Source organism: Ruegeria sp. HKCCA5426 (assembly GCF_013034585.1).
Lineage (GTDB): Bacteria > Pseudomonadota > Alphaproteobacteria > Rhodobacterales > Rhodobacteraceae > Ruegeria.
In genome coordinates, this window is sequence record NZ_WQGH01000006.1 from 57,672 (window position 1) to 115,342 (window position 57,671).

The window sequence follows — 57,671 nt, forward strand, 5'->3', positions numbered from 1 at the left end:
ATATGATCGACGGAAATTCAGGGATGTTAACCGCGTTGGGATAACCCGACGGCTCGATGCACACGCCAGCGTTTTTGCGGAAAGGTTCCGCAAGGTGAGCCCCCGAGTAAACCTGCGCCCCCGCCTGATCAGACCAAACAGATAGTTGCAAACCGTTAGGCGCGGTAAGGTCAGCGACCGGAAGCCCATTCTCTCGTGCGGGGTCGAAAACGAAGTAGTTGTCCAAGTCCGTCAAAGTAGCGCTGATCGCCTTGGGTTCGGAGAAATCCATCCCGCCCTTCCTTGCGTCGTCCAATTTGCCCGAGGGAATTCCCTGATTGTCCACTTCAAGATAGCGGTGTGAGGCCAGCCGCAGACTATGCCCGGAAATGCCCGTCGTGCTACCCAGACAATAGTAATTGTGCTGCGCTATACTTATGGGGGTCGGTCGATCAGGCTGCGCTGAAATCGAATAGATCAGGCGCGTTTCGTCCAGTTTTACGCGCACCTCAAATCTGACTTCTCCCGGAAAGCCGCCGGCACCCTCTGGGGATGTGTGGCGCAACACGGCCTCGTTTGCCGCTATTTTCTCAAGGGCCCAATTCTGATGCGAGAGGCCAGCCCATCCACCGTGCAAGGAATTCCGACCCTCGTTTGCGTCCAGTTCATAACGGATATTTTCCATGTGAAAACGCGCGTTTCCGATCCGATTGGCGACACGGCCGACGATTGCACCCATATAGCTTTTGTCGGTAACGTAGTCCTGCGGACTTTCGTACCCAAGGATCATTGGCAAACCCTTGTACCACCACCCCTGCGTTGTCGCCCCGTAGCTGAGCAGCGACACCCGCATGTCGCCATCATTCAGAACGGTCGCTTCGATCCGAGGAGGTATGTCTCGCCTTACGCTCATCTTTTTGCGAAAGGTGCCAAGGCTGAATAGGATTGCCGGTACCGCTGGTATTCACTTTCGTACGCATCGACCAAATCTTCACGAGGTTCGATGACCCTGTCGATTTTGGGTGCCATCATCACCGTGTCCGGATCTGCGTCATTGACGGCGCATATTGCCAGACGAGCGGCACCGATAGCGGCTCCAAATTCACTGCCCTGCGGCAAGGTAAGAGGCGTATTGAGTACGGTGGCCAGTTTCTTCAACCAATAAAGGGAGCGCGCACCGCCGCCAACAGCCATAAGGGTCGTTGGTTTGGTTCCGGTTTTCTTGAGGGCCTCCAGACAATCCCGCATTGCAAAGGCGACGCCTTCCATGACGGCCCGCGTCAAGTCCGCAGTGCCTGAGGAAATATCGACACCCAGGAATGCCCCTCGGATCGCACTGTCATTATGCGGCGTCCGCTCACCTGAAAGATAGGGCAGAAACGTGATCTCTGATGGGCCATCCAGATCGTCCGGCAGCGAGGCGACCAGGTCCCCAACGGACTGGCTCAGGTTACGGGAGAGCCAGTTCAAGCTGTTCGTCGCAGACAGGATGACACCCATCTGAATCCACCTGTCCGGAACAGAATGACAAAAACAATGTACCGCCGTTTCCGGCGCTGGCGCGTACTCGTCCCTGGACACCAGCAGCACACCTGAGGTTCCAAGCGACAAGAAGCCAGCCCCGTCGCTGATACTGCCTATCCCGCAGGCAGCAGCGGCGTTGTCCCCTGCTCCGCCCGCAACTACGACCGGCCCAGACACTCCCCATTCTTGCAGCAGTTCGGGCCGCAATTCCCCGCCCGGTTCACTGCCTTCAACCAGTCGCGGCATTTGTTTGATGCTCATATGACCTTGTTCCAGAGCGATTTCCGACCATCGCCGCGCCCCAACGTCCAGCCATGACGTTCCCGCGCTGTCAGACATGTCGCTGACGTAATCCCCAGTCAGCCAAAGTCGCAAAAAGTCTTTCGGCAGCAGTACCTTGGCAATCTTGGCAAACAGGTCAGGCTCATTTGCGCGGACCCATTCCAACTTGGGGGCTGTAAACCCCGGAAAAACGATGTTGCCAGAACTTGAACGCATGCCCGGCAGTTGATCAAGCCTCTGTGCTTCTTTCGAGGCCCGCGTGTCGTTCCACAGAATGCAAGGCCGCAGTACGTTGTCTTCGGCATCCAAAAGGGTCGCACCGTGCATGTGCCCGCTCAGACCAATGCCGCGTAGCGCGGAGAACGCAGTTCCGTGCGCAGATCGAAGCTGACCGACAACGTCCTTACACGCCTCCACCCAATCCAGAGGCGACTGTTCAGACCATCCCGGCTTTGGCGAAGACGTTGTGATATTGGATTCGGCACTGCCTGCGACGGACCCTGTGTCGTCGACAAGGATCCCTCTGAGACCGGATGTTCCCAAGTCCAATCCGAGATACATTTTTTGACCTCATCCATTTTATTTTAGTTGCTAAAATTAATATCCAAGCAGATTTTGTCAACAGAAGTTTAAGCCCAATTGGCCTCCCATAGCGACAACCCCACGCCAGATCAGCGAGTGGATAGTTTGCGGCAGGAAACGGTTTTGCCGAGTTGAACGGCCCTCATGTCCACCATCACAGACTGAAGCTTCCGTTGACTTGTCTACACGCAATAGTTGCGTTAGCCTGCATCTCCCAAAGCAGTTACTGGACGAGGCCGGAGCAGGCCCATTGCACAGGGTTAAGTTGTAAACGATCACGCGGAGCAAGAGAGTGACCGACACTGAATGCAACTATCAACAAATCGCCTCAGTCGAAGAAGTCAAATCTGCCCTGGAAGAGGCGCAGTGCCAGCACTGTGGCATCACCACAAATGAGCTCATGTCACGCGGAGAGGTCCTTGAGATTTGCGGTGAGGAATATTGCTCTGACATCTCAACGGGACTGAAACTGTTCACCACATTTGCTGTGTGCCCAAGCTGTCATGAGCGGTTTCATCAGGACGCCGAAAACATGCACAACCCTTGCCAAATAAAGGCTCGGTGGAGTCGAGAGGGCCTCGCGTAGTAAGGTGCCGGGGGCGGCAGCCTCTCACTTTAACTTCTATTTCCCAGATCAGACGTTGGCATGGGGCTGATTGAATGATCGCTTCACCAATTGGAACGAGCTTGAAAACTTGCCCCGCTAGCGCGGATCAATCTAAGCTTTGGTTCCCTCACGCTGATCTGCTTTCATTTTCAACGACGGAACCAGAGTATTGACTGAATTCTTGCTTGATACCCTGCGCGCACCTCGGCAGCATATTTGAGCCAAATCTCTGATAGAGTGGAATGCAGATAAGGGAACCACTTTTCTGCACGCTTCGCCAAAGTAGGGAGTTTCAATCGTGATCAAGACTTCCCCCGAATTGCTTGCCGTAACAGAGCGCTGGTTTGATGCAATCAGATACCGCAGAACGCACGTTTTGAAAGATTACCTTTCAGACTCGGCTGAGTTGCGGTTCATCGGAACCGGCGAAGATGAATTCTGGAGGGGGCAAGTCGTCCGCGATGGTGTCGGTGACTTCATCGGCGAAATGCCCGAGCCAGATGTTTGGGAAGTGCTGGAAGCCGAAGCCTTCGAGAATGGAGAAACGGGCTGGTCAGCCTTCCTCCACAAAGTCGGCTTTCCCGGTCTTGGGGATTCATTCATCGTCCGCACTGTACTTGTGTTCGTGTTGGAAGGGGCGTCCTGGAAGATCATAAATCGGCACGCGTCGCTTCCGTTTCCAAATGTGGAATTCGTAGGCAGCGAGCAGTTGGCGATCCAAAGCCTTGTAAATGCCGCGCTAAATGACGGCCCGGAATTACTTCAGACTGAAGGTTTGGCCTCGGTGCTCTTTACCGATGTAGAAGGCAGTACGCCCCTTGCCGAAGCCATGGGCAACCAAAGCTGGTCCGCCTTGATAGACCAACATTTTCAGACTGTTGAGGGGATCGTTGTGGCACATCGCGGGCAGTTCGTAAAGTCGCTGGGGGATGGAACGCTATCCAGCTTTCAATCCGCAAACGAGGCGCTTCTCGCAGCAATCGACATGCAGGAGGCCGTTAAACTGACCGATATGGAACCGCGTCTGGGTTTGCGGGTTGGCATTCACACCGGCGAAGTCGTGTTGGCGCGCGGCGACTTTTTCGGCACTGTGGTTAACAAGGCAGCTCGTATTACGTCGTCGGCCAATGCGGGCGAAATCCTTGTTTCAGACGAAACACGAGCCATGGTCAGCGGACACCACGAGTTCAAATTTGTAGACGCCAAATCAGTAACCCTCAAAGGATTGCCAAAGGATCATACTGTTTACCGTTTGCAATGGTCGCAATAACTAGGTCTCTGAATGACCCTTTGAAAGCCGGCCTAGTAAGCGGGGTGCCTATTCAGCCACTTTTACTACTGTTCGGTATCGCCTTGCCGAACGGGCATATCATTCTCGTGATCTTCCGTCGCCTCGCCCTTCGGCAACTCTATTATCGTATCAATAACATAACTGGGACGCTGCTTGGTCTCTACGTTTATGCGGCCGATATATTCCCCGATCAGCCCCAACGCGATCAAATTACAGGCCCCTAACAGCAAAACAACTACCATCAACGATGCATAACCTGGAGCGTCAACGCCCCAGAAGACTGTTTTAGCAATGATGAATACGGCGTAGAAAACGGCAAAAATCGCCGTCATTGTCCCCAAATAGGTCCACGCTCTGATCGGCAAGGTTGTCGAACCGGTGATACCATCCAAGGCAAAGTTCCAGAGCTTCCAAAAATTCCAATTCGTGTCCCCCGCCGATCGGGTTGGGCGTTCATACTCGATCGTAACAGGGTCGAAACCGACCCACGCGAATAGCCCTTTCATAAAGCGTACGCGTTCGGTCAGTTCGTTCAGACGTTCCACAACCTCGCGGTCGAGCAATCGGAAATCCCCAACGTTGGGTTCGATAGGATAGTCGGAAATTCGGTTGATCGCCCAGTAAAATGCGTTGCTGAGTGTTCTCTTCCCGACGCTGTCCCCTGTGCGAGAAACGCGTTTCGCGTTGACCATTTTCGCCCCAGATTGCCACGCTTCAAGCATCTTGGGGATCAAGTCCGGCGGATCCTGCAAATCCACATCCATCGGAATGACAGCGTCGCCGCTCGCATGCCGAAGCCCAGCAGCCAAGGCGCTGTCTTTTTTGAAGTTGCGGGACAATTTAACAATGCAAATGCTAAATGGCGAATTTGCTACAGACTTTATGTAATCAACCGAACCATCCGTACTGCCGTCGTCAACGAATACGACTTCGAGCTGAGCACCCGGCCTAAGCACATCCTTAACCTGCTGGGCAACGGGTCCGATCGCGTCGAAAAACAGCGGCAGGGCATCCGCCTCGTTGAAGAATGGAACAACAAGCGAAACAGTTTTCCCACTGATCGAAACGTCCTGATCGGTCTGCGATGGCAAGGTAAGAGCTGGCTCAGACATTTGTTTCACAGATTACCCAAGATCAATGTTCCGTGCATAGCATAGACCCTCAGGTGACAGGTTTGACGAGTTTCGCAACCACAGTCAGGCCCGCGAGGCGGTTTGCTTTCATTACGAAACGCTCCATTTTGCAGACACTCTTCAAGATACCGTTCAAGGCGTCAGGAAGAGGTTTCATATCCGATCTGTTCGCCTCGCGCCCACGGGTCGCCAAGCGCACCAGCGCAGCCGCCGGAAAGATTGCTCCATAATAATAATGTATCGCTTCGGGTTCAGCTTTTACGGCGCGAATAGTCTTCGTTAAGCTCTGGATCGTATATCTGCGCCGATGCTCCAAAAATTCATCATGAGCGCTCCACAAGAATTCGAAAGCGGGTACCGTTATGATGAATACTGTGCCAGGACGGGCTTTCTGCCAATATTCACTCAGCAGAGCGACGTCGTCGTCGACGTGTTCCAGAACGTCCATCATCAGGACAAGATCTGCGCTCGAGTGGTCGAGGCTTCGAACAAACTGAATGGATGTGCCGTTCGGCAGCCGGTCTTCAGTTTCATCCTCGTATCCGGGATCGACGCAAATTGCGCTATCCGCATAATTGTTGCTTAGCAGCCACTTGCTGAACCAACCCAGCCCAGCGCCGACATCAAGTACCTCGTGAGGTCGGTTGCCAAAATGCTGTGTGATAACGTTCGCTTTGGCTGTATAGTACCAATGATCATCGGCACGATCGCCCAAGGCCTGATGTTCTTTTAAATCCAAGATTATATCTCGCAACAGCATGTTAAATATTGGAATATGCTACGGTCAGATGATATTTGTTTAAAGCGAATGATTTGATGAAGTTTTTAAGTGTTGCTTGTGTATCCGTTATCGCGGGTTCAATATTTTGGGTATTTGTGGGGTTGGCCGAAAAATCGCTTTGGGTTGACGAGCTTTTTTCAGCGTATTTTTCTGATCCTGAACTCCCCAGCTTGCGGGCTTTTTTTGAAAGGGCAGCACAGGATGTGCACCCACCCGGATATTACCTGACATTGTGGTGGGTACTGAAGACATTCCCAGGTCAATTTGAATTGATAGCGCGGGGATACTCCGCTGTTCTCGGATGCATGGCACTGGCGGTAATTTACTTGGCCCCCGGTCCGTCGGTCAGACCTGTAGCCAGACTTGTTGGTGTGGCCGTCGCGGCAACATCAGGGGTTTGGCTCTTTAGCTCACAAAACGCTCGATCCTACTCCGCTCTTTTTTTGATCCTAAGCGTCATCATATTTTTGGCACTTCGTTGCCGAGAAAAGCTAAGCACTGGTCATTTGCCTATCCAAGGGTTGGTGGCGTTGGCGGTCGCCTGCAATGTTGCAAGCACCTTCCACTACTATTCAATATTGATTTCCGGGGCGGTATTCGGACTGCTGTTGTTGAGCTGCCGAACTTTGCGCCACAGAATGGTTGTCGCGGTCTCGGGTTTGACCGTTTTGCTTTTCACATCGCTATTGTTGTCGTGGCATCTGCCCCAGTTCGTAGTTGAAATAGACAATACCTGGTTCGAAGCGAACTTCGACTTCATTCTTCAGCAAGTCTTGAAGGGCGCAGATTCCTTGGTATCCCCACCTGTTGTTGCGGCAAGTCTATGGTTGGCTTGTATTTTAGTTGTGCTATTGCTCCAGCGATCAAAACGAGCAATTCCACACGCTGCCCTCGGACCAGACTTTGTGAGCGGTTTGTTGTTCAATTTTTCAATAATTGCCTTAACAATAGGTTTGGGCATTGTTGTAACAATATTCTTTGTACCCATGCTGTCTTTCCGCTTGTTTACGGTTTTGGCACCCGTGTTTTGGATTGGTGTCGTGTATCTGGTAGAGTATTTATTCCGGTTGACTGAAGACTATCCTGAAACCGCCATTTTTCACCAACTGTCGAAAGCATTTATCGCGCTGGCGATTATTGTAACTATGGCGGCAGGCATGCTGTCCGGGGACAAAGCTGAAGGCCCCTGGAAGCAGACGAGCCACTACATCGCCAGCATTGATGGCTGTGCCGCCGCCGCTCTGCCCATAGTTTGGTTCGATGTGCCGTATTTTACCGAGGACGATCCCGAACGGTTTTACGGGTATTACCTGTCTCAGCCCGCTCATCGAAAATGGCTAAAAATCCCCAGAGGAAAGATTGAGGCTTCGATTGCAAGCCCGCAGTTTCGATCGCATGTGACGGCGGTGATGGATACGCCTAACGGGTGCCCGGTCTTGTTTTGGTCAAACCACTTTCTAGTATCTGAGGACATTCAAACTGCAGCCCAATTGGTTCAGAATATCGTGGCCGAGATTGGGGGCGAAGGCTATGGCGTAGAAACTCTGCATTTTGAGCAAAATGAAGAGTTTACAATTCTATTGCTGCGCGAATTGGACCAAAGCGCGCAAAACGACTAACCACCTGTCGAAAACCCTCAGAAACTACTGTCGCGTCGTTGGTGGGTCTCAATAATAAATCCACAGCCGAGGGGTGGACCGAAATCCACACCTCGACTGCTTAATTGGGTCAGGACCAGCCCGATACGACCTTCACCTCGAGAAAGTCCTCCATGCCGAATGTTCCGCCTTCGCGGCCATTGCCCGATTGCTTCATCCCGCCAAATGGGGCCCCTGCCCCACGGCGTACGCCGTTGGCCTCGACCATTCCAGAGCGCAGGCGGCGCGAGACGCGTTTCAGCTTTTCAGCATCCGAGGTCTGGACGTAATTTGCCAAACCGAACTCGGTATCATTGGCCATCTGCACCGCGTCTGCTTCGTCCGAGAACTTCATCATCGCAAGCACCGGTCCAAAGATCTCTTCCCGCGCGATCCGCATGTCAGGAGTGACATCGGCAAACACGGTCGGGCGCACGAAGAACCCCCGGTTCATGCCTTCGGGACGCCCCGGACCACCGGCAACAAGCCGCGCGCCCTCATCAATGCCAGACTGGATCAGATCCTGAATCTTGTCGAATTGCGCCTTGTTGACGACGGCTGATCATGAGAACCGCAAAGAACCAATACTTACGATGCAAAAATGCATGAATGGGGAACATTTTGCGACAGGTTGCTGAGTCAGGATCACCAACCCTATTGAACAATCTACAGAGCTGTTGACGGCGCGGACTGCATGGAAGCTGGGATCAGCCTTGTTCTTCGTCGTCCTCAAGCGTCAGCAAATAGGTCTTGGTTGCTTTGAGCATCTCAGAAGCTTTGGCATCGTCTGTCATGACCCGGGACAACGCAATCGAACCGACCATAGCCGCCACCGCCAAATTTGCCTTGCTGCGATCCCCGCCAAGATAATCGGCGACGGTGTTTATGAAGCCATCAATATGAGTTTGCATGATGTCCCGCGACGCCTTGGGCCTGCGTGAAACATCCGACACAAGCGCGGGGATCGCGCAGCCACTGCTTTTTAGGTCGCGATGTTTGGGGCTGACATAGCTACCAACATAGCGCGCAAAGGATGGCTTTTTCGGGCTTGCATTAAGCTTTTGGGTCAAACGACCTTCTCGCAACGCGCGTTCAAGCGCCTGATCCAGCAGGTCTTCCTTGTTTTCAAAATGGCCGTAGAACCCGCCATGCGTCAATCCTACGGAATTCATCAAAGACACGACATTAATCGCTGAAAACCCACCGCTGCGCAGTTGTTCACCTGCGTTCGAAAGGATCTCCTCGCGATGACGTTCCTTTTGCGCTTGAGAGTACCCCATTGATGCTGGCCTTCGGAATCCATTGCCCCAGTTAGTGCGTCGACGACCACTAACTGGGTCAATCTGCATTGGAGTCATAATACAGAAATCCCCAGTGTGGTCCAGTTTTCACGCGATTTTTCAGCACCCATTGACTTGCATGATGTATATCATACACAATCCGTTACAGACTAAGCGGCCCGGCGGCGATTTCAGATTGCCAAACGCCACGCGGCCTGACCCCGAGGATTCTAAAATCAGGACATGCCGTGATCACCGACACAACGACTAACGCCACACTTGACCCGTCCCTCGGGATCGAAACCCATGACGATCCGGTCTTTGGCCCCTTGACCTATTTTCCGGCAAAACCTGTCCTGCGGCGTGGTAACGACGCCATTTACCTTCGCCAAGATTACAAGCTGCCGGACTATCCAACCAGTGTCATCGACTATCTGTTTGCAGCCGCCAGCGCACACCCCGACCGCCTTTCGCTTGCTGAACGCGGGCCACAGGGGTGGGATGGGCCAACTTTTCGGCAGCTAAAGGCGAATTGCGAGGCCATCGCGCAAGCTTTGCTCAACCGTGGTTTAAAGCAAGGAGATTGCATAGCCGTCTTGTCGCGCAACAGCATTATCCACGCTCAGATTCTGTTCGGGGCAATGATGGCCGGCATTACCGCTGCGTCGATCTCGCCAAGCTATGCAAAATTCTCAGAGGCTTTTCCCCGTCTGCAAAGCACATTTGCGCAGTCCAAAGCGAAACTCTTTTTTGTTGATGACGCCCAAACGCTGTCCGCTGCATTGGACAAGCTGGATCTGAACGGATGCGAGCTGGTGTCCGAACATCCCAGACCCGGTGATACTGACGTCGCCGAGTTGCTGGGCACCAAGGTTACCGAAGCTGTTGCCGCTGCCCACGCAGCCGTGACCGAAGAAACCGTTGGCAAGATCCTTTTCACCTCTGGCTCGACAGGCAACCCCAAGGGTGTGATCAACACACAGCGCATGATGTGCGCAAATATCGCCATGTCGCAAAGGATTGGAATCCGCATTCCTCACGCCCAACGTCGACGGCTATGCTGGCTGCCGTGGCACCATACGTTCGGGGGTAATCACATCCTGCACGAAATGCTGTTTCACGCATCAGCGCTTTATATCGACTCGGGCCGTCCAGTATCCGGGCCGGATTTTGAACGCAGCTTGACCGCTATCCGCGAGGTGAAACCAACCAATTTCTCGAACGTGCCCTTGGCATACGGCATGTTGTTGGACGCAATGGAACAGGATACCGAGCTGGCCGAAGCGTTCTTTTCGAACCTGACTTTCGTACATTACGGCGGAGCGGGATTCCCCGGCGAAACCTATGAACGGCTGCAAAAACTGGCCATGACGTATCGGGGCTGCCGAATTTCGCTATCGGGTGGATTTGCCATGACCGAAGCAGCGCCTTCTGTCACGACGGTCCATTGGCCATATGACGGGGTTGGGCGTATCGGAATGCCCGTGCCAGAAGTTGAAATCAAACTGATCTCACTCAGCGACGACCGTTACGAGCTGCGGATCAAGGGACCGAATGTCTTTCCCGGCTATGTAGATCAGCCCGAACTGAACAAACGACTTTTCGATGATGAGGGGTTCTTCATCACCGGTGACGCGATCCGCTTTGAAGACATCGACAACATCGCAAATGACCTGCGTTATGCCGGACGGGTCAGCGAAGATTTCAAGCTCGACAGCGGTACATTTGTTCAGGTTGGCGCGATCCGAACGGGATTGAATTTAGAATGTGGTGGGCTGGTGCGCGACACGGTTGTTGTCGGCGAAGGCCGCGCGCATATCGTCGCGATGGTCTGGCTGAACGATGCGGCCCGCGCACGTGCAACACGGGTGGACGGTGCACTTATTGAACCTGCTCCTGAAGACCTTGAACAGGTGCAACAGGCCTTGGACCGGTGGAACCAGAACAATGGCGGCTCCAGCCGGCAAGTGCGCGCAATTGGCATCCTGGCCGAGCCACCGTCGCTGTCGGAAAACGAAATCAACGACAAAGGCTACGTCAACCAGCGCCAAGTTCTCAAACGCCGCGCAGACACTGTTGACGCCCTTTACAACGGAACCCGCAAGGACTTTCTGGTGGTGGCACAACAATGAAAGAGACATCTTTGGAAGTCAGCCTAGACGCCTATCGCGGCCGGGTCGGCAAAGAGCTTGGCGTGTCAGACTGGCTTACGGTGGATCAGGCGCGGATCGACAAGTTTGCAGATGCCACCGACGATCACCAATTCATTCACATAGACCCGGACCGGGCCGCAGAAACACCTTTTGGCGGCACGATTGCGCATGGGTTTCTGTCGCTGTCACTATTGGTGCCACTGGTGCAGAACGGCGTCCCAAGGATCGCTGGTCGCACGATGGGTGTGAATTACGGTTTCGATAAGATCCGATTTGTTTCGCCGGTGCCCGCAGGCGCACGTATTCGTGGACGTTTTCACCTTGCTGGGCTGACGGACAGGGACGATGGATCCATCCAAACCCGAATGAACGTCACGGTCGAAATCGAAGGTAAAGACTCGCCCGCGCTAGTCGCGGAGTGGCTAGGGCTATCCTATTTCTGATCCGCGCTTTTGCCACTTATCCCACCGGGGGCCAAAATGACGCAAATGCCTTCTCTGGCGGATATATTACAGCCAGAACAAGTTGGGCCTGACCTGTTTCGCGCGGCTGCCTTTTCCGGCGATGCCGTGCCGACGCGCCTATTTGGGGGTCAGGTCATTGCCCAATGCCTAGCCGCTGCACGCCATTCCGTGTCGGCAGAGCGTCGCTGCCATTCTATCCACTCGTATTTCCTGCGCGCGGGTGATCCGAACCAACCATTGATCTTCCGGGTTGAAAATGCGCGGGATGGTGGATCGTTCAGCACGCGACGGGTGATCGCCACGCAGGGCGACCAGCAAATCCTGAATTTCACAGGGTCTTTCCATGTGCCCGATGAGGGCTGGGACTATCAGCACGAAAAACCGGACGCCCCGGGACCACAGGATTGCGCCCCGGACCAAAGCACCGCGACCGCTCGTTCCGCAAATGGCTCGGCCGAAGCAGACAACAGGCGCATCCACCAGACACAGTTCGAGATTCGCGACGTCGATCCCAGGAATGAGGCAAATCCCGTACCTGTCAGCGATCAGCACGGGTTTTGGTTTCGTATACCCGCAGCCAAAAATGGCGATGCCAGCCTGCAGCAGCTTTATCTGACCTATGCGTCCGATATGGGTTTGATGAGCGTAGGTTTGCGCGCCCACGGGTTGAGCTGGTCGCAGAACACAGCGCAGGGCGCCAGTCTGGATCACGCGATCTGGCTTCACGCACCTGCCCGTTTACAGGATTGGCACTTTTACGCGATGGATGGCCCCTGGACGGGCAGCGGCCGTGGACTGGCCCGCGGCATGATCTTTTCCGAAGAAGGCAAACTGGTCGCGAGTACAGCCCAGGAATCGCTATTGCGACGTAAGCGCAACTGAGTCGCGTCATTCTTGATCGAAGCCCCCTTTCTGCTTCTTGTGCAGTTCACCGCCTGTGGCACAAGCCCGTTGACCACTGGGCTCCACTTGGGTTCTGCATGACAATAATAATCTTAAATCGCCAGTCCACATACGGCTTACCGGACAGTGGACTTGACATCTGCATGATGACCGTCATTCTGAATAAGCTGAGATAAGGCCGATTGACAGCCTTGTTTGAACGACAGTGGAGGATGACGAAATGCAGGATATTCAGGGCAAAGTCAGGCACGAGGTCCAAGGCCGCGTGCTAAAGATCACGATCGACAACCCGGCAAAGAAAAATGCTTTTCATCCGCAGATGATGGAACAATTGTCAGACGCCCTGACCCTGCTAGAGCAAACACCCGACCTATGGGCAGGGGTGATCTGCGCAGAAGGCGAAGATTTTACAGCAGGGCTGGATATGCCAAAGTTCTTCGGCCCCAACAGCACACCCCCAGAAATTCCCGAGGGAAACGTTGATGCGTTTGGCCTGCAAAGACAGTGTAGCAAGCCGATTGTCACGGCCGTAAAAGGGATATGCTTCACAATCGGAATCGAAATGATGCTGGCCGGAGACATCGCCGTTGCCGCCGATGACACCCGGTTTTGCCAATTGGAATCAAAGCGCGGCATTGCTCCTTTCGGTGGTGCGCACTTCCGATACATCAGCCGCGCCGGTTGGGGAAACGCCATGTACCACCTGATGCTATGCGACGAGTTCGGCGCGGAAGAAGCCCATCGCATCGGGCTGGTCCAAGAGGTTGTAGCCAAAGGACATGAAACCGCACGCGCAATGGAGATTGCGGAAACGATCTGCCGTAACGCTCCGCTTGGCGTTCAGGCCATGAAAGTGGCTGGACGCAAATTTATTGAACACGGGGAACAGGCTGCGATTGCCTGCATTCCAGAGCTTCGCGACCGTATGCTTGCGACCGAGGATATGCGCGAAGGCATAGCGTCATTCGTGGAACGGCGCGAGGCCGTCTTTAAAGGCCGTTGAAACGAACGCCCCCGGCTGCCGGGGCAGCACCGGAACCGTAATGCGCGCTTGATGCAAAGGATACGGGGCTGGCAGGGGTTTTCGTAAGGTAAAAACGAATTCCGGCCATTAGGGGTTCGAGTGCGAGCTGACGAAGACCGGAATTCTAAACACCTCTACGCAAGGGGCCGATGAAACTGCCCGCCGATACAATCTGACGAAGAAGGAAATAAATATGACCAAGGCAAATGAGCTTTTCGACCTGAGTGGCAGGACAGCCGTGATAACGGGTGGTTCACGCGGGCTGGGTCTGCAGATCGCCGAAGTGCTGGGTGACAACGGCGCGCGATTGGTGATCTCGTCCCGCAAGGAAACGGATTTGCAGGATGCCAAGGCGCATCTCGAAGCGCGCGGGATCAGTGTGGACTACATCGTGGCGGATAATCGTAAGGACGATGACCTTGTGGCATTGTCAGATCAGTCCATAGCAAAGCTTGGTCGGGTCGATATCCTTGTCAACAATGCCGGGGCCACTTGGGGAAGCCCCGCAGTCGATCATGCGATGGAAGCCTGGGACAAGCTGATGGACCTTAACGTCCGCTCTGTTTTTCGCCTCAGCCAGCTAATCGCAAGGGACTCGATGATCCCAAATGGCAACGGCCGGATACTGAACCTGGCGTCGATTGCTGGGCTAAAGGGCAACAAGGGAATTGTGGCTTACAACACCTCGAAGGCGGCTGTTGTGAACCTGACCCGCGCATTGGCCCACGAATGGGGTGAGCATGGAATAACGGTGAATGCGCTGGCCCCGGGCATGTTCGAAAGCAAGATGACCGCGGGCACTCTGGATGCGCTGGGGCGCGAAAACGTCGCGGCGCAGAACCCGCTGGGGCGGATTGGCGGTAGCGAAGACCTTAAGGGGGCGGCGCTGCTTTATTGCTCGGACGCAGGCAGCATGATCACCGGGACCACTTTGGCCATTGATGGCGGGCTGACCGCGATCTGAAAGCGCCCGACCTATCCGTAGACCACTTTCAAAAGGAAAGATTGATGCAGAAGCACGTCGCCTTTCACTTCGATTTTGGCAGCCCGAACTCTTACCTAGCGCATCTCTTGATACCCGGTCTCGCGCAGGCCTATGGCGCGACGTTCACCTATGTGCCGGTGCTACTGGGCGGCATCTTCCGCGCCACTGGCAACCGGGCACCGGGTGAAACCAACGCCGGGATCGAGAACAAGCTGCGGTACGAACGGCGCGACCTGTTGCGCTTTACCGAACGCAACGGAATCGTCGATGAGTTCTCATTCAACCCCTATTTCCCGATCAACACCCTGCAACTGATGCGCGGCTGCATTGCGGCGCATCGGTTGGGTGTTTTTGAGCTGTACATGGAACGCGTCTTTCGCGGCATGTGGCAGTTCGAACAGAATCTTGGCGACCCTGAGGTGCTGTCGCGCTGGCTGACAGATGGCGGGCTAGAAGCCGAACCCCTGTTCGCACTGATACAAGACCCCGAAGTCAAAACCCAACTGATCTCGAACACGGAAATGGCTGTTTCCGCTGGTGATTTTGGTGCACCGACCTTTCACTATGACGGGGAAATCTATTTCGGAAAGGATCGTATCCGCGATCTGGAACAGCATCTGGCCGGTCTGGATAACTGACACATGCATTTGGGTCAGCCGACCTACCCTAAAGAAGGACACTCCTTATGGAACAAAGAGCAGAAACTGTTGTCGTGGTTGGAGCCGGTGATTTCATCGGCGCGGCCATCTGCAAGGCCTTCGCCGCCGAAGGCTTTACTGTGATCGCCGGTCGGCGCAACGGGGATAAACTGCAACCGTTGGTAGATGAGGTCACAGCCGCCGGAGGCCGCATGATCGGCAAAAGTCTGGATGCCCGGGACGAAGATCAGGTCATCGACTTCATCAAGTCCGCCGAAGAGGTTGGCCCGATCGAAGTTTGCATCTTCAACGTCGGCGCGAATGTGAATTTCCCATTCACAGAAACCACGGAACGGGTTTTCCGCAAAGTTTGGGAAATGGCCTGCTACGCCGGTTTTCTAACCGGGCGCGAAGCCGCCAAAGCGATGCTGCCACGCGGAACCGGCAATATCTTTTTCACTGGTGCCACCGCCGGGTTGCGCGGCAATCCAGGCTTTGCCGCCTTTGCCAGCGCCAAGTTTGGCATCCGCGCCGTCGCTGAATGCGCTGCCCGTGAATTGATGCCCAAAGGCATCCATGTGGCGCATCTGGTCATTGATTCCGGCGTTGATACCCAATGGGTGCGCGAAATGATCACCGCCCGCGGAGGCAACCCGGAAGACCGGGTTCTGATGGATCCCGCGTCCGTGGCAAAGACCTATATCCAGCTTTGGAAACAGCCCAAAGACGCGTGGATGTTTGAGACGCAGATTCGACCAAGCGTGGAAACGTGGTAAAGCGGAAGTAGTCGTTTCGGTCGACTCTTGCATCGGCTGACTGTCGGGAATGACAAAAGCTACCCGCCCTCAGCCGCGCAATGCGGTCACAGGGGCATTCCCATGCCCCGTTGACCACTGCCCTAGCGGGGCTGCGCCCCGTCCCATTCGATCATGAGCGGGCGCAACGTTCCTGGAAGGTCCGACTTTGTCCCGTGCTGATCCAGAAAAACCAACACCGCCGAAGCGCTTGCAATCTGGCCATTCCCCCAGATCGCATACTCCATCGTGCAGCTAGAGCGGCCGACCTGCGCAGTGCGCCCGGTCACGATCACATCGTCATCCAGATGAACTGGCTTGAGGTAGTCGATCTGAAACCGTCGGATCACCATCAGATTGGCCCCCGGCGTCGCATATTCCGGCCAACCGTAGGCGCGCAGATAGGCCATGCGGAACGCCTCGATCCAACGCAGGTATTTCACGTTCGAGACATGGTTCTGCGCATCCAAATCCCCGAACGTCGCCCGAAAACCTACCCCGAAATTCCAAGGTTCCGGCACCCCGTAGCCGCGCAGGTCGATGGCTTTTATCGGCTCATAATGCTTTGAGATTCTGAATTTTTGCTCGTTCATACTTTGACGTCTTTTGCCTGCTATCCGGCCAATATCATTCTGCTGGCTTTCTCTGCGATCATAATCGTCGGGGCATTGGTATTGCCCGAGGTCAGCTCGGGCATGATCGAACAATCGACAACCCGCAATCCTGCAATCCCGTGAAGCTTCAACTTGGCATCCACAACTGCATCCGGCCCCGGTCCCATTTTACAGGTCCCTGACGGATGGAAGATCGTCACAGCGTGACCGCGCGCCCAGTCCAGCATCGCGTCGTAATCGTCGCTTTCTATCGCGCTGCCCGGCAAAAACTCAGACGCGATATGGCTCGCCAAGGGTGACTGCGCCGCAATCGTGCGGGCGATGCGAATTCCATCGACCAACGTGCGGCAATCGGTTTCCGTAGACAGATAGTTGGGGTGAATTTTGGGATAAGTGGCAGGGTCAGGACCATTCAACAGAATCTGCCCACGACTTTCGGGACGCAACTGGCAGACGGTTGAAGTGAAGCCGAAAAAGTCATGCAGGTTCCCTTCCGCATCATAAGAAAAGGGCTGCACGTGAAACTGAATGTCTGGCGTTTCCAGATCAGGGTGCGTTTTCAGAAACGCAGTAGCATCCGCCGCTGGCATCGACAAAGGCCCGTTCCGGCCCACGAAATAGTATTGGGCGGCGATGGCCGCCTGACGCATCAGCGACTTACCTTCGCGGTTATATGTGGGCACCGACATCCGATGCACCATCTTGGCCTGTAGATGATCCTGCATCGCCTGCCCCACACCCGGAAGCTCGTGACGGGGCTGCACGCCGTTTTCAGACAAGTGATCGGGATTTCCAATCCCCGACAGCATAAGTATCTGAGGCGACCCGATCGACCCGGCCGACAAGATCACCTCGCGCCCGGCCCTAAGCGACACCAATCTACCCGAGCGATCCTTGTAGGTGATACCTGTACAGCGCTTGCCATCCAGGCCCACGCTCTGCACATGGGCATGCGTGATCACACGCAAATTGGGGCGCGACCTGATCGGTTTCAGAAACGCATTCGCCGTCGAATGACGTTTGCCATAGGCGATGGTTGTCTGAAAAAAGCCGACCCCTTCCTGCCGCTCTGCATTGTGGTCAGGGTTATACGGGTAACCCGCTGCAATTGCAGATTCGACCCATTTCTCACTCAGCGGATGGCGCGAACGAGGGGTGCTGACCGTCATTTCGCCGTCGCTACCCCGCAGGTCAGAGTCGTATAGATCCTCAGCACCCTCCTCGCGCCCTTCGGTGGCTTTGAACAGCGGCAGGACATCCTCCCAGCCCCAGCCTTCGTTGCCCAATTGCCGCCAACGGTCATAATCGGACGGCTGCCCGCGCACGTATAGCAACCCGTTTATCGACGATGACCCTCCAAGCGTCTTGCCGCGCGGCCAGAAAAGCCGCCGCCCGTTTAAGCCGGGATCAGGTTCGGTTGAATAGCACCAGTTATACTTCTCATTTCGAAGCATTTTCACAAAGCCCGCAGGCGCATGAATGAAGGGGCTGTTATCTTTGCCCCGGGCCTCCAGCAATATGACCTTGTTTTTTGGGTCGGCAGTCAGCCGGTTGGCCAACACACAGCCCGCTGAACCTGCCCCAACAATGATGTAATCCGCGTCCACCTGCCCGGCACCTCCCAATACCTATAAATGAAATCCGGCTCCAAGGCCTGCTTTGCTTTCAAACTGCGGGTCGCGTTCAGACCGCTTTCATGGGGTTAGGACGACCCGACCGATGACCTTCCCGTCTTTCAGGTCCATCAGCGCGTCGTTGGCGTCCTGTAATGGGCGACGCGTCACAGGTGCCAAGCTCAACTTGCCTGATTTGGCCAACTCAAGCAGTTCGGACAGTTCGTTCAGATTGCCCACATATGAACCGATCACCGCCATGGCGCGTATTGGGAAATAGACGGTGGGGATTTTCAACTGACCGCCAAACAATCCCACCACAACGATCCGAACGCCCTTGCGCGCGGCGGCCAACCCCAGATTGATCGTGGCCTCGGCGCCCACCAAGTCCAAGACCAACAGGGCCCCTCCCCCGGTGGCGGCTTTGATCTGCTCGTCCGCATCGGGCGCATTGCCATCAATGGCCGCAAGCGCCCCGGCCTCAAGCACGGCGGTGCGCTTTGCCTCGTCAAGATCGACGAAAACGGCCCCCTTGCCACCAAGAGCACGGATCACCCGAAGCGCCATATGCCCAAGTCCACCCGCACCCAGGATCACCACCGGCGTGTCGCGGATATCGTCCCCGAATTTCTTAAGCGCGCTATAGGTGGTCACCCCGGAACAGGCCAAAGGAGCGGCCTCTGCCGGGTCCAGGTCGCCAAGCGTCAGACAATACTTGGCGCGCGGCACCACCACGTATTGCGCATAGCCGCCGGGGGTGAATATCCCAAGGGCCCGCGGTGCATTGGGGCACAAATTCTCTTGATCCTTTGCGCACGTATCGCAGGTGCCACACCCCAGCCAGGGATAGACCAGATAGCTTTCGCCCAGCGCCAAACCCTGCGCTTCGGGACCCAACGCGACCAGTTCACCGACAATCTCATGACCCATCGTCAGGGGAAGCTTTACGCCCCGATCGGACAAGTTCATCTCTTGGTTGTCGCCCAGATCATAGCCACCTTCCCAGAAGTGCAGATCAGAGTGACACACGCCCGAGGCACGCACCTTCAACAACACCTCGTCCCCTTCCAGCTCGGGCAGGTCCTGCACGATTTTCTGCAGCGGCGCCTGGTGTTCGGTCACGCAATAACACTCATTTTTCATGGTCTGGCCTCTTGTTTTTCGTATCGCAATTGCTTGGAAATGTTGCCATTCAGTCGCATCTGCATGATGATCATCATCCCATCAAGCCTATCGTGATGTCAACAAAACTTGCTCCCTTTACCATCGACCCATTGCGACCTGCATGATGCATGTCATGCCCTTCGACAGGCAGATCGCCGCTGTGTGAAAAAGGGTCGACTAACTGCCCAGCGCAAAAAGTCAGCGTCACAATCGCAAAACCGGGAAATATCACTTTTGCGGAACATTGTTCCGTACAGCGGTCTTGGCACAGATCAGAAACCGCTCTAACATCCTTGAGGGAGGAGTCGTGGTTCTGCCCAATGGGATGCCACGCGCATGGGAGGATATCGCTTTGATTTTGACAGGCGCGGTTGATGCGTGGCTGAAAGACTATGCGCACGGCAGTAACGGAACCTCGGCTATGACGCCTGAACAGGCCGTGCACTACCTGATCGCAAATGAACCGATTTACGAGCTGTCCCAAGCCCGGATTCGCGGGGTCGAGACCCGCGTATTCAAGAACATCCCCGGTCACATCCGCGCCCTGATGCAACTCAGCCGGGCCGAACAAGGCGACGGTGCGGCGGATTATCTGGTGTTTGGCGAAGAACGCTGGACTTATGATGAGTTCTGCTCGGAAACAAACAGAATAGCGCACGCACTTACAACCGAACTTGGGGTGCGCAAGGGGCAGCCAGTCGCCATCGCAATGCGCAATTGCCCCGAGTTTCTGTTTCTGTTCACAGCGATCGCGTCAATCGGTGCGGTGACTGTCTTTTTGAATGGCTGGTGGACCACGGAAGAGCTGGACTATGCCCTGCAAGACAGCAGCGCAAAGATCGTTTTCGGCGATCGGATAAGGGTCGAACGTCTGCTACCATTACAAGCCGAAAGGGATATTCAGGTGATCGGGGTGCGCGATGGCGGTGACCTGACACCGATCAACTATGCCTCGCTGCTGGACGCCAGTTCAGATGATAGCTGGCCGCAGGTCGACATCGACACCGATGACGACATGGGGATCATGTATTCCTCGGGGACAACCGGCCACCCCAAGGGGGTTGTTCTGACCCATCGCGGCGCGATGAGCGCGGTGTTTTCCTGGTCGATGGTCATGACTGCGGCCCCGCTGGTTACCCCCCCTGCCGCAGATGACCCTGCACCGCTGCGCCCGGCCACATTAGTGGTGACGCCGCTATTCCACGTCACTGCAACTCATCCTGTCTTTCTGTTTTCGATCCCGTCCGGCGCCAAGCTTGTGGTGATGGAGAAATGGGACACTGACCGCGCCGTTCAGTTAATACAAGAAGAACAGATCACCCGGTTTCTGGGTGTTCCGACCCAAACCCACGACCTGATGGAGGCCGCTGTGCGAATGGGTCAGCCCCTTGAAACGCTGGACTTCATTAACTCGGGTGGCGCAAAGCGGCCTCCGCCGCAGGTGGGGGAGCTGGCTCAGGTTTTTCCGGCTGCTCAAATCGCAACCGGATGGGGCATGACCGAGACTAACGCACTCGGCATGGGCACAGCTGGGGAAGACTATGTCGCCCGCCCCGGATCGGCGGGTCGGTTGTATCCGCCGGTGCAGGAACTGCGCCTCCTAGACGATGAAGGGCGGGACGTGCGGACGGGCGAGGTCGGAGAGATCACTATCAAAAGCCCCACGATCATGCGCTGTTATCTGAACAAGCCCGAGGCCACCGCCGAGGTTCTGAACGAAGGCTGGCTGCGCTCTGGCGATCTGGGGTTTATCGACGCAGACGGCTTTGTCACTATCGTGGATCGCAAAAAAAATATCATCATCCGCGGGGGCGAAAACATCGCCTTCCTGGATGTCGAAGGCGCGCTGCACAAACATCCTGCGGTGGCCGAAGCCTGCGCATTTTCCATACCGCACAAAAGATTGGGCGAAGTCGTCGGGGCCGGTGTTCAGTTGCGCGCAGGTCATCACGCAACCGCGCAGGAAATTCAGGATTATCTGGCGAAACACATCGCCACATTCAAAATTCCGGAACACTTGTGGTTGCACTCAGACCCCCTGCCGCGGGGTGCCACAGACAAGCTCGACCGGCGCGCGTTGCGCGCTCAGTGTATAAAATCATTAAATGGAACAGATGCATGAACATCCAAGACACCCTCGTTGCGTATCACGCCTCGGCTGGTAAGGCTGCCTGGAACGTACCGGATATCGACACCGCAACCCCCAGACGCCCGGTAAAGACCGTCGGCATCATAGGTGCAGGCACAATGGGCGGGGGCATCTCCATGAATTTTGCCACCGCAGGCTATGATGTAAAGATCGTCGACACCCAACAAGAGGCGCTGGACCGCGGCCTTTCCGTGGTGCGCAGCAACTATCAGCGCAGCGCCGACCGGGGCCGGTTCCCTCAGTCCGAGGTCGACATTCGCATGGCGCGATACGACGGCTGCCTCTCGCTGGAGGATCTGGCAGACTGCGATTTGGTGATCGAAGCCGTGTTCGAGGACATTGGGCTGAAGCGCAAAATCTTCACCGATCTGGACCGGATCATGAAGCCGGGCGCGATTTTGGCCACCAACACCTCGGCGCTGGACATTGACGAGATTGCCTCAGTGACCAGCCGCCCCCAAGACGTTATCGGATTGCACTTTTTCTCGCCTGCCAATGTGATGAAGCTGCTGGAAATCGTCCGGGCGGAACACACAGCACAGGATGTTCTGGCCACCTGTCTGGATGTCGCGCTTGAGATCAACAAGATTGCTGTTGTCGTCGGGGTCTGCCCGGGGTTTGTCGGCAACCGGATGCTGTTCAAACGACAGGATCAGGCGATGAAGCTGGTCTATCGCGGCGTGATGCCATGGGATGTCGATGCGGCACTGAACGCTTTTGGCTTCAAGATGGGACCGTTTCAAATGGCGGACCTGGCCGGGCTGGACATCGGCTGGTCAAAGGGGGCCACAACCGACAATCCGATCCGTGACGCTCTGTGCGAACTGGACCGCCGGGGCCAAAAAACCAAGGCCGGGTACTATGACTACGATGAAAACCGCACGCCTGATCCGTCGGAAGAAACCGCGAAAATCATCACTGACATTACCGGGGCAGAGCCTTTCCAAATGTCGCAGGACGACATAATCGACGTCTGCATCTGCCCGATGATCAATGAGGCGTTGAAGATCCTTGAGGAAAACAAGGCACAGCGCCCGTCGGATGTCGATGTGGTCTGGATCAACGGCTATGGCTGGCCTGCGGACAAGGGCGGCCCGATGTATTACGGCGACATGATCGGCGCGGCCAAAGTGCTGGAGGTCATGGAAAAACTGGGGGCTGAAGACCCTGACTTTGCGCCTGCCGAGATGCTGCGAAAGCTGGCTGCCGAAGGTGGGAAATTTACTGAAATTGACACCGGTGGTCTGAAAACCGCACGCGTCTGAAGGAGACATCATGTCATACGAATTCATCACCACCGAACAACGGGGCAATGTCCTGCTGGTCACCATGAACCGCCCCGAGGATTACAATGCCGTCCATGCCCCGATGCATCACGAAATGGCCGATTGCTGGGACAAGTTTGCCGCCGCCGAGGATCAATGGGTCGCCGTTCTGACCGGCGCAGGGGATAAGGCGTTCACGGCAGGCAACGACCTGAAATTCACCGCCAAACATGGCCCGCAACCGATCCCCGAGACCGGGTTTGCCGGGCTGGCCATGCGCTATGATCTGGAAAAGCCGGTCATCGCAGCCGTTAACGGCTTTGCCATGGGCGGCGGGTTTGAAACCGCACTGAGCTGCGACATCATTCTGGCTTCGGACCGCGCAAAATTCGCCTTGCCCGAAGTGAAAGTCGGCTTTTTCGCCGCCGCGTCCGGCGTGCAGCGTCTGAGCCGCTATATCGGCCGCCTCGCGGCGCAAGAGATGATGATTACCGGCCGCACCGTTGACGCGGACGAAGCCTTGAAACTGGGTTGCGTGAACGAAGTTGTCCCGCATGACGATCTGATGACCCGCGCGATGGCACTGGCGGATGACATCTGCAGCGTGTCACCGTCGTCTGTAAAGGCCACCAAACGTGTGTTGAACCGAATGGCCCAGATCGAGGGCTTTGGCGAAAGCATGGAGCATTCGCGCGAGGTACTGAAAGATCTGGCCCAGACCGAGGATTTCAAAGAAGGCGTGCAAGCCTTTGCCGAGAAACGCAAGCCCAATTGGGTCAACCGCTAAACGAGCCGCGCTCGTCAAAACAGGAGACCTGACATGGTCCAAACCGTTGCAGATATGAATAATCTGGAAATGTCCGAAGGGGCCAAGCCGCTTCTGGAAAAGGTGATCAAGCACATCGCTGAAAACGTCGATCCTATTACCGAAGAATATCACCGGCTAGGCCATGGCCGGGCCGACCGCTGGTCCTATGCCCCCGGTCAGCTTGAACTGTTGGAAACCGCCAAGCAAAAGGCGCGCGATGCGGGGCTGTGGAATTTTTTCCTTCCCAATGCCGAAACCGGCGAGGGTCTGTCGAACCTCGACTATGCCTATATCGCCGCTGAACTGGGCAAAAACCCCTTGGCCTCGGAAACGCTGAACTGCTCGGCCCCCGATACCGGCAACATGGAAGTGCTGGAGCGGATCGGAACCGAAGAACAAAAGGAAAAATGGCTGAAACCTCTGCTGGCCGGTGAAATCCGGTCGGCTTTTGCTATGACGGAACCGGACAGGGCCTCATCTGACGCGCGCAATATCAGCACCCGCGCCGTGCTGGAAAACGGCGAATGGGTCATCAATGGCGAGAAATATTACATCTCGGGCGCGGGCGATCCGCGCTGCAAGATCATGATCGTGATGGTGAAAACCTCGCCCGACGCAGAGACATTCCGTCAGCAAAGCCAGATCCTAGTGCCGATGGACACGCCGGGTGTCGAGATCGTAGGCCCTATGCATGTTTTCGGTCAGGATGACGCTCCGCATGGGCATATGCAGATCCGGTTCACCAATGTGCGCGTCCCCGAAAGCAACATCTTGTGGGGCGAAGGGCGCGGGTTCGAAATCTCGCAATTGCGGCTTGGGCCGGGGCGAATTCACCATTGCATGCGCTCAATCGGTCAAGCGGAAAGGGCACTAGACCTGATGATCGCGCGCGGTATCAGCCGCGAGGCGTTTGGCAGAAAACTTCTGGATCTGGGCAAGAACATGGAAACCCTGTCCCGCATGCGGATCGAGATCGAGGCGATGCGCCTGATGGTCCTCAAGGCCGCCAAGGCGATGGACACGATGGGCAACAAAGAGGCGCGCATCTGGGTGTCGATGATCAAGGCGATGGTGCCGGAAAAAGTCTGTCAAATCATTGATCAGGCCATGCAAATCCACGGCGCGACCGGTATTTCGCAATGGTCGCCCCTGTCCGAGATGTATACCGGCCAGCGCACCCTGCGTTTTGCTGATGGCCCGGATGAAGTCCACCACGCCGTCGTCGCGCGGGCAGAGGTCAAGGATTATTTGGCTTCTAACGAACGTCAGGCAGGTACATCAGCCGGAACAAAAGGCGGAAGGCAGTTCGACGGGCCGTAAGGAAAAACGATGAACAACATGTTTGATCTGACCGGGCGTAATGCCCTGCTGACCGGCGCGTCCCGCGGGATGGGGCTGGAAATGGCAAAAGGGTTGGCACAGCAAGGGGCCAATGTGGTGATCTCGGCGCGAAAGATCGAAGCGCTTGAGGCCGCCACCGCCGAAATCAACGACGCCGTGGGTCGCAAGGCCGCAACGCCAATGACCTGCAACATCGGCAACAGGCAAGAGGTTGAGGCACTGGCCAAAGCAGCCCGTGAATCGGTGGGGCCGATCTCGGTCCTGATCGGAAACGCTGGCGTGAACCCGTTCTACGGCTCAATGCGCGACATCACGGATGAAGCCTTTGAAAAGACCATGCAGGCCAACGTCCAGTCGAACCTATGGCTGGCAAATGCGGTCTTCCCGGATATGGAGGGGCTGGGCGGCGGTTCGATGCTGTTCACCTCGTCCGTCGGCGCGTTCAAGCCATCTGACACGCTGGGCACATACAACATCTCGAAACTGGCGCTGATCGCGCTGGTGCGAAACCTGGCGATGGAAATGGGTCCGGCGGGGGTGCGGGTCAATGCGCTATGCCCCGGTGTGGTTAAGACCGAGTTCGCCCGCGCCCTGTGGGACAATCCAAAAATAGCGGGATCCTACCTGCGCCAGGTGCCCCTGCGCCGACTGGGAGAGCCAGAGGATTTCACCGGTATCGCAGCGTTCATGGCCTCTGACGCCAGCCGCTATATCACGGGTCAGGCGCTGACCGTGGATGGCGGCGCCGTGATGTGGACCTAAGGGGAAAGCCATGGAAATCGAAGGACAAATCGTTGTCGTAACCGGTGCCGCCAGTGGCATCGGTAAAGCTTTGGCTGCGGCCTTTGCTGCGGCGGGTGCCAAATCGGTTGTTTGCGCCGACCTGAACCTGCCCGGCGCGGAAGAGACCGCGAACCAGATCGGCGGCGTCGCCATCAAAGCAGATGTCTCGAAAGAGGATGACATTGCCGCGCTGATCGACAGAACCGAAACCGAGGTTGGGCCGATCGGAATTTTTTGCTCTAACGCCGGTATCCTCAGTATCGGTGGGCCTGAAACCGACAACGACATCTGGCAAGGTATGTGGGAGGTCAACGTGATGTCCCATATCTGGGCGGCGCGCCATGTGGTGCCACGGATGATAGAACGCGGGGGTGGTTATCTGCTGAACACCGCTTCGGCTGCTGGGCTGCTCAATCAGGTTGGCTCGATGGCTTATGGGGTTACCAAACACGCCGCGGTCGGAGCTGCCGAATGGCTGGCCTTCACCTATCGCGATCAGGGCATCGGGGTGTCGCTGCTCTGCCCGCAGGCGGTTCGGTCCGAAATGACGCGCGGACACGAGGACGGAGTGGCCTCGCAAGACGGTATGTTAGAAGCCGAACCCGTGGCCGAAGCCTGCCTGCAGGCCATCCGAGACGAAACTTTCCTGATCCTGCCGCACCCCGAGGTGCTGGGTTATATGCGCAACAAGACCGATAACTACGACAGGTGGTTGGGGGGCATGCGCAAACTCAACCGGTTTTACGGCGCGGCCATGACCGGAACGCCAGAATAAAGCACCCCGTTTAGCCTCCGCAATCGACATAGAGGACGCTGGTCACAGGTCATAAACCCTGCGGGCCGTGCTGCTGAACAGCGCGGCCTTTTCTTTCTCGCTGTAATCGGCGGCGATCTTCTTGAGGCCGTTCCACAACACCGGATAGCTGATCGAGATACGGTCGACCGGAAAGTTGCTTTCGAACATGCAGCGCCGGGCCCCGAAACAGGCGATCATGTGGTGATACCAGGGGGCCATGACATCGACGAATTCATCCGAACCCGGTGGCTGGCTGCGATCATGCCAGCCCCACCCATTATCGGGCATGGCCATGCCGCCCAGCTTGGCAACCACATTGAGACATTCCGCAAGGGCTGCGATGTCATCTTTCCATTGGGCAAAGATGCTGTCGCGTTGTCCAGAAAACCGCCCCACGCCCAGAGGCGTAGACAGGTGATCCAGAACCAGCGTGGTACCCGGCACTGCTCGGGCCAGATCCGTAAAAGCGGGTAGTTGGTGATGATACTGCCACGTGTCATAAGTCAGCCCCCGCGCACCCAGGCGCGCCACGCCCCTGCGAAAATCCGGGTCCGAATATAGGTCTTTCGGCCCCCGACCCGGCAGGAACAATTGTTCAGGCTCGGCATCTCGGGCTCCGGCGTGGCGGATTCCCTTGAACAACCCCTGCCCCGCAGCGACATGAGCATCCAGAACGGCGTCCAAATCCGGGTTCCGCAGATCGGCAAAACCGACAATCCCAGTCAGACGCGCCGGGCCGGTATGGGTGCGGGCCAATGCCGCGACCTGCCGGGTTTCGCCTACCGGGGCAAGCGGGTCTGACGATGCTGGATCATAGTAAGAGCGGCATTCCATATAGACCGTTTCAACCACGTTATGCCCGCTTGAAGTATCGGCCTGCAGCTCGGCCATCTCATAGACATACCCATGCCGCACCCACAGATGATGATGCGGATCGACGATCTCGCGCTCGGGTTCGATGATATTTTCGGTGGTTTGCGCCAGCCAGTCGTCACGCGCGGCCATGCGGGGAATCCAAGCTTTATCGACTTTCATCACGCCTCCTTAGTTGCGTAATATTCCCGTTCTTCATTTCAGAACGGTAAAGGTCCTTTTGGCGTTAAGTCGCAGGGGCTGGCCGCTAGGCAAAACCTATGTGCGCAAAATCACCCCCGCACCAGATCCTCCTCGCGCAATTTGGTGTAGTCGACAAAGAAGTCGAAACTGCCGGGGTTCGACATGGAATCCCGATTGACCACATGGGCAGGATCACCACCCAAAAGCAGCTTTTTCACCGGAACTTCCAACTTCTTGCCCGACAAGGTACGCGGCACCTCGGTGATTTGAATGATTTCGTTGGGGACAAAGCGCGCGGAAATGGCGCTGCGGATTGCACCATTGATCTTGTCCTTCATAGAGTCGTCCAACGTCAGACCTTTGGCCAGCACCACGAAAAGCGGCATGAAACTGTCGCGGCCCAGAAACTCAAGATCAACCACCAGTGAATCCATCACTTCCGCCAACCCCTCAACGGCCTGATAAATCTCGGACGAGCCCAGCCGCAGCCCCTTGCGGTTAATGGTGGCGTCCGAACGGCCATAGATTACCGAGGCGCCCTCGGGCGTGATTTCGATCCAGTCGCCATGCCGCCAGATGCCGGGATAAGTGTCGAAATAACTGTCATGCAGGCGCGATCCATCCTCATCCCCCCAGAAATACAGGGGCATTGAAGGTAGCGGTTCAGTGCATACCAGTTCACCAACAGTGTCGAACACCTCATTTCCGGCCTCGTCGAAGGCGCGCACGGCATTGCCCAGCATTCGGCACTGCATTTCACCTGCGCGCACGGGCAGCATCGGGTTGCCGCCGACAAAAGCGCTGGCGATATCGGTCCCGCCCGAGATCGGGGCCAGCCACAGATCGGACTTCACGTTGCCGTAAATCCAGTCATAGCCATCCGCACTCAGCGGTGATCCGGTCGATCCCAGACCCTTGAGCGCGGACAGGTCCAGATCGGCAGGACGTATGCCTGCCTTGAGGCAAGCCTCATAAAACGCGGCCCCCGCCCCCAGAAACGTCAGCCGGTTCCGGGCGGCAAAACGCCAAAAGGCCATCATGTCCGGATGATTGGGCGCAGCATCGAACAACGCGGCTGTCGCCCCTTGGCCCAGCGCCGATAGCTGTGTGTTCCACATGATCCAGCCAGATGACGTCATCCACGCATAGCTGTCGGTTTGCGTCAGGTTCTGGTGCAGGCTGCGTTTTGCGCTTTCAAGCAACACGCCGCCATGTCCATGCACGATGGGTTTAGGATTCCCCGTCGTGCCCGAGGAATAGACGATCCACAGCGGATGATCGAAGGGGACGGGCGTGCTTTGGTACGTCGCATCGCCCCGTGTCAGCGGGCCGAAAGCGTGCGCATCATCGGGAACCTCGCCTGCGACGGGCACCCAAAGTGTGTGCTGCACCGAAGGCAACCCAGAGCGGATTTCTTGCAGCAGGGACCGACGGTCAATTTCTTTCCCCGCATGGGTATAGCCGTCCTGCACGATCAACACCTTGGGTTCGATCTGTCGGAACCTGTCCAGAATGGCAACACGCCCCATGTCGGGCGCGCAAAGCGACCAGATCGCGCCCAGACTGGCCGCTGCAAGGCAGGCAATAAGCGCCGTTTCGGTGTTGGGAAGGACGGCGACCACGCGATCACCCTGCCCCACCCCCATCTGTCGCAGGTTCGCGGCCAGATTCGCCACGCGATCACGCAGCTCGGCCCATGTCAGTGACGCCACCCCAAAGGTCTCAGATTCAATGATCAGCGCAGTCGCGTCAGGCTGGACCTCTGCCCACCGCAATACCTGATCGCTGTAATTCAGCATCGTGCCGGGGCACCAGACCGCGCCGGGCATCTTCCGTTCGGCCAGGAAAATCGTGGGTTCCACACTGGCGCGTAGATCGAAGAATTCCCAAACGGCAGACCAGAATCCTTCAAGATCCGTGACACTCCAATCCCAGAGCGCGGGGTAATCGGCAAATTCCAAACCCCGTTCGGCCCCAAGCCAGCGAATGAACCCGGCCATGGGGGTAGCCTGCGCCTGTTCCAGCGTTGGTTGCCAAAGGATCGGACGGCCAGTGTTTTGCCCAGTCATGCGATCAAAGCTCCGTGGATCAGGGCGCGCAATTGCGCTCGCGATGGATAGGATGAACTGGGCGAAAGTTGGGTGAAGAACACAACGCTCATCTGATGCACCGGGTCGACCCAGAACGCGGTCGAGGCCATGCCACCCCAGGCAAAATCCCCGACACTGCCGGGCACACCCACCCGACCGGGGTTCAGCGTCACCGATCCGCCGATGCCGAAACCGGTGCCGACCATTGGCTGTTCGGCAAAACTGGGGATGCCCATCTCGGCAATATCGCCCTTCAGATGGTTCGACATCATGAAGGCCAGCGTCTTGGGCGACAGAATACGATGATCGCCTGCGTCGCCGCCACGCCGCAGCATCTCGGTAAATTTCATATAGTCGTCGATGGTGCCAACCAGCCCGCCGCCGCCCGAGCGTTGCTTGGTGGTGTGATAGGGCGAGGTCTTGCGATCATCGGCCAAACGCAAAGTATCCCCTCCGTCTTTAGCCGCATTCAGCGCCATCGGATCATCGAGCGGCGTATAGAGATTGGCAAACCGGTCACCCGCATCCACAGGCACATTGAATGCGGTTTCCGGCATGCCAAGTGGCTGGAAAATCTCTTCATCAAAGAACTGGTCCAGTGTCTTGCCCGAAACAACTTCGACCACCCGACCTGCAATGTCGATGCCGACCGAATACATCCAGCGGGTGCCGGGCTGAAACGCCAGTGGTAGTGCCGCGACCTTATCAGCCACCTCGGCCAAAGTGCCGCGTTTGGGGGTGAAATCCAGCCTTTGATCCGCCATCGCCTCGGCCACCAGACCGGGGTTGAAGGAATAGCTGAGACCACTGGTGTGCGTCAGCAGTTGCTGCAAGGTCGGCGTAGCAGCCGGTTCCGTCTGATCCAAGCGAGTGGCACCCGGGATCAGCGCCTGCATCCGGGCAAAACCCGGAATGAACTCGGACACTGGCGCGCCCAAATGGATCAAGCCCCGTTCCACCAGTGTCATCAGCGCCACAGACGTCACCGGTTTGGTCATGGAATAGATGCGCGCAATGGTATCGCGGGTGAAGGGCAGGTCCTCTTCGATGTTGCGCAGACCGCTATCGGCATAGAACACCTCGGTCCCGTTACGCTTGACCAGGACCGAGGCCCCGGGGTATTTGCGCGCCTCAACATAGCTTTGCATCCAGGGCCGGATACGCTCCAGCCGCGCCAAGTCGAACCCTTCGCTCATGCCAGCATCCTTTGCATAGCGTCGCGGGTTTCTTCGTTGAACCAAGACCGGTCCGTGTCACCCGCCAACCGTTTCATTTCAGCCTCGATCACTTCAATTGCCGGGGCGCGAAGCTGCCGCTTGACCCGGCCATAAGTCAGGGCGGGCAAGCTGGCCAGCTTTTGCGCTTTGCTTTGCGCGGCATCCAACAGGGTTTCAACCTCGACCAACTCATCCACCACACCTTGCGCCGCAGCATCTTCTGCGCGGATCGGCTGGCCGGTCAGAAGGAACCGCCGCAGCGTGTTGGGTTCAAGCGTTGCGCGCGCGATCTCAAGCGGGCCAATGGGCAGGTCAACGCCCACGCGGATTTCGGCCAGACCGAAACTGGCCTTCGGACCAGCCACACGCCAATCTGCTGCAAGTACAAAGAAAAACCCACCGGCGATGGCCGCCCCGTTCACGGCCGCAACAAGCGGTTTCGGAAAACAGAACTGGGTGAGGAATGCATGATTCAACGCATCCACCAGACCGTTTTGCGCCTCGCGATCCAAATCCATGGCGTCCTTTAGGTCCAGACCGGCGGAAAAAACCTTGCAGGCGCTTTCCAGAACCACCCCGCGCACATCGTCGCGCGCTGAAAAATTGTTTAGCGCGTCGACAAAGCCGTACAGAAAATCAGGGTCCAGAGCGTTCACCGGCCCCCGCGCCAACGTCAACGCCATCACGCCGTCACCCAAATCGCGACTTTGCAAAAATTCGGTCATCTTCCCCCCTTCAACGGGATCATCATCCCGATCATCCAACCGGCATAGGACCTCCGCCCCGTAACCAACGCACAAAAAGAGGGCTACAAACGCCCCCTTTTGCTGCCTTGCGACGTGGCGCGCTCAGACCTCCAGCCATTCCTTGCGGATATCGTCGCGCTGTTTCAACTCTTGCGGCGTCCCTTCGAACACCACGTGGCCATGACCCATAACATAGACCCGGTTGGCAATGTCCAAAGCGATGTCCAGCTTCTGTTCCACCAACAGGGTCGAGATGCCGCGCCCGGCGATTTCCTGCAACAGTTCGGCCACGCGTTTGACCATCTGCGGCGACAGCCCCTCGGTCGGTTCGTCGATCATCACCAGATCGGGATCGCCCATCAGGGTCCGGCACATGGTTAGCATCTGCTGCTCTCCGCCGGACAAAACGCTGGCCTCAACGTCGGCGCGGTTATCGAGGTTTTCGAACATGTCGAACATATTCTGCATCGACCAGCGGCCTTCGCCGTCTTTCTGGCCAGGTTTCAGCCCAAGGATCAGGTTTTGCCGCGTGGTAAGACCGGGAAAGATATCCCGGTTTTCAGGCACATAACCGATGCCCAGATTGGCGATCTCGTAGGCTTTTTTACCGGCGATCTCCTGCCCTTTGAACCGGACAGAACCATGTGGTTCGACATCGCCCATCACCGCCTTGCAGGTCGTGGACCGCCCGACCCCGTTGCGCCCCAGCAGGGCCACGATCTCACCCTCGGCGATGTTCAGATTCACACCCTGAAGGATGTGGCTTTTGCCATAGTAGGCGTGCATATCCCTGACTTCGAGCATCAGTGATCCTCCATCGCGGTGCCCAGATAGGCTTCTTGAACTCGGGGATTGCCGCGCACCTCTTCGGGGGTGCCGGTGGCGATGATCTCACCGTAAACCAGAACCGAGATACGGTCGGCCAGACCAAAGACCACACCCATGTCATGTTCCACCATCATCAGCGTCTTGTTTTCGGTCACCTGACGGATCAGTTCGACGATATAGTCGGTTTCCGAATGGCTCATGCCTGCGGTGGGTTCGTCCAGCATGATGACATCCGCCCCGCCCGCGATGGTGATCCCAATCTCAAGCGCGCGCTGCTCGGCATAAGACAGAACCCCTGCTGGCAAATCCCGGCGGGTGGTCAGGTTGATCTGTGCAAGGATTTCATCGGTCGCGTCGGTCAGATCCTGTTTGCGCGACACAAGCGTCCAGAAAGAATACTTGTACCCGCGCGTCCAAAGCAATGCGCAGCGGATATTCTCGAACACCGACATATTGGGAAAGATGTTGGTGATCTGGAACGACCGGCTGAGCCCAAGGCGGTTGATCTGGAACGGAGCCTTGCCCCGCAGATCCTGCCCATGCAATTGCACAGTGCCCGCAGTCTGGGCAAAGCGCCCGGTGATCAGGTTGTACAAGGTGGATTTTCCAGCCCCGTTCGGCCCGATCACCGCATGGCGTTCGCCTTTGCGCACGCTTAGGTCAACGCCCCGGATGATCTCGGTCTGACCAAAGCTTTTCCTCAGATTGGTGATTTCAAGAGCAGACGTCATGCGCCACCTCCATCCAGACTGGTTGCCACGTGATAGCTATTGGCCATCTCAGGCGCGAACCGTTTAGCCAGCCAACCGCCGCCGATCAGCAGAGCGGCTGAAAGCGTCCAGGGCAGGATCGTGTGGCTGTCAAAGCTGATCCAGAACAAGGTCATCTGATGATCCCCCGGCGGGGCATGGCGCAGGTGGAACACCATCTCGATCAGGCAGGCCGCTCCGATAATTGCAAACGCTCCGGGGACCAGCACCTTGGCATAGGGCACGACGAGCGACCTCAGCCGTTTCATTTTGACCGCCGGCGTATGCATCATCAACAGCCCGGCCAAACCGCCGGGGAAATACATCACGGTGACCAGAAACAGCAGGCCGACATACAGGGCCCAAAGCTCGGTTTCCAGCCCCAGCACCGTGCGCAGCAGCGTAAACACGATGGCCCCGATGATCGGACCGAAAAAGAAACCAACACCGCCCAGAAACGTCACAAGAAGGATCTCACCCGAGGTGGCAAGGTTCAGGTTCTCTTCCGTCAGGATTTCGTAGTTGATCGCAAACAGCGCCCCTGCAACCCCGGCAAAGAACCCCGAGGCGACAAAGCTGTGAAACCGCACCCAACGCTGGGAATAGCCCAGAAACTCGGCCCGTTCGGGGTTGTCACGCACCGCATTGGCAATCCGGCCAATGGGCGTGCGCGAGAATAGAAACATCAGCAGCGCCGACAACATAAGCCAAAAGGCCGTCAGATAGTAAACCTCGATCTGGCGCAGGAACTCGATGCCAAAGAAAGGCAGGCCATAGGTCCGGTCACCGCTGATCCCTTCTTCGCCGCCAAAAAACACGACGATGATGATGGAGCAAGCGGCAATCAACTCACCCACGCCAAGCGAGATCATGGCAAAAACCGTGCCCGAACTGCGGGTTGAGAAACTGCCTACGACAATAGCCAGCCCCATCCCGACAAGCCCGCCAAAGATCGGCAAAACCGGCAGCGGCAGCGCGGCGAAAAAGTCGGACATGTTCATGAAGTGCATACAGGCAAACCCGCCTACACCCATATAAACCGCATGGCCGAAACTCAGCATACCGCCCTGCCCCAGCAACATGTTGTAAGCCAGCGCAAAGATGATGGTGATAGCCATCTGGTTCATGACGGTAATGGCAGAATTGGCTGTGAACACCATCGGCAACAGCACCAGCGCGGTAGCCGACAGAAGCCACGGCATGACGACGCCCAGCGAAAGGCCCGGTGCCTGTCTGCTGGCAGAGATTTGAGATGTCTGTGTCATGCCTGCCGCTTTCCGAATAGACCATAGGGCCGGAACACAAGGATCAGGACCATCAGGATATAAGGCAGAATGTCCGCGATCTGCGGCGAGGTCAGCGTCCAGAGATCGCGCCATGCGCTGTCCCAGATCGGGTCGGGCGTGGTAAATCCGATGCCGTTCAGGATGTCTTCCATACGCACGTTATATGCCTTGGAGAACGTGGTCAGCCAGCCGATGATCAGCGACGCGACAAGCGCACCACCAAGGCTGCCCAATCCGCCGATAACGATGGTGACAAACACGATCGAGCCCAGCACGAAAGCCATGCCCGGAAAGGTTGATAGGACCGGCCCCGCGATCACACCGGCGACACCGGCCAAAGCCGTGCCGACGCCGAACACACCCATGAAGACAAGCGGCACGTTGTGTCCCAGCGCCTCAACAGTCTTGGGGTAACTCAGGGCCGCCTGAATGATCAGTCCTACCCGCGTTCTGGTCAATATGTAGAGCAGCACGAGGAAGATCGTGACCGAGGTGAAGATCATGAAAATCTTGTAGGCCGGGATAGCATTGCCCGCGATCGAAAAGGCGGTGAATTGCAAAATCTCGGGAATTTCATAGGGCATCGCGCTTTTGCCCCAGATGAACTGCACCAGCTCTTCTATCAGCAAAGCCAGACCGAAGGTGAAGATTAGCTCGGGCACATGACCGTATTGGTGGACTCGGCGCAAACCATAACGCTCGACCAGCGCGCCCAGAACACCGACAACGACCGGCGCGATCAGTAGCCCCATCCAGAACCCCAGAAAGACACTGATTTGAAAAGCAAAATACGCCCCCAGCATATAGAAACTGGCATGGGCAAAGTTCAGAACACCCATCATGGAAAAGATGAGTGTAAGACCCGCGGACAGCATGAACAGAAGCAACCCTGTCACCAGCCCGTCGATCAGGTTGACGGCAATCAATTCCATGCCTGTCCCCTTTCACGAAGAATTTGACAACATCAGACAAGACCAGCCTGCCGCATCGCACGCGGCAGGCTGCAAGCGCTCATAGGCGTTAGGGGCGCTTCATCTTGCAGGTGGTTGCCGCATCGGCAGCCGCCATTGTGACCGTGTCCTCAGCCTTCAACCCGAAGCCCGAGTTGTCATAGTCGAACTGCACGTCGTCAGTATGGGCCTGAATGTGCACGTCCTGAATGATCTGATGGTCAATCTCGCGCATTTTCAGCTTGGTGCCCCAGATGCTGTCATGCTCCATACCTTCCAGAGCATAGGCAACCTGAGCCATATCTGTCGCGGTGCCCGCCTCGTTGATGGCTTTGGCCAGCATCTCAACCACGTTGGCAATCCGCGGCTGTGCCGGGTCGGTGTCGGGATAGGCTTCCTTGAAGCCCGTCACAAACGCGGCAGCACGGTCCGAGACCGGTGGGTTGATCTGGCCTTCGCCAACCACCCGCAGCGATCCGACGCCGGATTCCCCGAACGCAGCGGTAATGCCGTCAGCCGCGCCGTAATAGGTATAGATCGGGCCCTCAAAACCGTTCTCAAGCACCGACTTTCCGAGGTTCAGCATGTCTGCGCCCCAGTTGCCGGTGATCACAAGATCTGCCTCTGACGCCATGATCTTACGGGCATAGGGGGTGAAATCCTTGACCTTGCCGATCGGATGCAACTCGTTCCCGACGATCTCGACATCGGGGCGCTTTTCGCCAAGGAATTTCACCGCAGCGGCGGCCACAGCCTTACCAAAAGAGTAATCCTGCCCGATGATATACACTTTTTCGACGCCATCATCTGCCGCGATCACATCGGTCAGTGCATCCATCTTGATGTCTGCATTCGCATCAAAGCGGAAATGCCAAAAATTGCATTTGTCGTTGGTCAGGGCCGGATCAACGGCCGCGTAATTCAGAAAGATTACCTGATTGTCGGGATTGCGACGGTTGTGCTTGTCGATAGCGTCGGTCAGAGCGTTGGCCACGCCCGAACTGTTGCCCTGCGCAATGAAACGGATGCCCTGGTCGATCGCCACCTGCAACTGAATGAGCGATTCCTTGGGGCTGATCTTGTTGTCGAATGCGACGATTTCAAAGTTCTGACCGTCCAGAACACCGCCTTCTTTGTTGACCAGTTCATCGGCGGCAAACTTAAACGTCGCAAGACCCTGATTGCCCGTTGCCGCAAAAGGGCCAGACAGTGGGTCGATAAAGGCAATCTTGATATTCTCGGCATATACGGCAGTTGCACTAATCGCCACTGCCAGCGCTGCACTCAGGCCGCGCATTGTTGTATTTTTCATATCATTGTTCCTCCCTGTTATTGTCCGACACACGCCTCCTCCGCAGTGCCGGAAAACACAGGCTCACAGTGACACACCCCCGAAAAGAGTCAACAGTTCCTTTTATTTTTATAGCCTACAATCAATTAGTTAAGAGACCCAAAGGCGCCACCCAAATCTTGAGCAGCGTTCTGATCACCGGTGCAAAATTTTTGTTCAATAGCTAAAAAAACGAACAAACCGGCTAAAGAAATTTCCAAGACTTGCCGCAGAGCCGGTCCAATCGAAACTCAGGCTCCGGACAACTTCGGCCCCTACGCCAGGCTTAGATTTTTCCCGGCTTCAACCAGCATCGGGCCATAGACCGTTTCCAGCTCTTTGGGGGTAAGGTGAAAAGACGGGCCTCCTACGTTCAGACCGAACACCCGGTTGTCGATGACCGATCTGAAGGCAACCGAGATTCCGTTTACGTCCGGTCGCCAATCTCCATAGCCGGTACAAAAACCCAGCCGGTCCATCTCTTCCTGTGCTGTGTTGAAGCTGCTTTGTCGAAACTCTTCGGTATCGCTGTCCTGCGTGCGCGCGATCTCAAATGCCTGGGCGCGTTCATCTTCGTCCATCGCAGTCAATATCGCCCGCCCCATGGCCGAGCGGAACAAAGGCAGACCCGTCCCAACACGGGCCACCAAGGAAACCTGTTCACGCGAGGTTTCGGTCGCCAGATAAACTGCATTCATTCCATGCCGTTCGCCCAAAGCCACAACAACATACGAGTTGGGACCATTGCGCAACTTCAGCATTTCGCGCCGTGCGCGTTCGGCAATGTCCAGACTTGCCAATACGCCAAACCCCAAAAGCATAACGCCCGCGCTTAGTCGATAGGTGCCAGTGCGATTGTCGACCTCAAGATAATCCAGCTTGCACAATGTGTGGGTCAGGCGCGAAACGGTTGCCTTCGGCAGTCCGGTTCGTTTGGACAGATCGGTGTTGCTAAGTGCGGTATCTCCTTCGCGAAAGCACCGTAGAACATCCAGCCCCCGCGCCAAAGCGGTGATGAAATTACGGTCTTTCAGTTCCTCACTGGTGCCCTCGACCATCGTTTACCCCTTAATTCCAACCACTATCCAGCGCACGCAGCCCATGTTCGGCAAAGATCGGAACGAACTGCCCCGACTGTCGCGCACGCTCGGGGTTGGATGCATTGCCGTCCAAAGCTCGTTTATAAACGCCCTGAATAATTGCGGCCATACGAAAGAAGCAAAAAGCCAGACAGTAGCCGAAATGGTCAATTCCATCCAACCCCCGGTAGGTGCAATAGGCGGCGACAAATTCTTCGTCGGTCATCAAACCTTCGGCGGCGCGGTCCACGCCTGCCAGCCCGCGGCCCATACCACCCGGCGGCATCTGCCATTGCATGATCACGGCGGCCAAATCTGCATAGGGATGGCCAATGGTGGATAATTCCCAATCCAAAACAGCCAGCACATCCGGGCTGCTCTTGCGGAAAAGCATATTGTCGATGCGGTAATCGCCATGCACCAGCGTCCGTTGTCCGTCATCCTCGGGGGCCTCATCCACCAGACGCGCCATCAGCCGGTTCATCGCCGCGATGGTCTCGGTTTCCGAAGCGCGGTACTGCTTTGACCAGCGGCCGATCTGACGTTCAAAATAATTCCCCGGCGGCCCGTAATCCGACAGGCCCACCTTGCCGATATCGACGCTGTGCAAGTCTGCCAGTGTTTTGTTCATCGCCTTCTGAATACCGCCCCGCTCGTGCCGGGGTACATCGGGCAATTCGGGAAAGTTGAAGTGCCGCCCGTCCATGAAGTCCATTACATAGAACATCGAGCCGATGACGCTTTCATCTTCGCAAAGAAGATGCATCTTTGACACGGGCACGTCCGTCTCGGCCAACGCCTTTTGCACCCGGTATTCTCGGTCAACCGCATGAGCCGATTTCAACAACTGGCCCGGCGGCTTGCGACGCAGGACATATTTATGCGAAGGCGTGCTTAGCAAGAAGGTTGGATTGGATTGACCGACCTCAAACTTCGTGAACTCGACCGGTCCCTCGAAGCCTTCAATCCTGTCAGACAGATAGTCAGCCACGGCCTTTGCATCTAGGGTCTGGGTCGATTGGGACATCGTAATTCCTCAGCTATGAGTGATCATCTCGGCCTGCGCTACAGGGTGCAGGTGAGGGATTGCGTTAAATTCGGTCAACCCGACACCCCGCGATGAGAACAGGAACCGAGACTGAGAGGTGTTGCGAAGTTGCAGGTTCAATTCCATCATTTGCGGATTGGGCGCATTCAATACAGACGACGTGATCTGGCCAATGGGTCCACCGGACGAAACCACAAGAACCCGCCGGGCCTCGGTTTGTGTGACAAAACGCAAGGCAGCGGCGACGCGCGCCGAAAACTCGGCCCAGCTTTCCGACGCGTCGGGCAAGCCACCTTCCTGCCAGTGCAGGATGGTTTCCCTTAGCGCACGGAAATGGGTTTTGCGATCCCCCTGTACCCTCTGGGGAACGTCGCCGCCGAAACGTGCGTTTAGCAGGTCCTTGAAATCATACTCGTTCAAACCCGCATGTCGTTCGGGCGTCGCACTAAACCCCATCGAAGCCAGCGTTTCGGCATGGCGCGCCAATGTACCAGTGATCAGACGGTCCGGAACCCAACCCGTGCCCTGCAACCAGTCGCCCAATTGAGCAGACTGCCGGTGCCCCAGATCCGAGAGTTTGTCGTAATTGTCCGCCCCGAACGAGGCCTGTGCGTGGCGGACAAGAAGAAGCTCTGCCATATTCAGCCCGGAAACTGCCGCGCAAGACTGGCGCCAGCAGCCAGATACTCATCTGCAATTCGGTCAACCAGCGCCCGGGCAGGCTCGATGCTTTTGACCGCGCCAATGCCTTGGCCAGAACCCCAGATCGTTTTCCACGCTTTGGGCTTTTCGCGGTCAGTCGAAAAATTCATCGAGGTCGGGTCCGCTGTGGGCAGGTTTTCAGGATCCATTCCTGCATTCACAATCGACCCACGCAGGTAATTGCCCCAGACGCCGGTGAACAGCGAAGAATAGACGATGTCATCCCCAGCGCTGTCCACGATCATCTGTTTGTAGCCGGGATCGGCATTGGCCTCATCCGTGGCAATAAAGGGTGACCCAACATAGCCGAAATCAGCCCCCATCGCCAAAGCTCCCAGCAGCGAGTTGCCCGAGGCAATCGCCCCAGACAGCGCCAGCGGTCCATCGAACCATTCGCGAATTTCACGGATCAGGGCGAAAGGCGACAGCGATCCGGCGTGCCCCCCTGCTCCGGCGGCTACGGCCACCAGACCATCGGCCCCTTTTTCGATCGCTTTTTTTGCGAACTTGTTGTTGATGATGTCGTGAAACACGACGCCACCATAGGAATGCGCGGCCTCGTTCACTTCGACCCGTGCGCCCAAAGAGGTGATCCAGACCGGGACCTCGTGCTTCACGCAGATGTCGATGTCCCGCTGCAACCGTCCGTTTGACCGGTGCACAATCTGGTTCACCGCATAAGGCGCGGCCGGGTTGTCGGGGTTTTCCTGATTATGCCTGTCCAACTCTTCTTTGATGCGGGTCAACCAGGCGTCCAGCAGGGGCGGCTCGCCTTCGGCCTCTCGCGCGTTGAGCGCTGGGAAAGAGCCGATGATGCCTGCCTTACATTGCTCAATCACCAGGTCAGGGTTCGAGATGATGAACAGCGGTGAGCCGATCATCGGAATGCGCAGACCCCGCAGAACCTTCGGCAGATGTGAATCGTCGCGGTTCCAAGCGGTCATTTATAGAACCTCGAACAGGCCAGCGCCGCCCATGCCACCACCGATGCACATGGTGCAGACCACATATTTGGCGCCGCGCCGCTTGCCTTCGATCAGGGCATGACCCACCATACGCGCGCCGGACATGCCATACGGGTGGCCGACAGAAATCGCGCCGCCATCGACATTCATAATCTCGTTGGGAATGCCCAGACGGTCGCGGGAATACAAAACCTGCACTGCGAAGGCCTCGTTGAATTCCCACAGGTCGATGTCGTCCATGGTCAAGCCATGCGCCTTTAGCAGCTTGGGTACGGCAAAGACGGGACCGATGCCCATCTCATCCGGCTCACACCCAGCAGCCATCACACCGACGTAGCGGCCCAGAGGTTCCAGTCCTTTTTGTTCTGCAACCTTGGCCTCCATGATCACCGAGGCCGATGCCCCATCCGACAACTGCGAGGCATTGCCCGCCGTGATGCACTTGCCTTCCTTGATGTGGATGCCATCCTTGAACACCGGCTGCAGACCGGCCAGAGACTCGACCGTGGTCGAGGGGCGATTGCCCTCATCCTTGTCCAGCGTCACCTCATGTTCTGATATCTCGCCGGTTTCGCGGTTCTGCATTTTCATCACCGTAGTCATCGGAACGATCTCGGCGTCAAACCTGCCTGCCTGCTGCGCGGCATGGGTGCGAGCCTGAGACTGCGCGGCGTATTCATCCTGATATTCACGGCTCAGACCATAGCGTTCGCCAACGGTTTCGGCGGTTTCAAGCATGGTCATGTAAAGCTCAGGCTTGTGTTCAACGATCCACGGGTCGCGCCCCACGCGCATCTCAGGCGTCTGCACCGTCGAAATACTCTCAACGCCGCCGCCGATCACTACATCCATGCCATCGTGCACCACTTGCTTGGCTGCCGTAGCAATCGCCATCATCCCCGAGGCGCACTGACGGTCTAGCGTCATACCGCCCACTGTTACCGGCAAACCGGCCCTGATAGCGGCTTGGCGGCCAATGTTGCCCGCCTGATAGCCCTGTTGCAGGGCGGCACCCACGACGCAGTCCTCGATCTCGGCCGGATCAACGCCAGAGCGTTGCACCGCGTGTTCAATGGCATGGCTCATCAGAGCTTGCGGGGTGGTAGCATTGAAAGCGCCGCGATAGGCTTTGCCAATCGGGGTACGTGCTGTTGAGACGATCACTGCGTCGCGCATTTCGTTTGTCCTTTCGACGGATTATGCTGTCTGTTTCGAAAACTTCACATTTAACCAAAGGGGCGAACGGGCCCCGGTGCGATTAGAACCCCCGCAATCCGGCCACGATTTCGGCGTGATAACTATAATCCCCAAGCCATTCCGCCGAGACCCGCGCCCGTTTCATGTAGAACCCCATGTCAAACGCATCGGTCATGCCGATGCCGCCATGCATCTGGACCCCCTCCATCACCGCCAGCTTTGCGGTCTTGGTCGCTCGGGCCTTGGCCAGCGACACGGCAAGGGTGGCGTCCTTGGGATTTTCATCCAGCATCCGCCCGGCGTGCAGAATGGCGGAACTGGTCACTTCGGTCTCGCACCAAAGATGCGCCGCGCGGTGTTGCAGGGCCTGAAACGCGCCGATTGGAACGCCGAATTGCTTACGCTCTTTCAGATATTCAACCGTCATACCAAAGGCCCCGGCGGCCAAACCTGCGGCCTCGGCCGCCAAGGCGGCCTGACCAGCCTCCAGCGTCGGCCGCAAGATTTCCATGGCATCGCCAACCGTGCCCAGAACATCCTCGCCCGTGGCCTCGACATCCACAAACCTAATCCGCGCCGACGAGCGCGCGTCGATCATATCCGAAACTAACCGTTCAACGCCGTCACGGTCGGCGGGTATATCAAACAGGGTCAAACCTTCGTCCGCTTGGGCCAGAACAAGCAATCGGTCGGCAAAGCCGCCGTCCACCACAAAGCTCTTGTCGCCGTTCAGACGGAAACCGTTGCCGTCCTTGGTGGCGGCCAATGTCGTCTTATCCGGTGCGTGTTTACGGCCTTCGTCGATGGCCAGCGCATAGGTTCGTTCACCCGCCGCGATCGCCTGCAGCGCGGCATAAGCCCTATCATCCGCCACCCGCCGCAACGCAGTTGCCGCCATTACCGCTGTCGAGATAAATGGCGTCACAGCAAGTGTTTTGCCCATTTCACCGGCCAGAACCCCGGCGGCGGCATGGCCCATATCCGACCCGCCTTGCGCCTCGGGAACCAGAATACCGGCCCAACCCATCTGCGCCATCTCAGCCCAAAGCGCAGGATCATGCGCTTCGCCCGCATCCCGCATGGCGCGCAGCTTACCAACCGGGGCGGCCTGATCCAAAAAACCGCGCGCAGCATCAGCCAGCATCAACTCTTCTTCGGTTTTCACCAATTTGGTCATGCGTGACCCTTTCTGCCCATGATCAGCAACCGCTTGCGCCCAAAGTCACGACGGCAATCCCAAGACTCGCTTGGCTACAATGCCCAGCATCACCTCGGACGTGCCACCTTCGATGGAATTCGCCTTGGTGCGCAGCCAATCGGACGGGCGTGTGCCCATAGACCCATCCCACTCCAGTGCGTCCGACCCGCCCGAGTCCATCAACACCTCAAACACGCGCTTGTTCAGCTCAGTGCCCATGTATTTCAACATCGCCGAGGCATCACCTGCGCCGTGACCTGCTTCGGCCTGATCCTTGTAGCGTTCCAGCGTCAGCCCAATGGCCAACGCATCAATCTCGGTCTGCATAGCCTCGGCGCGCAGACTGGCGCCGAGGGCGCCGTCACTTTCGTCGGTCAGCACCGCACCAAGAGACCGGCCCGACCCCATCAACCCACCGGCCCCGCCCGAGATCATCTCGCGTTCATGGGTCAGCAGGTATTTCGCCACGTCCCACCCTTTGTTGACCTCATGCACCACCTGTTCCTTGGGCACTTTGACATCATCAAAGAAGGTCTCGCAAAAAGGCGACTCTCCCGAGATCAGGCGAATGGGGCTGGTCGAAATGCCGGGCGTTTCCATATCGACCAGAATGAAGGAAATCCCCTTGTGCTTGGGCGCGTCGCGGTCGGTGCGCACCAACACGAAAATCCAATCCGCCTTGTCTGCATATGACGTCCAGACTTTCTGGCCATTGACCAGCCAGTGATCCCCCTTGTCCTCGCACTTGGTCTGCAAGGACGCCAGGTCAGACCCCGCGCCGGGTTCTGAATAACCCTGACACCAGCGTATTTCGCCGCGCGCGATTGGCGGCAGATAGTGCAATTTCTGCTCTTCGGTTCCAAATTGCAGCAGCGCAGGCCCCAGCATCCAGATACCAAAGCTTTCAAGCGGGGAACGCGCCCTGATACGGCGCATTTCTTCGTGGAACACCTTTTCCCGCGCCCGATCCAGACCGGCCCCGCCATAGGCGCGCGGCCATGTGGGAACTGTCAGCCCCTGTGCCGCACACCGCTCTAGCCAGTCTTTCTGCGCCTGCGATTCAAACTCCCAGCGCTTGCCGCCCCAACAGATTGTTGCTTCGCTTGAACTACGATCGCGCATCTCGGCCGGGCAGTTTTCCTCTAGCCACGCACGCAAAGCAGCCCGGAAAAGATTCGGCTCGGTAATATTGTGCATCGCGTCCTCCCACGCCTCACAGAACCCAAGCTCTGCGACGCCGTTCCGCTGTGCAGAATTGCATTTCAATTTCGTGTTGACAACCCCTCTCTACGCCCGATGATGCTTGCCAAGAGCGCTCAGGCGTCGCGAGGAGGACCCCATGAAAGCCATGCTAAGCACCGCCACGGGCGGCCCCGAAACACTGGAACTGACTGAACTGCCGGACCCGACGCCAGGCAAGGGACAGGTTGTGATACGTGTCCACGCGGCAGGGCTGAATTTCCCTGACACTTTGATGATTCGGGATCTTTATCAGATTAAGCCACCCCGCCCGTTTGCCCCCGGCGGCGAAATCGCGGGCGAAGTTGTTGCCTTGGGTGAAGGCGTAAGCGATCTGGCGGTGGGCGATCGGATACTCGCGCTGACCTCATATGGCGGATTTGCCACCCATGTCGCGATTGACGCGTGGCGCGCGGCGAAAATCCCCGATGCCATGCCCTATGAAGATGCAGCCTGCTTTGTTTTCACCTACGGCACGTCCTATCACGCGCTGAAGGACCGCGGCTATCTGGCTAATGGGGATACCCTGTTGATCCTTGGCGCTGCCGGTGGCGTAGGGGCTGCGGCGATCGAGCTGGGCAAGGCCATGGGTGCGCGCGTAATTGCGGCCGTCTCGTCCGAGGAAAAGGCCGATTTCTGCCGCCGGATTGGCGCAGATGAAACGCTCATCTATGCACGTAAAATGGACAGCCGCGACGCACAAAAAGAACTGTCGGCGCAGGTCAAGGCGCTGGCCGGGCCGAATGGGGTTAACGTGGCCTATGACGCAGTCGGCGGCGGATATGCCGAGCCGGTCATCCGCGCCATGGCCTGGGACGGGCGGTTTCTGGTTGTTGGCTTCCCTGCGGGCATTCCAAAGATACCGGCCAATCTTGCGCTGTTGAAAAGCTGCCAGATTGTTGGTGTGTTCTGGGGTGCGTCAGTGATGCGCGATCCTGCGGCACATGCCGCGAATATGAAGGACCTGTTCACACTGTACACGGAGAGCAAGATCAAACCCCAGATCTCAGCCAGCTTTCCCCTGGAACAGGCTGCCGAGGCCCTCAAGCTGATGGATGATAGAAAAGCGATGGGGAAAGTTGTTCTGACAATGAGCTAAAGCACGGCGCAGCCTTTCCTGCGGGCGCTATTCCAGATGCGCCATGTCATTGTACCCGCGCACCACCATCTTATCGCCATGGATCACCAACCGGGTGAAAGAGCCATTGGCCGCGCCCAGAAAAGTCATGGCAGGCACGCCTGTGGCAATCGACATGGCGGCGGCGATCACCCCGCCATGGACAAACGCGGCCACGCGCTGATCGGGATGCGCCGCTGCGATCCGCAACAACCCGGCGCGAACACGCCCGGTGAACTGAGCTGTGGTTTCCGCCCCCGGAATCTCACCCCATTCATGGCTGGCCTCAGCGCATTGAAAAGCCGGATGCCGCTCGGCCGCGCGAATGCGGTACTCTCCGCCATCCCAGTCGCCCAGAAAAACTTCGCGCAGATCGCGTTCTTCGATCGGCTCCAAGGCCAGATGCTCCAGCAGCGGTGCCGCTGTTTGGCGGGTGCGTCGCAATGTAGTGACGTAGACGGCAGAAAAAGGAACCGACTTCAGCCGCGCTGCAACGGCCTCGGCCTGACTTTCGCCATTCGGATGCAAGGCCGGATCGCCATGCCCGTCTTTCAGCGGGAAGGGTTTGCCCGGTATCGCCGGCTCGGATTCACCGTGTCGGACCAGCAAAATATCCGCTGCACCTGCAGGCGGAACAAAAACATGCTGGCGAAACTCTTTGGTCATGGCGCGCGTCCTTTTCAGCATTCCACACGACACAACACCACCCCCGCGCCAAGCGCAACGTCCTGATGCCAATTGACTATAAATAGGTCGCGAACCCAGAAGGTCGCCTATCGCTAAGCGGTAGTTGATAGTGTTGAAGGGCTGGGAACTGCGCTGAATGACAAAAACAAGGGCGCGCGCATGATGTTAAGATGTCTTTTGAAGGGCTCGGTCCATTCGGAGCCTCTCACCCTATGTTGGGGTGAGCCTGCCTCGCTTACATCAGAAGCGCGGCGTAGCTTTCGGCGGATGCGTTGTGCAGGAAATAGGCCAACAGCAACGCGCATACGGAAATAGGAGCTATCAACTCCATCGCATCCCTAATGAACCTTGAGGAGCCATTCCCGCGCAGACCCGAATCCGCTGTCTTGGACTTCCCCGCTGCTGGGAACAGCTCCTTTGAGATATATTTAACCATGTTCAACTCGTTACTAACTACTTTGGACAACCTATTCCCCTCTAATTTAACCCAATATTAACGCTGTGATAATTCAGCTATTGCCGGGGACTTTGCCACCAAATCCGGGGATATTAATCCGCAGGATCGCCCATTGTTGAAATACCCAGAACGGTGACAGCGATCGTACCCTTCGTGAGCTAGCGAAAGAAGAACAGACAAGTGTGGACCCTTATCTGGGTCGTAGCCTTGCTTTAGTCCCTTAACGTCTGGTTCCGGTCTTGGGACGGCGGCTTTGGAAGCAGCACGCAGTATCTCCTTCCTCTTTCCCCGGTTCTCATGGCTTTGGCGGCCAAGATTTTTGTAGACCTTGGCCGTAGCGCCGACAAACCTGCGCTGTTCATTTTTTTCGGCGCTTGTTTTGTGTTTCTACTGGTGGCTCGCTTGGGCACCAGCCGATACCAGCGGTAAGCCGCACAAGTGTGCCGGACCTTCCGCACACTCAGCGTCTTATTGGTTCAGTGATATTGGTTCACCTGACGCTGCATCTTGGAACACAGACGCAGAATTCGAAGGATGGGATACACGATTCCGTTTGAATTCGAGGGGTCAACAAAGGGTTCGTTTTTGGTCGGGTGGGACATGACTGCCTCCTAAGCTTACCTCAGGTTAACTCAGACCCGGAACATGTTCTGTGAACAAGGGCACACAAGACCAAACCATGTCCCGTATTGGCGTATAAAATGGCGCCGCACATAATGGGTCGAGATCACCCTTGAAAGGGTATTATCAGTGCAGAGCCTGTAAAGATGGGAAGACGGCCACGGCCTTCACCACAATTATCACCCAAAAATCTGCTAATTCAAAAATTTAGGGAGCCATCTCCCTAACTCGTGGAAACGGCTCCCATAAATTTAGTCGTACACAATTTAACTCGTTACTCAACGTGCCATACAATTATCATTCACAGCCTCGCTTGGAAAATTATCGACGCATTTTTAGCGACTTGAGAGGTTTTTCGATCAATACTCAGAACAGTGACAAAGCACATCGGCGCACTGTTTACTGATTAGAGACTTTAGCGGGCGAAAATTCCCGCCAAGCGACCAATTTGAGCCAAAAGTTTGAGAATCTTCTGTGGGCTTAATCAGGTCGTCGATTCATTACGTTCCAAGGCCATAGAAACGGCAATCTTGGTGCCTCGCAGGGCGCAAGGCTTGTCAGAATTACATAGTAATGTTTCTATGTGATCAGCGCTTTAGCGACAAAACAGGACTTTAGCACGCACAATTGGGAGGATTTCTATGAAACTGCATTGCTTGGTCGCGTTGTCGGCGAGCCTTAATTGTTCGCAGACCTTCGCACAAGATGCGCCGATCCAGCACGATGCAGAGTTCAATGTCCTCCAGGCGCAATACGCCCAGAAATGGGCCCAGGATGAAGCTGCCGTGGACGAGGCGCGTGGGGCGGGGCCGAGTTCGTTCGGATACTGGGCCGGCACATGGCCCGCAAAGAGAAATTCCCGGACACTCAACCTGCGATTGGTGTTCCCTATGAAGGGATCGAAAACATCTGACCGGAAACCCAGCGGGCGGTCGAGGCATTTCTCGCCAAACAAGGCTCGTCCATGCAGTAATCAGAACCCCCTTTGCCGCAACCCTGCCAAAGGCCCAAGCATTATAGACATCAAGGAACACAAATGGCTGCAAATCTAATTTTCGCTTTTGGCTTGGTCATCTCGCTTGGCATCGGATTTCTGTACTTTCGCGATCTTGGGGACGTTTCGCAGATGCTACTGAAGGTCAAGCGCGAAAACATGGTGCGCTTTATCCGGCATGAATACACCCTGATCGCCGTTGGGCTGGGAAGCTTCGTGGTCGCTACGCTGGTGCATTTCATTTTTGGCAGCGGGCTGTTCTGGCTATGGATAATTTCAGCTTTGCTTGTGATCTTCCTTTATGGATTTCCCTATGTCTGGGTCCACTTGGGACTTAGAAACCAACTGAACGATGCCGCCTTTTTCCCGATTTCAGAAGCCCGGAAATACGTCGGCCCGTCAGCGCCCGTTATCGTAATTGAAAACAAGGGACACGCCCGCGCGCATCCCGATGCACAGATCATGAGGCCTCATCTGGCTGGCGATGTGAACGGGTTGGGCGGAGAGGACATCGTGATGACCTATTGCGCGATGGCAAATCTTGGACAGGGCTATGCCCCCCGGATCGAGGGCAAGCGTCTTGATCTGGAAGTTCTGGCACAGCACGGCAACAACCTGATCCTGCGCGACAATGAAACCGGTGAGCCAATCCAACACATCTATGGGTTCCGCGAAGCCGACCGGGACCCAGAGGCCGATGGCCTTGCCTGCCCCCTGCGGCCCGAAGCGCAAATGACGCCTTGGCCGACCTACCGGATGACGTTTCGCGGCTTTCAGAAAGCCTTTCCCGAGGGCGAAGTCTTTCTGAACCCACCCTCGCCAAATCTGGCTTTGCGTCTGCTGGACATGATCACTGAGATCACGTTCGGCTGGGGCATCGGGCGTCAGCATCAAGAGGACGCCCCTGTCATGGACAACATGGATCGGACCGACAATCGCTTGCCCAACAAAACCTATGTTTGGGGGATCACTATTGGCAATGACGCCGCTTGTTGGACGGATGACTTCGTGGTCGACAACAATTGGATCGTCAACGCCAATGTCGGCGGGCGCGATGTAGTCGTAAGCCTGGACCCCAAATACGAAAGCCTTGGCGTATGGTACAATGACAGCGGCCAGCCTGTGACGCGCTGTGACTTTTGGGGGATGTCGGATCAGGGCCGGTTGAAACGTGTCGAAACGCTGCGCGCGGGCGTGTTCTGGCATGTCTGGTCCGAGTTCTTTCCGGAAACCGACATCAATCGCGTTTCACAAGGGGAGACCAAAAGCGAAGCGGTCGCCTGACATACAATTTCACGCTTAACGATCTTGGGAGGGATCAATGGCTATTACGAAAAGACTTAGAGATACCGCACTGAAACTGGCATTCGCCGCGACGCTGCCCACGTCAGTTTACGCGCAACAGTCTGATTGGTCTTATCAGGCCACGATTTACCTGTTTACGCCCGAAACAGAAGTGTCCCAGGAAACGCCCAATGGAACAGTAGAGGGAACTCTGGCCTTTTCAGACGCGCTGGAAAACCTCGATCTGGCGTTCATGGGTACATTTGCGGCAACCAACGGGCGTTGGTCGATTTTGGCCGACTATAACTATACCGACCTTTCGTTCAGCAACGACACGCCCGGTCCGGCCAGTTCCGGAGTCGAAACATCACTGACCACGCAGTTCCTGAGCGGTTACCTGGGGTACAGGGTGTTGACCTCAGACACCTCGACCGTCGATTTGGCCGGAGGGTTCCGGTGGTTCCGAACCCAAACAGATTTTACCGTTTTACCGGGAGCCGCGCCGGGACGAATGGTAAATGTCGACGAAAGTTGGACCGACCCTGTCATCGGCGTCCGAGCGCGCATGAGGTTCAATGAACGGTGGTCCGGAACCGGTTTTTTTGACTATGGCGGTTTCGCAAGCGACAGCGAAACCTGGCAAGTTCTGCTGACCGCAGACTATGCAATCAACGACCGGTGGTTGCTGAGAGGGGGGTACCGCTATATCTCGTTCGATCACGAAATAAACGGCGGCGACTTCAAGTTTGATCAATCCGGCCCGCTATTTGGGGCAACCTATCGGTTCTAGCCGGTTGCTTTGCACACAAACGGGAAATGCGTCTGGGACCGCAATTCCCGCTGCTGGGCGTATCAGGTCACAGGTAATTTGATACGCTGCGGCGAGGCGTCAAAAGCGAAATTAGGTGACATCGTCTCAAGCACATTCTGATGCGCCACCTGAACCCACGAACGAACCTGCAGCAGGATCGCTGCCCCGCCGACAACGATTGTCGCGCCTATCATGGGAGAGGCCGCAAGTTCATAGTTTTGGGTGCTGGCGATCCACAATGCGAACCCAAGGCGGGTCACGGCCACCGCGTCCGTTACGCGGGTCAGCTTAGGCAGGAAATAAGACGTGATCGCAGACGCGCAGACGATCAACCCCATGTAAATAAACCCCGCCAGAACCGGCAGCGGCAATCCCAACCGTGTAGCATCGACATGCGAGTACAGAACACAACCCGCCGAGAACGCGAGGAAGGCAATGGAATAAAGTCTGCGCTTTTCCCGGTTTAGATGTTCGACAATCCGTTTCACGGCAAAGCCCCTGAGCCAACTGACCAGACCTTTCTGAAGCCGGAATTTGTGGTTGATCTGACGAAATCTGGGCGGAAATGAGACTTTGCCACCGAAGGACCAAGACTGCGTGGTCACCTTAGTGCGGCGTTTCAAATTTTCCTTCGGCTTGGAAATGGCCAGTCGGAGGCGTCGGAAAAAAGATCAGGCTTTGGTAGCACCGGAAAAGTTTAATAAATCAACGGCCAGCCGGGTTATTCCTCGACAAATATCACCAGCAGCAAGCGGCGGATCTCCAATACAAAGTCTTCCTTCGACTGGGAAATGACCAACGCGCCGCGCGCGGCGGTTATGACCAGATAGGAAAGGTCTTGCGCGCGTTCCGAAGTGGACGCCAGACCTTGCCGCAACAGAAATTCACCCAGTTTTGCAACATAGGCCCCTGGCCAGTTTTCCGGCTGCGCCGCCGCAATCTCCAACGCATCTTCCAGCAGCTTTGCACCATGGTCCGTTTTGGATATTTCCAACGAGTCGCTCACGACATGAAGCAGGACTTCTTCCAAAACTTGAAGCGGAGCGCCGTCACCTTTCTCCAAAAGCTCAAATACATTCCGGTACAGGGTTTCGGTATAAGTTCTCAGCGCCCACGTATAGCAGGACTCCTTCGAGCCGAATTTCTTGTAGATCGACTGACGGGACAGCCTGACCGCCTTCGCGATGTCTTCCATGGATGTCTTACGGAACCCATATTGCGCAAACGTGTTCATCACATCACGGGGATCAACACCCGAAATCGTTGGCGCCGTTACCATGTCTTACCTCTCATCAACCCGGTGCATGACGGATACCTACCCTTAGGCAGGTGCAAGTCCGCTCATCTTCAGGTTGCCTCTTCCTGTCGCGTCACGTTTTGCCTGCACGAATTCATCAGCCGCTACTCCCAGTTTGAATCAAATTAGGCTTCAAACCTGAGGCAGGGCCGAACGTCGCGCCTTTTTTGGGACTTGGTTTACACAACCAGTCCAACTTGCCAACGGCTCTTGGCGTCGCAGTTGCGTTGCAACTGACGAAACTGGCCAATAAAACCGTCGCCTGCGGAACGCAAGCGACGGCTCGACTAATTTGACAGCATCAGGATTGCACGGCTTTCATGAACCGGTCTCGGATCACGACGGGGTCCATCGTAATCGGTGGCATTTTCGCGTTACCGCTTTCGCACTTACTGACGATGATCGTCATTTTCTTGGCGTCCAGCGCCTCCTGCAGCACGCGGCCTGTATCCTCGGCCTGACATTCGATCACCCGATCGCAGCCCGCCGCCTCGGCCATTTTGGCAAGCGAGGTTTTTTGCCCGGCATAGGTGGGTTGATCGCCCGTCGACCCATATGACCCGTTGTCGACAATCAGCAGGATGTAATTGTCAGCCACGTTATTGGCGATAGTGGGCAAAGTGCCAAGATTGGTCAAAACAGACCCATCGCCGTCGATGACGATAACCGGCTTAGGTTGGGCAAGCGCCAAACCCAAACCGATGGAAGAGGCCAGACCCATCGTGCCCAACATATAGAAATTGGTCGGCTGATCGTCGATTGCGTGAAGCTCCTGACTGGGGATACCAATGTTGCAGACCACCAGTTGATCCCGCAAGATCGGAGCGATTTCTTTAAGGATTTCTGAACGGATCATTGGTCGCCGTAGCCTCCCCAAAAGTTGGCATCGGTCAGAATGGCGACCGGTTTGTTGCACATGAAAGTGTATTTCAGGATTGCGTCCAATTCCTCGACATCCGCTTGATGGTGAAAGTGGTAGGTCGGGATGTTCAACTGGGCAAGCAGGGCCTTGGTGTGCACCGCCATTTCAACCTGACAGGCGATGGGTTCACGCAGTTCTCCGCGATACGAAATCAGCATGGGCAGCGGCATCCGGTAGTACTGAATCAACGTCGCAAGCGTGTTGATCGTTACACCAATTGCCGTGTTCTGCATGATGATGGCCGGGCGCTTTCCGCCCATCCATGCACCTGCACACAGGCCCATCCCCTCATCCTCTTTGTTGGAAGGGATGTGGTAGATGCCATCACGCTCATCAATCTCGGCGATGACGCCCGCCAGTTGCTTGCACGGGACGGTGGTGACGAACGAGATATCGTTGGCCATCAGATCATCCGTGATCTTTTTGTCTATGTTCATGTCCAGTTTGTCAGTCCTGATTGGGGCGCAAAAGCGCGATTGACGGGTTACGGCCTGCGGTGCACATGCACGGCACAGGCCGCATGACGGACGACGCGCGAGGCGGTCGACCCCAGAAAATAGTCGCTGAGGCCAGGCTTGTGCGACCCTATGACGATGCATTCAACGTCGTTGTCACTGGCATAGTCGATAATGGTCCGTGCGGTGTGGCCCTTGATGATATCGCACTTGATCCCTTCAATATCCGACACTTTTTCGCGCAGAAGGTTGCGCGCAGCGCGGAACCCTTCGGCGACTACGTCCTTATCCAGATATGCGCTGACCGACCCTTGCGGCATTTCATAGACATGCAGGGCTATGATCTCGGTATCTTCGGCGGACAAGGCACGTGCAACCTGCAATGTGTGCTGTGACAACCCATGATCCAGCGCCATCGGCACGAGAATTTTCTTGTACATAAAAGCCTCCTACTCCCATGGCGCGAGGATGATCTTGGGCGCGGAAACCGCACCCCTCCGCAGATCCTGGAATGCGCGCGCGCCGTCAGACAACGCGCGTGCCTCGACCCAATCAAGCGCACCCAGACGGCCATCAAAAATGGCCTGTGCGGTTTCTCGGAAATCCTCAGCCGTATATGTATAGGTGCCGAAAAACGTGATTTCCTGCAAGGTCATACGGCGCACATCCAGCCCGCCGCTATCCTCACCCAAACCCGCATGAGCGATCACCCCGCCCGGCTGTGCCAGAGCGGAGGCCGTCGCGCGGGTCGCGGCAAACCCGACCGCATCAATGATCAGCGGAAACGTATCGGTGGTTTCAGCGACTAGCTCAAAAGGGATCGCATTTTGCAAGTATGCGCGTCGCAATGTGTTTGGCTCAACAATCTGAACGTTTTCTACCCCCATTGCGGACAGGGCCAGCGCAGCGGCAACCCCGATGGCGCCGCCGCCCAACACCAGCGCGCGACGCTCCATGGATGAATGCAACGCCTCAAGCCCAAGGCGCGCCGCATGCCACCCCACGGCCAGCGGTTCCGCCAAAGCAGCCTGTGAAAGGCTGACATGCTGCGGCACCTCGATCAAATTTCGTTCTGGCATGGCAACAAACTGTGCAAAAGCACCTTCACGGGGCGGCATTGAGATGATCTGACGGTCCGGGCACAGGTTTTCGCGCCCAGCAGAACAAGCACTACAACGTCCACAGGAAACCAGCGGGTTAATGGTAACCCGCGCGCCGTCACGAGGGCCGCCTACAATAACGCCAGCCGCCTCATGTCCAAGGATCAACGGTGCCGGTCGACGCGCATCATGGCCCAGATAGGCGTGCATGTCCGACCCGCAGATCCCGACCGCTTGGATCCGGATGAGGTGCTCGCCCGGATTGGGCTTGGCATCCGGGACATCCCGATAGGCCACGTGTTCGACACCTTCATAGACCAAAGCCTTCATTTTGCGGTGAACCCCCCATCAACCATCAGCACCTGCCCGGTGACATAGTCCGACGCGCGCGAGCACAAAAACAAGATCGGGCCGTTGATGTCCGCCATTTCGCCATTGCGGCGAATACAGGTCTGGGCCGCATTACGTTCCGCGCACTCAGGATCATCAAAAACGGCGCGCGTCAGTTCGGTTGGGAAGAACCCCGGCCCTATTGCATTGGCCGTGATGCCGAAGGGCGACCATGCCTCGGCCATTGCACGGGTCAATTGGCCTATCCCCGCCTTCGTGGCACCATAGGCAACACCACCCGGAAAGGCGCGCGTAGTCTGTAGCGAGGCGAAATTCACGATACGGCCCCACCCCTTTTTTTTCATCTCAGGAACCATCGACTGGCTTATAAAAAATGGTGCGCTGAGATTCACAGCCAATGTCTGATCCCACCCCTCGGGGGTCACGTCATCGGCTGTCTCACGGGTGTTCAACCCGGCCGCGTGGACGAGGATATCCGGCGCACCAAACTTGGCCGAGACTTCCCGCGTCAGTGCATTTACACGCGATCTGTCTGAGATGTCGGCGACGACCGCATCGGCACTTTCGCCGATCTCTTCGATCAGCCCGACCAAAGCCTCGGATCGGCGCGCAACGCCCACGACCTGCGCCCCCGCAGCCGCCAGAACCTTGGCCACCTGCCGCCCAAGGCCCGAGCTTGCACCGGTTACACAGGCAACTTTGCCTCTCAGGTCAAAAAGCGCGCGCGGGTCATCCATCTGCGGTCAGGTCAAATTGTTCGTCGGGGAAATACTTGGCCAAACGCACGTCTGCGGCACGTGCATGGCCTTCCATCCCTTCCAGCCGAGAAATGCGGGCGGTTGCGACGGCAATAGGCTTGGACCCTTCCCGTGTTGCGCGCTGCCACGTGACGATCTTCATGTATTTGTGGACGCTCAACCCCCCAGTATAGCTAGCCGCGCCCGACGTCGGCAGAACATGGTTCGTCCCCGTTGCCTTATCGCCATAGGAAACCGTGGTTTCTTCACCCAAAAACAAGGAGCCATAGCAGGTCAGCCGATCCAGCCACCAATCCAGATCCTCGGCCTGAACGGTCAGATGTTCGGGCGCGTAGGCGTCGGAACAGGCGGCCATTTCCTCGCGATCCGAGCAGACAATCACTTCGGCATAATCCCGCCACGCGGCAGAGGCGTTTTCGCGGTTCAATTCGGGCAGGTCTGCGATCAAGGTGGGAACCAGCTCCATCACTTTTTGCGCCAAAGCCCGATCATCCGTCACCAGCCAGACGGGTGAGTTATACCCATGTTCGGCCTGACTGACCAAATCGGTTGCCACCACATGCGCGTCGGCGGATTTATCCGCAAGGATCAAGCTGTCGGTCGGTCCTGCGATCATGTCGATGCCGACCTTGCCATAGAGGATACGCTTGGCCTCGGCCACGAACTGATTGCCGGGGCCCACAAGGATATTCGCGCGCGGCAGTCCGAACAGGCCATAGGTCATCGCAGCCACGCCCTGCACCCCACCCATGGCCAGAATGCTATCGGCCCCGCAGATATGTGCGGCATAGACAATGGCCGGGGCAACCCCTTCTCCGGGTTTTGGAGGAGAACACGCGGTGATATGGCGACAACCCGCCACTTTGGCCGTCGTCACCGTCATGATCGCGCTGGCGATGTGGCTATACCGTCCGCCGGGCACATAACAACCCGCCGCATCCACCGGGATCGCCTTTTGCCCTGCGACAAAACCGGGCACGATCTCCATCTCAACGTCGGAAACGGTTGCTTTTTGCGTTTCGGCAAAGCGACGCACGTTGTCATGGGCAAACCGGATATCGGCCTTCAGCTTTTCGGGCACCCGCGCGATGGCCGCGTCAATCTCGGCCTGAGTCATCAGCACGTTGCCCTCGAACTTGTCGAACTTCGCCGCGTATTCCATGGCCTTGGCGTCGCCACCCGTTTCGATATCGGCAAGGATTGTCTTCACCGTCTCATGCACCTCGGTTGCATGAGACAGCGGGGTTAGCGTCGCTTTTTTCAAATACTCGCGCGGCATGGTTGGAAAACCCTATTGGTAGATTTCAGGAAGCAGCGTGGTCGACACAGCCGGAACATAGGCGATCAGAATAACCACGATCAGCATTGTCACAACAAAAGGAACGGCACGGGCTGCAATCTTGAGGATCGACTCGCCGGTAATCCCCGAGACCACGAACAGGTTCAGCCCTAATGGGGGCGTAATGAACCCGACGCCCAGCGCAGTGATCATCATGATGCAGAACTGGATCTCATTCATGCCGATGTTATCCGCCAGCGGTTTCAGGATCGGTGCAAGGATCACGATATTCGGCGTCGTTTCCATCACACATCCGGCCGCGATCAGGATGCCGATCATCAACAGGATCAGCAGATATGGATCGTCAGTCAACGAGGTCACGGCGGTCACAAAGCCCTGCGGCACACCCATGATCGCCAAAGCCTCGGCCAGGGGCGCAGAAAAGGCGATGATCGGCAGGATCACCCCGTTTACCTTGGCCGAACTGACCAACATTGACGGAAAGTCGGCCAGCGTCAGGGTGCGCAGGATGAAGCCCATGATAATGGTGACAACCACGGCGGTCGCGCCCGCCTCGGTCGGGGTCAGGCGGCCCGAGAAGATGCCGTAGAAGATTATCCCCGGCACGATGAACGCGTACCAGCCGGATTTCAGCGCCTTGCCCAGATTGGCCAGCCACTCGCCCATGGTCATCATGCCGCCGCCCTCATAGGCGTAGATGCGGTTCATGATGATATTGGTCACAAGGATCGAGACCAAAATGGCCAGTCCGGGGATCAACGCCGCCAGAAACAGGGTCGATGCGGAAATCCCCAGCACCAGACCAATGATGATATAAGCGATCGATGGCGGGATCAGGATGCCGGTACAGGCCCCGGCAGCCACCAGCGCACAGGCATAGGGGCGGGGATAGCCGCTTTCGACCAGTCGGTTGATCGTCATTCGGCCCACCGCAGCAGCACCCGCCGCGTCCGAGCCCGAGATGGCGGCGAACATGCCGCAGACCAGAACGGTAGCCGAGCCAAACCCGCCCTTGGCAAAACAAGTCAGCGCCTCGGCCACATCCAGGAATTTGCGCGACAGCCCCGTTCGGACCAGCACGTCGCCCGTCAGGATGAACAGCGGCACGGCGGTTAGGGCAAAGGCGTCGATGCCGGTGAACAGACTTTCACCCACAAGGCTGAGCGGCAGATCGCCCGACATAATTAGCATCACGATGGCCGCCGTACCGATGGCCGCCCAGACGGGTACGGCCAGTGCAATCAGGC

At 56.8% G+C, this 57,671-nt stretch carries 54 protein-coding genes and 1 pseudogene (2 of these 55 cut by a window edge); 18 read left to right on the forward strand and 37 right to left on the reverse strand.

All coding sequences use genetic code 11. From position 1 onward, the window contains the following. Window positions 1-892: the 5' portion of an aldose epimerase family protein gene (locus tag GOV87_RS11815; RefSeq protein WP_171211903.1), read on the reverse strand. It extends 62 nt beyond the left edge of the window; 892 of the gene's 954 nt are visible here — the first part of the coding sequence; it begins with the start codon at window positions 890-892; the stop codon falls past the left edge of the window. Further along, window positions 889-2,346, reverse strand: a complete 1,458-nt coding sequence (gene xylB, locus GOV87_RS11820; protein WP_171211904.1) for a xylulokinase — start codon at window positions 2,344-2,346, stop codon at window positions 889-891. Before xylB ends, GOV87_RS11815 begins: the two co-directional genes overlap by 4 nt. A gap of 926 nt (window positions 2,347-3,272) precedes the next feature. Between xylB and GOV87_RS11825 the strand changes: the two genes are divergently transcribed. Continuing rightward, on the forward strand, window positions 3,273-4,244 hold the full coding sequence (locus GOV87_RS11825; RefSeq protein ID WP_171211905.1) for an adenylate/guanylate cyclase domain-containing protein: 972 nt from the start codon (window positions 3,273-3,275) through the stop codon (window positions 4,242-4,244). A gap of 65 nt (window positions 4,245-4,309) precedes the next feature. Here GOV87_RS11825 and GOV87_RS11830 read toward each other — a convergent pair whose 3' ends face one another. Both GOV87_RS11830 and GOV87_RS11835 read right to left on the reverse strand, forming a co-directional pair. Beyond that, window positions 4,310-5,377, reverse strand: coding sequence for a glycosyltransferase family 2 protein (locus GOV87_RS11830; protein ID WP_171211906.1), 1,068 nt, complete (start codon window positions 5,375-5,377; stop codon window positions 4,310-4,312). Between the two features lie 49 nt (window positions 5,378-5,426). Further along, window positions 5,427-6,137 (reverse strand): methyltransferase domain-containing protein, encoded by a 711-nt coding sequence (locus GOV87_RS11835; RefSeq protein ID WP_171211907.1) that lies wholly within the window; start codon window positions 6,135-6,137, stop codon window positions 5,427-5,429. A 74-nt stretch (window positions 6,138-6,211) separates the two neighbouring features. On the opposite strand from GOV87_RS11835, the gene GOV87_RS11840 reads away from it, so the two are divergent. Continuing rightward, entirely contained in the window at window positions 6,212-7,798 is a 1,587-nt protein-coding gene (locus tag GOV87_RS11840) for a glycosyltransferase family 39 protein (protein ID WP_171211908.1), read from the forward strand. Window positions 7,799-7,907: 109 nt separating this feature from the next. Here GOV87_RS11840 and GOV87_RS11845 read toward each other — a convergent pair. Both GOV87_RS11845 and GOV87_RS11850 read right to left on the reverse strand, forming a co-directional pair. Beyond that, a pseudogene (locus tag GOV87_RS11845) lies at window positions 7,908-8,372 on the reverse strand (aldehyde dehydrogenase family protein); the annotation flags it as partial. Window positions 8,373-8,523: 151 nt separating this feature from the next. Then, window positions 8,524-9,096 carry a TetR/AcrR family transcriptional regulator gene (locus GOV87_RS11850; RefSeq protein ID WP_171211909.1) on the reverse strand — a complete coding sequence of 191 codons (573 nt, stop codon included), beginning with the start codon at window positions 9,094-9,096 and terminating at the stop codon, window positions 8,524-8,526. A 248-nt stretch (window positions 9,097-9,344) separates the two neighbouring features. On the opposite strand from GOV87_RS11850, the gene GOV87_RS11855 reads away from it, so the two are divergent. The 7 genes from GOV87_RS11855 to GOV87_RS11885 all read left to right on the forward strand — a co-directional run bounded on the left by GOV87_RS11855 (window position 9,345) and on the right by GOV87_RS11885 (window position 16,039). Then, window positions 9,345-11,228, forward strand: coding sequence for an AMP-binding protein (locus tag GOV87_RS11855; RefSeq protein ID WP_171211910.1), 1,884 nt, complete (start codon window positions 9,345-9,347; stop codon window positions 11,226-11,228). After that, window positions 11,225-11,692, forward strand: coding sequence for a MaoC family dehydratase (locus GOV87_RS11860; protein WP_171211911.1), 468 nt, complete (start codon window positions 11,225-11,227; stop codon window positions 11,690-11,692). The genes GOV87_RS11855 and GOV87_RS11860 overlap by 4 nt, the downstream gene beginning before the upstream one ends. 36 nt (window positions 11,693-11,728) lie before the next feature. Beyond that, window positions 11,729-12,595, forward strand: a complete 867-nt coding sequence (locus GOV87_RS11865) for an acyl-CoA thioesterase II (protein ID WP_171211912.1) — start codon at window positions 11,729-11,731, stop codon at window positions 12,593-12,595. 241 nt (window positions 12,596-12,836) lie between these two features. Further along, on the forward strand, window positions 12,837-13,619 hold the full coding sequence (locus GOV87_RS11870) for a crotonase/enoyl-CoA hydratase family protein (protein ID WP_171211913.1): 783 nt from the start codon (window positions 12,837-12,839) through the stop codon (window positions 13,617-13,619). 214 nt (window positions 13,620-13,833) lie between these two features. After that, the gene (locus GOV87_RS11875) at window positions 13,834-14,604 is read left to right on the forward strand and encodes an SDR family oxidoreductase (protein WP_171126078.1); all 771 of its coding nucleotides are present in this window, start codon (window positions 13,834-13,836) and stop codon (window positions 14,602-14,604) included. 44 nt (window positions 14,605-14,648) lie between these two features. Beyond that, window positions 14,649-15,263, forward strand: a complete 615-nt coding sequence (locus GOV87_RS11880) for a 2-hydroxychromene-2-carboxylate isomerase (RefSeq protein ID WP_171211914.1) — start codon at window positions 14,649-14,651, stop codon at window positions 15,261-15,263. Between the two features lie 47 nt (window positions 15,264-15,310). Further along, entirely contained in the window at window positions 15,311-16,039 is a 729-nt protein-coding gene (locus GOV87_RS11885) for an SDR family NAD(P)-dependent oxidoreductase (protein WP_171211915.1), read from the forward strand. A gap of 122 nt (window positions 16,040-16,161) precedes the next feature. Here the strand turns inward: GOV87_RS11885 and GOV87_RS11890 are convergent, their stop codons facing one another. From GOV87_RS11890 to GOV87_RS11900, 3 genes are all read right to left on the reverse strand, one after another. After that, on the reverse strand, window positions 16,162-16,650 hold the full coding sequence (locus GOV87_RS11890) for an acyl-CoA thioesterase (RefSeq protein ID WP_171134882.1): 489 nt from the start codon (window positions 16,648-16,650) through the stop codon (window positions 16,162-16,164). A gap of 20 nt (window positions 16,651-16,670) precedes the next feature. Continuing rightward, the gene (locus GOV87_RS11895) at window positions 16,671-18,278 is read right to left on the reverse strand and encodes a GMC family oxidoreductase N-terminal domain-containing protein (protein ID WP_171211916.1); all 1,608 of its coding nucleotides are present in this window, start codon (window positions 18,276-18,278) and stop codon (window positions 16,671-16,673) included. Window positions 18,279-18,365: 87 nt separating this feature from the next. Beyond that, window positions 18,366-19,406, reverse strand: coding sequence for an alcohol dehydrogenase (locus GOV87_RS11900; protein WP_217360841.1), 1,041 nt, complete (start codon window positions 19,404-19,406; stop codon window positions 18,366-18,368). 304 nt (window positions 19,407-19,710) lie between these two features. On the opposite strand from GOV87_RS11900, the gene GOV87_RS11905 reads away from it, so the two are divergent. Genes GOV87_RS11905 through GOV87_RS11930 form a run of 6 tightly spaced genes read left to right on the forward strand, consistent with a single transcriptional unit; the run spans window position 19,711 to window position 26,569 of the window. Then, window positions 19,711-21,570, forward strand: coding sequence for a class I adenylate-forming enzyme family protein (locus GOV87_RS11905; RefSeq protein WP_254447365.1), 1,860 nt, complete (start codon window positions 19,711-19,713; stop codon window positions 21,568-21,570). Then, window positions 21,567-22,862, forward strand: coding sequence for a 3-hydroxyacyl-CoA dehydrogenase (locus tag GOV87_RS11910; protein ID WP_171211918.1), 1,296 nt, complete (start codon window positions 21,567-21,569; stop codon window positions 22,860-22,862). Before GOV87_RS11905 ends, GOV87_RS11910 begins: the two co-directional genes overlap by 4 nt. A 10-nt stretch (window positions 22,863-22,872) precedes the next feature. Then, a complete protein-coding gene (locus GOV87_RS11915; protein WP_171211919.1) occupies window positions 22,873-23,649 on the forward strand; it encodes an enoyl-CoA hydratase-related protein in 777 nt (258 codons plus the stop codon). 54 nt (window positions 23,650-23,703) lie between these two features. After that, entirely contained in the window at window positions 23,704-24,990 is a 1,287-nt protein-coding gene (locus GOV87_RS11920) for an acyl-CoA dehydrogenase family protein (protein WP_171123901.1), read from the forward strand. Between the two features lie 9 nt (window positions 24,991-24,999). Then, a complete protein-coding gene (locus GOV87_RS11925) occupies window positions 25,000-25,773 on the forward strand; it encodes an SDR family NAD(P)-dependent oxidoreductase (protein WP_171211920.1) in 774 nt (257 codons plus the stop codon). Between the two features lie 10 nt (window positions 25,774-25,783). Continuing rightward, on the forward strand, window positions 25,784-26,569 hold the full coding sequence (locus tag GOV87_RS11930) for an SDR family oxidoreductase (protein ID WP_171211921.1): 786 nt from the start codon (window positions 25,784-25,786) through the stop codon (window positions 26,567-26,569). Window positions 26,570-26,611: 42 nt separating this feature from the next. On the opposite strand, the gene GOV87_RS11935 is transcribed toward GOV87_RS11930, so the two are convergent. The 16 genes from GOV87_RS11935 to GOV87_RS12010 form a co-directional block, all read right to left on the reverse strand. Further along, complete coding sequence (locus GOV87_RS11935) at window positions 26,612-27,625, reverse strand: amidohydrolase (protein ID WP_217360842.1); 1,014 nt, start codon at window positions 27,623-27,625, stop codon at window positions 26,612-26,614. Window positions 27,626-27,735: 110 nt separating this feature from the next. After that, window positions 27,736-29,715, reverse strand: a complete 1,980-nt coding sequence (locus tag GOV87_RS11940; RefSeq protein WP_171211922.1) for an acetoacetate--CoA ligase — start codon at window positions 29,713-29,715, stop codon at window positions 27,736-27,738. Next, window positions 29,712-30,932 carry a serine hydrolase gene (locus GOV87_RS11945; protein ID WP_171211923.1) on the reverse strand — a complete coding sequence of 407 codons (1,221 nt, stop codon included), beginning with the start codon at window positions 30,930-30,932 and terminating at the stop codon, window positions 29,712-29,714. Before GOV87_RS11945 ends, GOV87_RS11940 begins: the two co-directional genes overlap by 4 nt. Then, window positions 30,929-31,678 (reverse strand): enoyl-CoA hydratase/isomerase family protein, encoded by a 750-nt coding sequence (locus GOV87_RS11950; RefSeq protein WP_171211924.1) that lies wholly within the window; start codon window positions 31,676-31,678, stop codon window positions 30,929-30,931. The genes GOV87_RS11945 and GOV87_RS11950 overlap by 4 nt, the downstream gene beginning before the upstream one ends. Before the next feature lie 123 nt (window positions 31,679-31,801). Next, window positions 31,802-32,506 carry an ABC transporter ATP-binding protein gene (locus GOV87_RS11955; RefSeq protein WP_217354435.1) on the reverse strand — a complete coding sequence of 235 codons (705 nt, stop codon included), beginning with the start codon at window positions 32,504-32,506 and terminating at the stop codon, window positions 31,802-31,804. Continuing rightward, entirely contained in the window at window positions 32,503-33,258 is a 756-nt protein-coding gene (locus GOV87_RS11960) for an ABC transporter ATP-binding protein (protein WP_171211925.1), read from the reverse strand. The genes GOV87_RS11955 and GOV87_RS11960 overlap by 4 nt, the downstream gene beginning before the upstream one ends. Beyond that, a complete protein-coding gene (locus GOV87_RS11965; RefSeq protein WP_171211926.1) occupies window positions 33,255-34,541 on the reverse strand; it encodes a branched-chain amino acid ABC transporter permease in 1,287 nt (428 codons plus the stop codon). The genes GOV87_RS11960 and GOV87_RS11965 overlap by 4 nt, the downstream gene beginning before the upstream one ends. Then, on the reverse strand, window positions 34,538-35,494 hold the full coding sequence (locus GOV87_RS11970) for a branched-chain amino acid ABC transporter permease (RefSeq protein ID WP_171211927.1): 957 nt from the start codon (window positions 35,492-35,494) through the stop codon (window positions 34,538-34,540). The genes GOV87_RS11965 and GOV87_RS11970 overlap by 4 nt, the downstream gene beginning before the upstream one ends. Before the next feature lie 88 nt (window positions 35,495-35,582). Further along, window positions 35,583-36,824, reverse strand: a complete 1,242-nt coding sequence (locus tag GOV87_RS11975) for a branched-chain amino acid ABC transporter substrate-binding protein (RefSeq protein WP_254428784.1) — start codon at window positions 36,822-36,824, stop codon at window positions 35,583-35,585. Window positions 36,825-37,117: 293 nt separating this feature from the next. Next, complete coding sequence (locus GOV87_RS11980; RefSeq protein ID WP_171126108.1) at window positions 37,118-37,900, reverse strand: IclR family transcriptional regulator; 783 nt, start codon at window positions 37,898-37,900, stop codon at window positions 37,118-37,120. A gap of 10 nt (window positions 37,901-37,910) precedes the next feature. Continuing rightward, the gene (locus GOV87_RS11985) at window positions 37,911-38,948 is read right to left on the reverse strand and encodes a phosphotransferase family protein (protein WP_171211928.1); all 1,038 of its coding nucleotides are present in this window, start codon (window positions 38,946-38,948) and stop codon (window positions 37,911-37,913) included. A 9-nt stretch (window positions 38,949-38,957) separates the two neighbouring features. Then, complete coding sequence (locus GOV87_RS11990; protein ID WP_171211929.1) at window positions 38,958-39,608, reverse strand: histidine phosphatase family protein; 651 nt, start codon at window positions 39,606-39,608, stop codon at window positions 38,958-38,960. A gap of 2 nt (window positions 39,609-39,610) precedes the next feature. After that, window positions 39,611-40,615, reverse strand: coding sequence for a nitronate monooxygenase family protein (locus GOV87_RS11995; RefSeq protein ID WP_171211930.1), 1,005 nt, complete (start codon window positions 40,613-40,615; stop codon window positions 39,611-39,613). Continuing rightward, a complete protein-coding gene (locus GOV87_RS12000; protein WP_171123418.1) occupies window positions 40,616-41,812 on the reverse strand; it encodes an acetyl-CoA C-acyltransferase in 1,197 nt (398 codons plus the stop codon). 82 nt (window positions 41,813-41,894) lie between these two features. After that, window positions 41,895-43,010 (reverse strand): acyl-CoA dehydrogenase family protein, encoded by a 1,116-nt coding sequence (locus tag GOV87_RS12005; protein ID WP_171211931.1) that lies wholly within the window; start codon window positions 43,008-43,010, stop codon window positions 41,895-41,897. A 45-nt stretch (window positions 43,011-43,055) separates the two neighbouring features. Further along, window positions 43,056-44,228, reverse strand: coding sequence for an acyl-CoA dehydrogenase family protein (locus tag GOV87_RS12010; RefSeq protein ID WP_171211932.1), 1,173 nt, complete (start codon window positions 44,226-44,228; stop codon window positions 43,056-43,058). A 142-nt stretch (window positions 44,229-44,370) separates the two neighbouring features. Here GOV87_RS12010 and GOV87_RS12015 point away from each other — a divergent pair, with 142 nt between their 5' ends. Beyond that, on the forward strand, window positions 44,371-45,369 hold the full coding sequence (locus GOV87_RS12015; protein WP_171211933.1) for an NADPH:quinone oxidoreductase family protein: 999 nt from the start codon (window positions 44,371-44,373) through the stop codon (window positions 45,367-45,369). 27 nt (window positions 45,370-45,396) lie between these two features. Here GOV87_RS12015 and GOV87_RS12020 read toward each other — a convergent pair whose 3' ends face one another. The 3 genes from GOV87_RS12020 to GOV87_RS20565 form a co-directional block, all read right to left on the reverse strand. Continuing rightward, the gene (locus GOV87_RS12020) at window positions 45,397-46,053 is read right to left on the reverse strand and encodes a histidine phosphatase family protein (protein WP_171211934.1); all 657 of its coding nucleotides are present in this window, start codon (window positions 46,051-46,053) and stop codon (window positions 45,397-45,399) included. A 256-nt stretch (window positions 46,054-46,309) separates the two neighbouring features. After that, window positions 46,310-46,510, reverse strand: a complete 201-nt coding sequence (locus tag GOV87_RS12025; protein WP_171211935.1) for a hypothetical protein — start codon at window positions 46,508-46,510, stop codon at window positions 46,310-46,312. 497 nt (window positions 46,511-47,007) lie between these two features. After that, the gene (locus GOV87_RS20565; RefSeq protein ID WP_256367694.1) at window positions 47,008-47,133 is read right to left on the reverse strand and encodes a hypothetical protein; all 126 of its coding nucleotides are present in this window, start codon (window positions 47,131-47,133) and stop codon (window positions 47,008-47,010) included. A 1,055-nt stretch (window positions 47,134-48,188) separates the two neighbouring features. Here GOV87_RS20565 and GOV87_RS12030 point away from each other — a divergent pair. Both GOV87_RS12030 and GOV87_RS12035 read left to right on the forward strand, forming a co-directional pair. Further along, entirely contained in the window at window positions 48,189-49,430 is a 1,242-nt protein-coding gene (locus GOV87_RS12030) for a DUF3179 domain-containing (seleno)protein (protein WP_171123434.1), read from the forward strand. Between the two features lie 37 nt (window positions 49,431-49,467). After that, a complete protein-coding gene (locus tag GOV87_RS12035; RefSeq protein ID WP_254447366.1) occupies window positions 49,468-50,220 on the forward strand; it encodes an outer membrane protein in 753 nt (250 codons plus the stop codon). A 62-nt stretch (window positions 50,221-50,282) separates the two neighbouring features. Here GOV87_RS12035 and GOV87_RS12040 read toward each other — a convergent pair whose 3' ends face one another. The 9 genes from GOV87_RS12040 to GOV87_RS12080 form a co-directional block, all read right to left on the reverse strand. Beyond that, window positions 50,283-50,729 (reverse strand): hypothetical protein, encoded by a 447-nt coding sequence (locus tag GOV87_RS12040; protein ID WP_171211936.1) that lies wholly within the window; start codon window positions 50,727-50,729, stop codon window positions 50,283-50,285. 233 nt (window positions 50,730-50,962) lie between these two features. Then, a complete protein-coding gene (locus GOV87_RS12045; protein WP_171123438.1) occupies window positions 50,963-51,520 on the reverse strand; it encodes a TetR/AcrR family transcriptional regulator in 558 nt (185 codons plus the stop codon). Between the two features lie 319 nt (window positions 51,521-51,839). Then, on the reverse strand, window positions 51,840-52,394 hold the full coding sequence (gene comE / locus GOV87_RS12050) for a sulfopyruvate decarboxylase subunit beta (protein ID WP_171123440.1): 555 nt from the start codon (window positions 52,392-52,394) through the stop codon (window positions 51,840-51,842). Beyond that, window positions 52,391-52,897 carry a sulfopyruvate decarboxylase subunit alpha gene (comD, locus tag GOV87_RS12055; RefSeq protein ID WP_170698774.1) on the reverse strand — a complete coding sequence of 169 codons (507 nt, stop codon included), beginning with the start codon at window positions 52,895-52,897 and terminating at the stop codon, window positions 52,391-52,393. Before comD ends, comE begins: the two co-directional genes overlap by 4 nt. Before the next feature lie 47 nt (window positions 52,898-52,944). Then, window positions 52,945-53,355, reverse strand: a complete 411-nt coding sequence (locus GOV87_RS12060; RefSeq protein WP_171126130.1) for a universal stress protein — start codon at window positions 53,353-53,355, stop codon at window positions 52,945-52,947. Window positions 53,356-53,364: 9 nt separating this feature from the next. Continuing rightward, complete coding sequence (locus tag GOV87_RS12065) at window positions 53,365-54,345, reverse strand: alcohol dehydrogenase catalytic domain-containing protein (protein ID WP_171211937.1); 981 nt, start codon at window positions 54,343-54,345, stop codon at window positions 53,365-53,367. Then, entirely contained in the window at window positions 54,342-55,103 is a 762-nt protein-coding gene (locus GOV87_RS12070) for an SDR family NAD(P)-dependent oxidoreductase (protein ID WP_171211938.1), read from the reverse strand. The genes GOV87_RS12065 and GOV87_RS12070 overlap by 4 nt, the downstream gene beginning before the upstream one ends. Further along, on the reverse strand, window positions 55,096-56,403 hold the full coding sequence (hisD, locus tag GOV87_RS12075) for a histidinol dehydrogenase (RefSeq protein ID WP_171211939.1): 1,308 nt from the start codon (window positions 56,401-56,403) through the stop codon (window positions 55,096-55,098). Before hisD ends, GOV87_RS12070 begins: the two co-directional genes overlap by 8 nt. A 12-nt stretch (window positions 56,404-56,415) precedes the next feature. Next, window positions 56,416-57,671 carry the 3' portion of a TRAP transporter large permease gene (locus GOV87_RS12080; protein WP_171211940.1) on the reverse strand. Its footprint extends 73 nt past the window's final position, so the window shows 1,256 of its 1,329 coding nt (coding positions 74-1,329); its start codon lies beyond the right edge, outside the window — the gene reads right to left on this strand; the stop codon is at window positions 56,416-56,418.

Bases quoted from the DNA above. Each gene is read 5' to 3' on its own strand.
- hisD (WP_171211939.1), bottom strand. From the start codon at position 56,403: ATGCCGCGCGAGTATTTGAAAAAAGCGACGCTAACCCCGCTGTCTCAT.
- GOV87_RS11910 (WP_171211918.1), top strand. From the start codon at position 21,567: ATGAACATCCAAGACACCCTCGTTGCGTATCACGCCTCGGCTGGTAAG.
- GOV87_RS11930 (WP_171211921.1), top strand. From the start codon at position 25,784: ATGGAAATCGAAGGACAAATCGTTGTCGTAACCGGTGCCGCCAGTGGC.
- GOV87_RS12000 (WP_171123418.1), bottom strand. From the start codon at position 41,812: ATGCGCGACGCAGTGATCGTCTCAACAGCACGTACCCCGATTGGCAAA.
- GOV87_RS11940 (WP_171211922.1), bottom strand. From the start codon at position 29,715: ATGACTGGGCAAAACACTGGCCGTCCGATCCTTTGGCAACCAACGCTG.
- GOV87_RS11915 (WP_171211919.1), top strand. From the start codon at position 22,873: ATGTCATACGAATTCATCACCACCGAACAACGGGGCAATGTCCTGCTG.
- GOV87_RS11865 (WP_171211912.1), top strand. From the start codon at position 11,729: ATGACGCAAATGCCTTCTCTGGCGGATATATTACAGCCAGAACAAGTT.
- comD (WP_170698774.1), bottom strand. From the start codon at position 52,897: ATGAACATAGACAAAAAGATCACGGATGATCTGATGGCCAACGATATC.
- GOV87_RS11885 (WP_171211915.1), top strand. From the start codon at position 15,311: ATGGAACAAAGAGCAGAAACTGTTGTCGTGGTTGGAGCCGGTGATTTC.
- GOV87_RS11970 (WP_171211927.1), bottom strand. From the start codon at position 35,494: ATGGAATTGATTGCCGTCAACCTGATCGACGGGCTGGTGACAGGGTTG.
- GOV87_RS12020 (WP_171211934.1), bottom strand. From the start codon at position 46,053: ATGACCAAAGAGTTTCGCCAGCATGTTTTTGTTCCGCCTGCAGGTGCA.
- GOV87_RS12065 (WP_171211937.1), bottom strand. From the start codon at position 54,345: ATGAAGGCTTTGGTCTATGAAGGTGTCGAACACGTGGCCTATCGGGAT.
- GOV87_RS12035 (WP_254447366.1), top strand. From the start codon at position 49,468: ATGGCTATTACGAAAAGACTTAGAGATACCGCACTGAAACTGGCATTC.
- GOV87_RS12045 (WP_171123438.1), bottom strand. From the start codon at position 51,520: ATGGTAACGGCGCCAACGATTTCGGGTGTTGATCCCCGTGATGTGATG.
- GOV87_RS11880 (WP_171211914.1), top strand. From the start codon at position 14,649: ATGCAGAAGCACGTCGCCTTTCACTTCGATTTTGGCAGCCCGAACTCT.
- GOV87_RS11945 (WP_171211923.1), bottom strand. From the start codon at position 30,932: ATGAGCGAAGGGTTCGACTTGGCGCGGCTGGAGCGTATCCGGCCCTGG.
- GOV87_RS12025 (WP_171211935.1), bottom strand. From the start codon at position 46,510: ATGGTTAAATATATCTCAAAGGAGCTGTTCCCAGCAGCGGGGAAGTCC.
- GOV87_RS11975 (WP_254428784.1), bottom strand. From the start codon at position 36,824: ATGAAAAATACAACAATGCGCGGCCTGAGTGCAGCGCTGGCAGTGGCG.
- xylB (WP_171211904.1), bottom strand. From the start codon at position 2,346: ATGTATCTCGGATTGGACTTGGGAACATCCGGTCTCAGAGGGATCCTT.
- comE (WP_171123440.1), bottom strand. From the start codon at position 52,394: ATGATCCGTTCAGAAATCCTTAAAGAAATCGCTCCGATCTTGCGGGAT.
- GOV87_RS11870 (WP_171211913.1), top strand. From the start codon at position 12,837: ATGCAGGATATTCAGGGCAAAGTCAGGCACGAGGTCCAAGGCCGCGTG.
- GOV87_RS11965 (WP_171211926.1), bottom strand. From the start codon at position 34,541: ATGACACAGACATCTCAAATCTCTGCCAGCAGACAGGCACCGGGCCTT.
- GOV87_RS11920 (WP_171123901.1), top strand. From the start codon at position 23,704: ATGAATAATCTGGAAATGTCCGAAGGGGCCAAGCCGCTTCTGGAAAAG.
- GOV87_RS11875 (WP_171126078.1), top strand. From the start codon at position 13,834: ATGACCAAGGCAAATGAGCTTTTCGACCTGAGTGGCAGGACAGCCGTG.
- GOV87_RS12030 (WP_171123434.1), top strand. From the start codon at position 48,189: ATGGCTGCAAATCTAATTTTCGCTTTTGGCTTGGTCATCTCGCTTGGC.
- GOV87_RS11980 (WP_171126108.1), bottom strand. From the start codon at position 37,900: ATGGTCGAGGGCACCAGTGAGGAACTGAAAGACCGTAATTTCATCACC.
- GOV87_RS12070 (WP_171211938.1), bottom strand. From the start codon at position 55,103: ATGGATGACCCGCGCGCGCTTTTTGACCTGAGAGGCAAAGTTGCCTGT.
- GOV87_RS12060 (WP_171126130.1), bottom strand. From the start codon at position 53,355: ATGTACAAGAAAATTCTCGTGCCGATGGCGCTGGATCATGGGTTGTCA.
- GOV87_RS11950 (WP_171211924.1), bottom strand. From the start codon at position 31,678: ATGACCGAATTTTTGCAAAGTCGCGATTTGGGTGACGGCGTGATGGCG.
- GOV87_RS12015 (WP_171211933.1), top strand. From the start codon at position 44,371: ATGAAAGCCATGCTAAGCACCGCCACGGGCGGCCCCGAAACACTGGAA.
- GOV87_RS12010 (WP_171211932.1), bottom strand. From the start codon at position 44,228: ATGCACAATATTACCGAGCCGAATCTTTTCCGGGCTGCTTTGCGTGCG.
- GOV87_RS12005 (WP_171211931.1), bottom strand. From the start codon at position 43,010: ATGACCAAATTGGTGAAAACCGAAGAAGAGTTGATGCTGGCTGATGCT.
- GOV87_RS11995 (WP_171211930.1), bottom strand. From the start codon at position 40,615: ATGACCGCTTGGAACCGCGACGATTCACATCTGCCGAAGGTTCTGCGG.
- GOV87_RS11860 (WP_171211911.1), top strand. From the start codon at position 11,225: ATGAAAGAGACATCTTTGGAAGTCAGCCTAGACGCCTATCGCGGCCGG.
- GOV87_RS11960 (WP_171211925.1), bottom strand. From the start codon at position 33,258: ATGACGTCTGCTCTTGAAATCACCAATCTGAGGAAAAGCTTTGGTCAG.
- GOV87_RS11830 (WP_171211906.1), bottom strand. From the start codon at position 5,377: ATGTCTGAGCCAGCTCTTACCTTGCCATCGCAGACCGATCAGGACGTT.
- GOV87_RS20565 (WP_256367694.1), bottom strand. From the start codon at position 47,133: ATGTCCCACCCGACCAAAAACGAACCCTTTGTTGACCCCTCGAATTCA.
- GOV87_RS11935 (WP_217360842.1), bottom strand. From the start codon at position 27,625: ATGAAAGTCGATAAAGCTTGGATTCCCCGCATGGCCGCGCGTGACGAC.
- GOV87_RS11990 (WP_171211929.1), bottom strand. From the start codon at position 39,608: ATGGCAGAGCTTCTTCTTGTCCGCCACGCACAGGCCTCGTTCGGGGCG.
- GOV87_RS11985 (WP_171211928.1), bottom strand. From the start codon at position 38,948: ATGTCCCAATCGACCCAGACCCTAGATGCAAAGGCCGTGGCTGACTAT.
- GOV87_RS11890 (WP_171134882.1), bottom strand. From the start codon at position 16,650: ATGAACGAGCAAAAATTCAGAATCTCAAAGCATTATGAGCCGATAAAA.
- GOV87_RS11850 (WP_171211909.1), bottom strand. From the start codon at position 9,096: ATGGGGTACTCTCAAGCGCAAAAGGAACGTCATCGCGAGGAGATCCTT.
- GOV87_RS11925 (WP_171211920.1), top strand. From the start codon at position 25,000: ATGAACAACATGTTTGATCTGACCGGGCGTAATGCCCTGCTGACCGGC.